Annotated in this window: 54 protein-coding genes and 1 tRNA gene (2 of these 55 only partly in view); 22 read left to right on the plus strand and 33 right to left on the minus strand. The window is 56.1% G+C overall.

From position 1 onward, the window contains the following. Positions 1–418: the 3' portion of an acetyltransferase gene (locus ACP4QI_RS00290; protein ID WP_426495897.1), read on the plus strand. The gene continues 20 nt to the left of window position 1, outside the view; 418 of the gene's 438 nt are visible here — the last part of the coding sequence; the start codon falls outside the window, past its left edge; its stop codon occupies positions 416–418. 56 nt (positions 419–474) lie between these two features. Here ACP4QI_RS00290 and ACP4QI_RS00295 read toward each other — a convergent pair whose 3' ends face one another. From ACP4QI_RS00295 to ACP4QI_RS00310, 4 genes are all read right to left on the minus strand, one after another. Continuing rightward, positions 475–1,062 (minus strand): hypothetical protein, encoded by a 588-nt coding sequence (locus ACP4QI_RS00295; protein ID WP_426495898.1) that lies wholly within the window; start codon positions 1,060–1,062, stop codon positions 475–477. Further along, positions 1,059–1,424 (minus strand): tlde1 domain-containing protein, encoded by a 366-nt coding sequence (locus ACP4QI_RS00300; protein WP_142487709.1) that lies wholly within the window; start codon positions 1,422–1,424, stop codon positions 1,059–1,061. Before ACP4QI_RS00300 ends, ACP4QI_RS00295 begins: the two co-directional genes overlap by 4 nt. 9 nt (positions 1,425–1,433) lie before the next feature. Further along, entirely contained in the window at positions 1,434–1,919 is a 486-nt protein-coding gene (tssD, locus tag ACP4QI_RS00305; protein WP_426495899.1) for a type VI secretion system tube protein TssD, read from the minus strand. Positions 1,920–2,407: 488 nt separating this feature from the next. After that, entirely contained in the window at positions 2,408–2,695 is a 288-nt protein-coding gene (locus ACP4QI_RS00310; RefSeq protein ID WP_426495900.1) for a SymE family type I addiction module toxin, read from the minus strand. A gap of 135 nt (positions 2,696–2,830) precedes the next feature. Here ACP4QI_RS00310 and ACP4QI_RS00315 point away from each other — a divergent pair, with 135 nt between their 5' ends. Together ACP4QI_RS00315 and ACP4QI_RS00320 are read left to right on the plus strand one after the other, a co-directional pair. Beyond that, on the plus strand, positions 2,831–3,022 hold the full coding sequence (locus tag ACP4QI_RS00315) for a toxin-antitoxin system HicB family antitoxin (protein ID WP_327061080.1): 192 nt from the start codon (positions 2,831–2,833) through the stop codon (positions 3,020–3,022). A 10-nt stretch (positions 3,023–3,032) separates the two neighbouring features. Further along, entirely contained in the window at positions 3,033–4,871 is a 1,839-nt protein-coding gene (locus ACP4QI_RS00320) for a P-loop NTPase fold protein (RefSeq protein WP_426495901.1), read from the plus strand. A 3-nt stretch (positions 4,872–4,874) separates the two neighbouring features. Here the strand turns inward: ACP4QI_RS00320 and ACP4QI_RS00325 are convergent. After that, positions 4,875–4,969: transfer RNA gene (locus ACP4QI_RS00325), tRNA-Sec, on the minus strand. A gap of 283 nt (positions 4,970–5,252) precedes the next feature. On the opposite strand from ACP4QI_RS00325, the gene ACP4QI_RS00330 reads away from it, so the two are divergent. Next, complete coding sequence (locus tag ACP4QI_RS00330; protein WP_426495902.1) at positions 5,253–6,647, plus strand: glycoside-pentoside-hexuronide family transporter; 1,395 nt, start codon at positions 5,253–5,255, stop codon at positions 6,645–6,647. Positions 6,648–6,659: 12 nt separating this feature from the next. Continuing rightward, on the plus strand, positions 6,660–8,978 hold the full coding sequence (gene yicI, locus ACP4QI_RS00335; protein ID WP_426495903.1) for an alpha-xylosidase: 2,319 nt from the start codon (positions 6,660–6,662) through the stop codon (positions 8,976–8,978). A 106-nt stretch (positions 8,979–9,084) separates the two neighbouring features. Here the strand turns inward: yicI and ACP4QI_RS00340 are convergent, their stop codons facing one another. Both ACP4QI_RS00340 and ACP4QI_RS00345 read right to left on the minus strand, forming a co-directional pair. Further along, complete coding sequence (locus tag ACP4QI_RS00340) at positions 9,085–10,797, minus strand: AsmA family protein (RefSeq protein WP_426495904.1); 1,713 nt, start codon at positions 10,795–10,797, stop codon at positions 9,085–9,087. A gap of 118 nt (positions 10,798–10,915) precedes the next feature. Continuing rightward, a complete protein-coding gene (locus tag ACP4QI_RS00345; RefSeq protein WP_142487718.1) occupies positions 10,916–12,307 on the minus strand; it encodes a nucleobase:cation symporter-2 family protein in 1,392 nt (463 codons plus the stop codon). A 224-nt stretch (positions 12,308–12,531) separates the two neighbouring features. Between ACP4QI_RS00345 and gltS the strand changes: the two genes are divergently transcribed. Continuing rightward, positions 12,532–13,734 carry a sodium/glutamate symporter gene (gene gltS / locus ACP4QI_RS00350; protein WP_156262626.1) on the plus strand — a complete coding sequence of 401 codons (1,203 nt, stop codon included), beginning with the start codon at positions 12,532–12,534 and terminating at the stop codon, positions 13,732–13,734. Here gltS and recG read toward each other — a convergent pair whose 3' ends face one another. The 5 genes from recG to gmk are packed head-to-tail and all read right to left on the minus strand — an operon-like array spanning position 13,735 to position 19,597. Next, positions 13,735–15,813, minus strand: a complete 2,079-nt coding sequence (recG, locus tag ACP4QI_RS00355; protein ID WP_285129203.1) for an ATP-dependent DNA helicase RecG — start codon at positions 15,811–15,813, stop codon at positions 13,735–13,737. A gap of 2 nt (positions 15,814–15,815) precedes the next feature. Continuing rightward, positions 15,816–16,505 (minus strand): tRNA (guanosine(18)-2'-O)-methyltransferase TrmH, encoded by a 690-nt coding sequence (gene trmH, locus ACP4QI_RS00360; RefSeq protein ID WP_142487721.1) that lies wholly within the window; start codon positions 16,503–16,505, stop codon positions 15,816–15,818. A 4-nt stretch (positions 16,506–16,509) separates the two neighbouring features. Further along, the gene (gene spoT, locus ACP4QI_RS00365; RefSeq protein ID WP_142487722.1) at positions 16,510–18,624 is read right to left on the minus strand and encodes a bifunctional GTP diphosphokinase/guanosine-3',5'-bis pyrophosphate 3'-pyrophosphohydrolase; all 2,115 of its coding nucleotides are present in this window, start codon (positions 18,622–18,624) and stop codon (positions 16,510–16,512) included. 19 nt (positions 18,625–18,643) lie between these two features. Next, complete coding sequence (gene rpoZ / locus ACP4QI_RS00370) at positions 18,644–18,919, minus strand: DNA-directed RNA polymerase subunit omega (protein WP_032615688.1); 276 nt, start codon at positions 18,917–18,919, stop codon at positions 18,644–18,646. A gap of 54 nt (positions 18,920–18,973) precedes the next feature. Further along, positions 18,974–19,597 carry a guanylate kinase gene (gene gmk, locus ACP4QI_RS00375; protein ID WP_142487723.1) on the minus strand — a complete coding sequence of 208 codons (624 nt, stop codon included), beginning with the start codon at positions 19,595–19,597 and terminating at the stop codon, positions 18,974–18,976. 252 nt (positions 19,598–19,849) lie between these two features. Between gmk and ligB the strand changes: the two genes are divergently transcribed. After that, a complete protein-coding gene (gene ligB / locus ACP4QI_RS00380) occupies positions 19,850–21,520 on the plus strand; it encodes an NAD-dependent DNA ligase LigB (protein ID WP_426495905.1) in 1,671 nt (556 codons plus the stop codon). On the opposite strand, the gene ACP4QI_RS00385 is transcribed toward ligB, so the two are convergent. The 3 genes from ACP4QI_RS00385 to ACP4QI_RS00395 all read right to left on the minus strand — a co-directional run bounded on the left by ACP4QI_RS00385 (position 21,517) and on the right by ACP4QI_RS00395 (position 25,274). After that, entirely contained in the window at positions 21,517–22,134 is a 618-nt protein-coding gene (locus ACP4QI_RS00385; protein ID WP_426495906.1) for a trimeric intracellular cation channel family protein, read from the minus strand. The two genes, ligB and ACP4QI_RS00385, sit on opposite strands and share 4 nt — an antisense overlap. Positions 22,135–22,302: 168 nt before the next feature. Then, positions 22,303–24,237 carry an acyltransferase family protein gene (locus ACP4QI_RS00390; protein WP_426495907.1) on the minus strand — a complete coding sequence of 645 codons (1,935 nt, stop codon included), beginning with the start codon at positions 24,235–24,237 and terminating at the stop codon, positions 22,303–22,305. 173 nt (positions 24,238–24,410) lie between these two features. Next, the gene (locus ACP4QI_RS00395; protein ID WP_032615698.1) at positions 24,411–25,274 is read right to left on the minus strand and encodes a YicC/YloC family endoribonuclease; all 864 of its coding nucleotides are present in this window, start codon (positions 25,272–25,274) and stop codon (positions 24,411–24,413) included. 125 nt (positions 25,275–25,399) lie between these two features. On the opposite strand from ACP4QI_RS00395, the gene rph reads away from it, so the two are divergent. Then, the gene (gene rph / locus ACP4QI_RS00400) at positions 25,400–26,116 is read left to right on the plus strand and encodes a ribonuclease PH (RefSeq protein WP_032615700.1); all 717 of its coding nucleotides are present in this window, start codon (positions 25,400–25,402) and stop codon (positions 26,114–26,116) included. Positions 26,117–26,176: 60 nt separating this feature from the next. Then, a complete protein-coding gene (gene pyrE / locus ACP4QI_RS00405) occupies positions 26,177–26,818 on the plus strand; it encodes an orotate phosphoribosyltransferase (RefSeq protein WP_426495908.1) in 642 nt (213 codons plus the stop codon). Positions 26,819–26,858: 40 nt separating this feature from the next. Here pyrE and slmA read toward each other — a convergent pair whose 3' ends face one another. The 3 genes from slmA to coaBC all read right to left on the minus strand — a co-directional run bounded on the left by slmA (position 26,859) and on the right by coaBC (position 29,220). Further along, positions 26,859–27,455 (minus strand): nucleoid occlusion factor SlmA, encoded by a 597-nt coding sequence (slmA, locus tag ACP4QI_RS00410; protein ID WP_032615703.1) that lies wholly within the window; start codon positions 27,453–27,455, stop codon positions 26,859–26,861. 117 nt (positions 27,456–27,572) lie between these two features. Continuing rightward, positions 27,573–28,031 carry a dUTP diphosphatase gene (gene dut / locus ACP4QI_RS00415; RefSeq protein WP_142487727.1) on the minus strand — a complete coding sequence of 153 codons (459 nt, stop codon included), beginning with the start codon at positions 28,029–28,031 and terminating at the stop codon, positions 27,573–27,575. Then, positions 28,009–29,220: a bifunctional phosphopantothenoylcysteine decarboxylase/phosphopantothenate--cysteine ligase CoaBC gene (coaBC, locus tag ACP4QI_RS00420; RefSeq protein WP_426495937.1), complete on the minus strand. Its 1,212-nt coding sequence runs from the start codon at positions 29,218–29,220 to the stop codon at positions 28,009–28,011. The genes dut and coaBC overlap by 23 nt, the downstream gene beginning before the upstream one ends. Before the next feature lie 174 nt (positions 29,221–29,394). Here coaBC and radC point away from each other — a divergent pair, with 174 nt between their 5' ends. From radC to mutM, 4 genes are all read left to right on the plus strand, one after another. Continuing rightward, positions 29,395–30,060: a RadC family protein gene (gene radC / locus ACP4QI_RS00425; RefSeq protein WP_231313341.1), complete on the plus strand. Its 666-nt coding sequence runs from the start codon at positions 29,395–29,397 to the stop codon at positions 30,058–30,060. Between the two features lie 339 nt (positions 30,061–30,399). Further along, a complete protein-coding gene (gene rpmB, locus ACP4QI_RS00430) occupies positions 30,400–30,636 on the plus strand; it encodes a 50S ribosomal protein L28 (RefSeq protein WP_002436699.1) in 237 nt (78 codons plus the stop codon). Positions 30,637–30,658: 22 nt separating this feature from the next. Then, on the plus strand, positions 30,659–30,826 hold the full coding sequence (gene rpmG, locus ACP4QI_RS00435; RefSeq protein WP_003024094.1) for a 50S ribosomal protein L33: 168 nt from the start codon (positions 30,659–30,661) through the stop codon (positions 30,824–30,826). Between the two features lie 72 nt (positions 30,827–30,898). Continuing rightward, complete coding sequence (gene mutM / locus ACP4QI_RS00440; protein WP_142487729.1) at positions 30,899–31,708, plus strand: bifunctional DNA-formamidopyrimidine glycosylase/DNA-(apurinic or apyrimidinic site) lyase; 810 nt, start codon at positions 30,899–30,901, stop codon at positions 31,706–31,708. Between the two features lie 49 nt (positions 31,709–31,757). Here the strand turns inward: mutM and coaD are convergent, their stop codons facing one another. The 7 genes from coaD to ACP4QI_RS00475 form a co-directional block, all read right to left on the minus strand. After that, positions 31,758–32,237: a pantetheine-phosphate adenylyltransferase gene (gene coaD, locus ACP4QI_RS00445; RefSeq protein ID WP_142487730.1), complete on the minus strand. Its 480-nt coding sequence runs from the start codon at positions 32,235–32,237 to the stop codon at positions 31,758–31,760. A gap of 3 nt (positions 32,238–32,240) precedes the next feature. Further along, positions 32,241–33,011, minus strand: a complete 771-nt coding sequence (locus ACP4QI_RS00450) for a glycosyltransferase family 2 protein (RefSeq protein ID WP_426495909.1) — start codon at positions 33,009–33,011, stop codon at positions 32,241–32,243. Further along, positions 33,011–34,285, minus strand: coding sequence for a lipid IV(A) 3-deoxy-D-manno-octulosonic acid transferase (gene waaA / locus ACP4QI_RS00455; protein WP_142487732.1), 1,275 nt, complete (start codon positions 34,283–34,285; stop codon positions 33,011–33,013). The genes ACP4QI_RS00450 and waaA overlap by 1 nt, the downstream gene beginning before the upstream one ends. Before the next feature lie 154 nt (positions 34,286–34,439). Continuing rightward, positions 34,440–36,074 (minus strand): sulfatase-like hydrolase/transferase, encoded by a 1,635-nt coding sequence (locus ACP4QI_RS00460; protein WP_426495910.1) that lies wholly within the window; start codon positions 36,072–36,074, stop codon positions 34,440–34,442. An 18-nt stretch (positions 36,075–36,092) separates the two neighbouring features. Next, positions 36,093–37,064, minus strand: coding sequence for a glycosyltransferase family 1 protein (locus tag ACP4QI_RS00465; RefSeq protein WP_426495911.1), 972 nt, complete (start codon positions 37,062–37,064; stop codon positions 36,093–36,095). 10 nt (positions 37,065–37,074) lie between these two features. Next, complete coding sequence (locus ACP4QI_RS00470; protein WP_426495912.1) at positions 37,075–38,058, minus strand: glycosyltransferase; 984 nt, start codon at positions 38,056–38,058, stop codon at positions 37,075–37,077. A gap of 125 nt (positions 38,059–38,183) precedes the next feature. Then, positions 38,184–39,554: an O-antigen ligase family protein gene (locus ACP4QI_RS00475; RefSeq protein WP_426495913.1), complete on the minus strand. Its 1,371-nt coding sequence runs from the start codon at positions 39,552–39,554 to the stop codon at positions 38,184–38,186. Positions 39,555–39,809: 255 nt separating this feature from the next. Between ACP4QI_RS00475 and ACP4QI_RS00480 the strand changes: the two genes are divergently transcribed. Beyond that, positions 39,810–40,913 (plus strand): glycosyltransferase family 4 protein, encoded by a 1,104-nt coding sequence (locus tag ACP4QI_RS00480; RefSeq protein WP_426495914.1) that lies wholly within the window; start codon positions 39,810–39,812, stop codon positions 40,911–40,913. Here the strand turns inward: ACP4QI_RS00480 and ACP4QI_RS00485 are convergent. From ACP4QI_RS00485 to rfaD, 5 genes are read right to left on the minus strand one after another with little or no spacing between them, the layout of a single operon-like run. Beyond that, entirely contained in the window at positions 40,892–42,001 is a 1,110-nt protein-coding gene (locus ACP4QI_RS00485) for a glycosyltransferase family 4 protein (RefSeq protein WP_426495915.1), read from the minus strand. The two genes, ACP4QI_RS00480 and ACP4QI_RS00485, sit on opposite strands and share 22 nt — an antisense overlap. Then, the gene (rfaQ, locus tag ACP4QI_RS00490) at positions 41,998–43,101 is read right to left on the minus strand and encodes a putative lipopolysaccharide heptosyltransferase III (protein ID WP_285129210.1); all 1,104 of its coding nucleotides are present in this window, start codon (positions 43,099–43,101) and stop codon (positions 41,998–42,000) included. The genes ACP4QI_RS00485 and rfaQ overlap by 4 nt, the downstream gene beginning before the upstream one ends. Next, positions 43,094–44,080, minus strand: coding sequence for a lipopolysaccharide heptosyltransferase RfaC (rfaC, locus tag ACP4QI_RS00495; RefSeq protein WP_285129211.1), 987 nt, complete (start codon positions 44,078–44,080; stop codon positions 43,094–43,096). Before rfaC ends, rfaQ begins: the two co-directional genes overlap by 8 nt. Positions 44,081–44,083: 3 nt before the next feature. Next, complete coding sequence (gene rfaF, locus ACP4QI_RS00500; protein WP_142487741.1) at positions 44,084–45,130, minus strand: ADP-heptose--LPS heptosyltransferase RfaF; 1,047 nt, start codon at positions 45,128–45,130, stop codon at positions 44,084–44,086. Between the two features lie 9 nt (positions 45,131–45,139). Continuing rightward, positions 45,140–46,072 carry an ADP-glyceromanno-heptose 6-epimerase gene (rfaD, locus tag ACP4QI_RS00505; protein WP_142487742.1) on the minus strand — a complete coding sequence of 311 codons (933 nt, stop codon included), beginning with the start codon at positions 46,070–46,072 and terminating at the stop codon, positions 45,140–45,142. Positions 46,073–46,287: 215 nt separating this feature from the next. Between rfaD and kbl the strand changes: the two genes are divergently transcribed. The 3 genes from kbl to ACP4QI_RS00520 all read left to right on the plus strand — a co-directional run bounded on the left by kbl (position 46,288) and on the right by ACP4QI_RS00520 (position 49,458). Continuing rightward, a complete protein-coding gene (gene kbl, locus ACP4QI_RS00510; RefSeq protein ID WP_142487743.1) occupies positions 46,288–47,484 on the plus strand; it encodes a glycine C-acetyltransferase in 1,197 nt (398 codons plus the stop codon). A gap of 9 nt (positions 47,485–47,493) precedes the next feature. Further along, positions 47,494–48,519, plus strand: coding sequence for an L-threonine 3-dehydrogenase (gene tdh, locus ACP4QI_RS00515; RefSeq protein ID WP_142487744.1), 1,026 nt, complete (start codon positions 47,494–47,496; stop codon positions 48,517–48,519). A 138-nt stretch (positions 48,520–48,657) separates the two neighbouring features. After that, positions 48,658–49,458, plus strand: coding sequence for a glycosyltransferase family 2 protein (locus ACP4QI_RS00520; RefSeq protein ID WP_426495916.1), 801 nt, complete (start codon positions 48,658–48,660; stop codon positions 49,456–49,458). Between the two features lie 23 nt (positions 49,459–49,481). On the opposite strand, the gene ACP4QI_RS00525 is transcribed toward ACP4QI_RS00520, so the two are convergent. From ACP4QI_RS00525 to gpmM, 3 genes are read right to left on the minus strand one after another with little or no spacing between them, the layout of a single operon-like run. Next, complete coding sequence (locus ACP4QI_RS00525) at positions 49,482–50,426, minus strand: divergent polysaccharide deacetylase family protein (RefSeq protein WP_426495917.1); 945 nt, start codon at positions 50,424–50,426, stop codon at positions 49,482–49,484. Between the two features lie 3 nt (positions 50,427–50,429). Next, a complete protein-coding gene (gene envC, locus ACP4QI_RS00530) occupies positions 50,430–51,689 on the minus strand; it encodes a murein hydrolase activator EnvC (protein WP_231600469.1) in 1,260 nt (419 codons plus the stop codon). A 33-nt stretch (positions 51,690–51,722) separates the two neighbouring features. After that, positions 51,723–53,270: a 2,3-bisphosphoglycerate-independent phosphoglycerate mutase gene (gpmM, locus tag ACP4QI_RS00535; protein WP_142487748.1), complete on the minus strand. Its 1,548-nt coding sequence runs from the start codon at positions 53,268–53,270 to the stop codon at positions 51,723–51,725. A 248-nt stretch (positions 53,271–53,518) separates the two neighbouring features. Between gpmM and ACP4QI_RS00540 the strand changes: the two genes are divergently transcribed. The 5 genes from ACP4QI_RS00540 to cysE all read left to right on the plus strand — a co-directional run. Next, entirely contained in the window at positions 53,519–53,950 is a 432-nt protein-coding gene (locus tag ACP4QI_RS00540) for a rhodanese-like domain-containing protein (RefSeq protein ID WP_142487749.1), read from the plus strand. A gap of 14 nt (positions 53,951–53,964) precedes the next feature. Continuing rightward, the gene (grxC, locus tag ACP4QI_RS00545; RefSeq protein ID WP_032615744.1) at positions 53,965–54,216 is read left to right on the plus strand and encodes a glutaredoxin 3; all 252 of its coding nucleotides are present in this window, start codon (positions 53,965–53,967) and stop codon (positions 54,214–54,216) included. 32 nt (positions 54,217–54,248) lie between these two features. After that, the gene (gene secB / locus ACP4QI_RS00550) at positions 54,249–54,716 is read left to right on the plus strand and encodes a protein-export chaperone SecB (RefSeq protein WP_106995460.1); all 468 of its coding nucleotides are present in this window, start codon (positions 54,249–54,251) and stop codon (positions 54,714–54,716) included. Further along, positions 54,716–55,735, plus strand: a complete 1,020-nt coding sequence (gene gpsA / locus ACP4QI_RS00555; RefSeq protein WP_142487750.1) for an NAD(P)H-dependent glycerol-3-phosphate dehydrogenase — start codon at positions 54,716–54,718, stop codon at positions 55,733–55,735. The genes secB and gpsA overlap by 1 nt, the downstream gene beginning before the upstream one ends. A 79-nt stretch (positions 55,736–55,814) precedes the next feature. Next, positions 55,815–56,160, plus strand: the start of a protein-coding gene (gene cysE / locus ACP4QI_RS00560; RefSeq protein ID WP_103177740.1) for a serine O-acetyltransferase. Its footprint extends 476 nt past the window's final position; 346 of the gene's 822 nt are visible here — the first part of the coding sequence; its start codon is at positions 55,815–55,817; its stop codon lies beyond the right edge, outside the window.

The raw sequence follows: 56,160 nt of genomic DNA on the forward strand, positions 1-56,160 counted from the left end.
TCCCTCACAATTTGAACGTCTCGTCGCGATCTGGGAGTCCTCCGTTCGCGCCACTCATCACTTTCTGCAGGAGAGCGATATCGCGGCGTTACGCCCGCTATTGCTCAACGCTTATCTGCCAAATTTAAACGTTGTGATTGCCCGGGATGAAACCGGCGCCATTCACGGCTTTTTGGGCGTGGACGAAAACCGCATTGAGATGCTGTTTGTTGACGATGTGAGCCGGGGAAAAGGCGTCGGCTCGCTGTTGCTGAAGTACGCTATTGACCATTTCGGCGCAAACGAGGTGGACGTCAACGAGCAAAACCCGCAGGGCGTGGGTTTTTATCAGCATATGGGATTTGTGCAGACCGGGCGGTCAGAGCTGGACGGGCAGGGCAATCCGTTCCCGTTGCTGCATATGCGGTATGACGGTTAATAGCCGCACATTCTGCCCCCTCTCCTCCTTGGGAGAGAGGGGTTTCCAGAGGTCGATTAGTTACTTGTAATCTGCCCAACGATCACGCCACGCACTTTCTTGCCGTTGAAGTAATAAGAGACGGTATTACTTTGAGTGAATCCGCCCTGAACGGGAGTTTCCTGATAGAAAAGAACAGCCTCCTTTTTTATTTCCTCATTATTACCCAATGACTGAGCGATATCCTGACGGGCGGCATCAAGCAGGGGTGTCTTCCCTATGGAAACGCGAATGGATGCTGGCGATGCTACACACTCTTTATGATTGCCATCTTTAGCCATTGCAATAGCAGTGAGTAATCCTCTCCCCATTTCATTATCGGAAATAAACCAATAATTTATACCGTCTTTTGAATGCAGGCAGAGCCAGCGAGCAGAGCTGTCTATCTGAATGGGTATATCAGCAATATCCGTCAGGGAAGTCGTCTCCATCTGAATGGCTTTGTTGCCGATAGTGACAACAGGAGAAAGCGGAAACGCTGCTGCGATTTCCGGTATAGAGATATCCTCCTGATAATATTGCTTTGCAAAGCCGGTCATTTGCTCTGCGTAAACGTATTGACTGGCCGAAAGCAGCACCAGGAATAAAGTCGATAAGCGTTTCATTTGACTATCAGCTCCGTATCGTCACTTTTCCATATGCTCCTTCTGGCACTTAATGGAGCAATAATACATCCTTCAGATGAGTCTTCCGGATGCTGGCTGCTTTTCCCATGAATTTTGAACGCATCTCTCCCGCACATATCATTTGTCGAATAAGGTGTCAGGCTCAGCGTATATTTTCCTGTATGGGCAGAATTATAGGGAGCACCGATAGTATATTTTCCCCGCGGCAGAGGCCCGCTGTTCTTAACGCACTCATGAGCGGGATCGTTCTTATATCCACTTGCCCCTGCGTAATCAGCATCGAACTGGTAGACTCCATCGAGATAAAATTTGTGCTCTTTTACGTCATATTCCCACGACATATTTCCTCCTTAGTCTCTTTCTTTCCATGTGTCCGAATGGATGATGTTTCCGTCAAGGTAATGCCACGTAATTTTTTCATATGTCAGGTCGATATACTCCTGATGCGTATTGCGTGCATTTTGAGGGTGTTTGATATCAAACATGACGGGCTCGATTTGAACGACCTTCGCGTTCTCTAAGGTTGTTTTGAAGTATGCTTCCTCCAGTCCGTTATAATTTATTCGATAAAATATGAATTCTGCTTTTTTAAACGTTTGGCCCGTGCTGAGAGCCTTATATAACCAAGGGGATGATGAATCAATCTCTTTCATGAATGCGTAAGAACTATATATGCGCTTGGATGTTATTTTTCCGGAAAATTTATCGATTGGTTGCTCCACTGAATGCATTAATTCAATGACTTCAATTGAACCCTCGCGGTTTTTTATGTCAACTGAGCCTTTAATCGAACGACCAGAATCATCTTCAAGCCACAAATAAACGGGTATGGCCATTTTCACCTCCTTATGTAGATTCAAATAAAATACATCCAGTTAAAGGATTAGAATGTGATATGTACCTGAAAAGAGCAGTTTAAATATTTTAATTTATAGGGGTGATAAAGAAATTTTATTATTTATATTTATGGGGATTATCTTTCGGATGTCAGGCAGTATTGTTCAATAACGCCGGGTGGCGGCTTCGCCTTACCCGGCCTACAAAACCAAAACGGTAGGCCCGCTAAGCGTAGCGCCACCGGGCATCAGGCCGATCCGCGTATTCATTCTGATTTGTGTCGTCCTGAGTATACCGGGGCGCTAAAGGGCGGCTTGCCAGCCTCTGTTTATAGAGTTCCCATTTTTTGCTCGGGATGAAGTTTAGGGTGGCGTTGTGAGGGAGATACAGGAGTGGGCAGTTGTTCGGTTTTACCGAACAACTGAATATCTGCCGAACCTGTAAGTCATGCTTACAGGTTGCGGAATGACTATTTGAAACTAACTGCTTAGGATACAGCCAGCGCCCCTTCAATGCCTTTCAGCTTTTGCTGCGCCTGTTTTAATTCGGCGAGCAGCGCCTTTTCATGCGGGTTGTGCGCCATCACCACGATGCAGCCATCCATGACTTTTACCGTGACTTTATCCCCGGTATCAAACCCCGCCGCACGCAGCCATTTGCCGGAAAGAATCAGGTTTGGCGTACTGCGGTCGAGACCTTGCGGGCGATATCCCACAATTAATGTACGCTCAGTTCCGGTTGCGGTGGTGTCTGGGGTAGAATGCGAATCAGCCATAATCAACTCCTTGATAGTTGGTGAGGTTAGCTCTCGTCGGGTATTGCGAGTACCGGGCGAGGGCGTTTCGACTCAGGTTATCCTGTGATAAGGTACGTACCTGAATGATTAGATATTGCTCTCACAGGTACGTACATGTCAACAGCTAAACGCGATCCAAATCAGTCAAAATCCGGTAAAGCACCGACTTTTCAGATTCGAATTACGCCGGAGTTGAAGGCGCAGTTTGAAGCGGCGGCTAAGGCGGAGGGGATGAGTTTGGGGAATTGGTTGAAAACATTAGCTAGAAATGAAATTAAACGTTTAGGGATAGAACCTCATAACTGAGAGGGCATTCATGAATAATTTTAAAGATACTGGAACATCAAATAATAGCGTCATAAATTATCTTAATTATTATTTCTTTGGTGATAGCATAACTGATTATGCAGTATTGATTACCGGTTCGTGGGGAAGTGGAAAAACTTATTTTATTAAAAACAAAATATTCATTGATGATAAAGAAAGAGTTAAACCACTTTATGTAACATTAAACGGTGTAACATCAATTACAGAAATAACCGATCAATTTTTTTCTCAATTACATCCACGGTTATCGTCAAAGTCAGTGAGAATGCTGGGTATTTTTGCGTCTAGGATCCTTAACGGATATGCAGGTACAGATGTATCTAAAGATGTAGATGATAAATCAATAGTAAAAGATGTTTTTCTAAATATTAATAATAGGATAATAATATTTGATGATCTTGAGAGGTGCTTAATCCCCATTCAAAGTATACTTGGTTATATAAATTCCTTTGTAGAGCATGATGGATGTAAAGTTTTAATTGTTGCAAGTGAAGATGACATACCAGAAGAACAGAAAAGAACTTACTATTTAAAAAAAGAAAAGGTGATAGGTAAAACAATAAGTTTAATACCAGCCATAGACGAGGTAATCGATTATTTTTGCGATACCTTAAAAAGCCAAGTTGCAAAAAAAGCTATTGCAAAAAACAAGAATACTATTATAAGTATAATTTATAATTCTGGTAGCGTTAATTTTAGAAGCATTCGAGCAATATTTGATGATTTTGATAGAACGATTCTTACTTTTGATAAATACTTTAAATCATCCTCGCGAGCCGTTATTAAATTACTAACCTCAATGCTGGCATTAGGGATTGAATATAGAGCAGGTAATATTTCTACAGATGATGTAGGAAATATCCCGACAAACTCTCTTCTTTATGGTCTTTCTTACTCTATAGATCATAATTCTCTGAATATTATTGAGAAATACTCTTCAATAGAATGGTTTGATCCTGTAATTCCTTATGTTTCGCTTGCAAAAATTTTTTCAACAGGAACATTTAATACAAATGATATAGAAGTACATTTATCACAACATCCTTTACTCAGTAGTAAAAAGCATAATCAATTTTGGAGAGAATTGTGGAGTTGGACTGATCTAACAAGAACTAAATATATAATTGCTCTAAATGGGTTGAAAGATCAACTTGAAAGGTTTGAGATTGTTGAACCTGAAATAATAATGCATGTCGTCGGCATTTTGTTAAGTTTAGAAATCGAAAATGATAAGTATGCAACATCAGAGGTTGATGTTGTTGATTATTGTAAAAAGTACATCGACGAAATTAAATTAAGAAATATTTTATTGCCGAATATTTCTTTTTTTAGTGACAATTACTCTTCAAAATATGAGTTAGGGTTCATAAGTAGTGATAATGTAAAATTTACAGAGGTTAAAAATTATTTAAAGGTTGCTGTAAATTATCGCTTTTTGTATTCAATCAAAAAAATATATCCGGATCTATTATTCTCGATGTCAAAAAAACCTGAGGAATACTTACGTCTCTATGAATATGGTATTAATGAAGGTAATTATGGAGGGGTTGCTTTCTTGCATCTAATCCCACCCGGATATTTTGCAAATATGATTATTAATGATTGGGTTTGTAATGGGAGATTGCTATCATCTTTAAACGAGAGATATTCGAGAGACAAACATAGCAAAAATTTAGATATCGAATATTTATGGCTGAAGAGGCTTATGAAAATAACTTACAACATTGCTAATAATGCAAAGGAACCACAAAAGGCACAATTGATAAAGAAATTAAGATATTATTTCAGCTTGATAGAAAAAAACATCTCATTCTCAAAAAGCGTTTGATTTTGGCGGAAGATCACAGGAGTCGAACCTGCCCAGGACCGCTGGCGGCCCCAACTGGATTTGAAGTCCAGCCACCTCACCGGAGATGACGATCTTCCGCGCCTCGATTGCTACATGGAGGCGGGGCGCATTATAGCTACTTTCAATCATTTACCCCATCTTTTCCCTCACTTATTTCACCCCTTTTTTGACCTGCGCTAACCCTCCAGCGTAAACCATAAGAAAATCCTCAGGTTACATTTTCCGCCTCCGCACTTTTAACGCGATCACAAAAAACAAGAAACGTAAAAACGTAACCAGAAAACGCAATACCTGCCTGGAAGGGGATGGTTTACAAGAAATGTAACCGGTCTCAGCGCCCCTACGCGTGAAGGAAAAACAATGAAAAGCGAAGTCTTATCCGTCAAAGAGAAAATTGGTTACGGCATGGGTGACGCCGCAAGTCACATCATCTTCGACAACGTCATGCTCTACATGATGTTCTTCTACACCGATATCTTCGGTATCCCCGCCGGGTTCGTCGGCACCATGTTCCTGCTGGCGCGCGCGCTGGATGCCATCTCCGACCCCTGCATGGGGCTGCTGGCCGACCGCACCCGCAGCCGCTGGGGTAAGTTCCGCCCGTGGATCCTGTTCGGTGCCATCCCCTTTGGCCTGGTCTGCGTGCTGGCCTACACCACGCCGGACCTCAGCCTGAACGGCAAAATGATCTACGCCGCCGTCACCTATACGCTACTAACCCTGCTCTATACCGTGGTCAACATCCCTTACTGCGCGCTGGGCGGGGTGATCACCAACGACCCAACGCAGCGTATCTCCCTCCAGTCCTGGCGCTTTGTGCTGGCGACGGCGGGCGGCATGCTCTCTACGGTGCTGATGATGCCGCTGGTGAATATGATTGGCGGCGAGGATAAAGCGTTCGGCTTCCAGGGCGGCATCGCGGTGCTGTCGGTGGTGGCCTTCCTGATGCTGGCGTTCTGCTTCTTCACCACCAAAGAGCGTATCCAGGTGCCGCCGAGCACCACCTCCATGCGCGAAGATCTGCGCGATATCTGGCAGAACGACCAGTGGCGCATCGTCGGGCTGCTCACCATCCTCAATATTCTGGCGGTCTGCGTGCGCGGCGGGGCGATGATGTATTACGTCACCTGGATCATGGGCTCGCCGGAGCTGTTCGTCGCCTTCCTCACCACCTACTGCGTCGGCAACCTGATTGGCTCCGCGCTGGCGAAACCGCTCACCGACTGGAAATGCAAAGTCAGCGTCTTCTGGTGGACCAACGCCCTGCTGGCGGTAGCCAGCGTGGCGATGTTCTTCGTGCCGATGCAGGCCAGCATCACCATGTTCGGCTTTATCTTCGTCATCGGCGTCCTGCACCAGCTGGTAACGCCGATCCAGTGGGTGATGATGTCCGATACCGTCGATTACGGCGAGTGGACCAACGGTAAGCGCCTGACCGGCATCAGCTTTGCGGGCACGCTGTTCGTGCTCAAGCTTGGCCTGGCGCTGGGCGGAGCATTAATCGGCTGGATGCTGGCAGGCGGCGGCTATGATGCCGCAGCCAAAAGCCAGAACAGCGCCACCATCAGCATCATCATTGCCCTGTTTACCCTTGTCCCGGCGGCGTGCTACCTGCTGAGCGCGGTGATTGCCAAACGCTACTACAGCCTGAAAACGCCATTCCTGATGAAAATCATGAACGACCTGGCGCAGGGCGCGCGTCGTAATCAGCAGGAATTCAACACTCTGCCGGTCAGCAAAGAATTGCAGAACTAAGAGGACGAAAGCATGAAAATCAGTGACGGAAACTGGCTAATTCAACCGGGCCTGAACGTGACGTATCCGGTTCAGGTATTCGATGTGGAGAAGCAGGGCAACGACCTGGTGGTCTATGTCGCCCCGCGCGACGTGCGCGAGCGCACATGGCAGCTCGACACCCTGATGTTCACCGTGCGCCTGTTTGCGCCGCAGGAGGGGATTGTCGGGGTGCGCATAGAGCACTTCCAGGGGGCGCTGGATAACGGCCCGCACTATCCGCTCCACGTCCTGAAAGACGTCAGCGTCCAGATTGAAAACAACGCGGAATTTGCTGAGCTGAAAAGCGGCAACGTCAGCGTCCGCGTCACCAAAGGCGAGTTCTGGGCGCTCGATTTCCTCAGAAACGGCCAGCGCATCACCGGTAGCCAGCTGAAAAACAACGGCTACGTGCAGGACGGCAACAGCGATCGCAACTACATGTTCGAGCGTCTGGATCTGGGGGTGGGCGAAACCGTCTACGGCCTCGGCGAGCGCTTCACCGCCCTGGTACGCAACGGCCAGACGGTCGAAACCTGGAACCGCGACGGCGGCACCAGCACCGAACAGTCATACAAAAATATCCCGTTCTACCTCACCAACCGCGGCTACGGCGTGCTGGTGAATCACCCGGAAAACGTCTCCTTTGAAATCGGCTCCGAGAAGGTGTCGAAGGTTCAGTTCAGCGTCGAGGGCGAGTACCTGGAGTATTTCGTTATCGACGGCCCGACGCCGAAAGAGGTGCTCAACCGTTACACGCAGTTCACCGGGCGTCCGGCGCTGCCGCCGGCCTGGTCGTTTGGCCTGTGGCTCACCACCTCGTTTACCACCAACTACGACGAAGCGACGGTGAACAGCTTTATCGACGGCATGGCGGAGCGCGACCTGCCCCTGCACGTCTTCCACTTCGACTGCTTCTGGATGAAGGCCTTCCAGTGGTGTGATTTCGAGTGGGACCCGGCGACCTTCCCGGATCCGGAGGGGATGATCCGCCGCCTGAAGGAGAAAGGGCTGAAGGTCTGCGTGTGGATCAACCCGTACATCGGGCAGAAATCACCGATCTTTAAGGAGCTGAAAGAGAAGGGCTATCTGCTGAAACGCCCGGACGGCTCCCTGTGGCAGTGGGATAAGTGGCAGCCGGGGCTGGCGATCTACGATTTTACTAATCCGGAAGCCTGCACATGGTATGCCGACAAGCTGAAAGGCCTGGTGGATATCGGCGTCGACTGCTTCAAAACCGACTTCGGCGAGCGCATCCCGACCGACGTGCAGTGGTTCGACGGCTCCGATCCGCAGAAGATGCACAACCACTACGCCTACATCTACAACGAGCTGGTGTGGAACGTGCTGAAAGAGACGGTAGGCGAAGAGGAGGCGGTGCTGTTTGCCCGTTCGGCCTCGGTGGGGGCGCAACAGTTCCCGGTTCACTGGGGCGGGGACTGCTACGCCAACTACGAGTCGATGGCCGAAAGCCTGCGCGGTGGGCTGTCGATCGGGCTCTCCGGGTTCGGGTTCTGGAGCCACGATATCGGCGGGTTCGAAAACACCGCTCCGGAGCATGTCTATAAACGCTGGTGCGCGTTCGGACTGCTCTCCAGCCACAGCCGCCTGCATGGCAGTAAATCCTACCGGGTGCCGTGGGCATACGATGATGAGTCCTGCGACGTGGTGCGCCACTTCACGCAGCTTAAATGCCGGATGATGCCGTACCTCTATCGCCAGGCAGCCCTGGCCCGTGAGTTTGGTACCCCGATGCTGCGGGCGATGATGCTCGAGTTCCCGGACGATCCGGCCTGCGACTATCTTGACCGCCAGTACATGCTGGGGGATTCGGTGATGGTGGCCCCGGTGTTCAGCGAGGCGGGCGACGTGCAGTTCTACCTGCCGGAAGGGCGCTGGACGCACCTGTGGCGCAACGACGAGGTGCAGGGCAGCCGCTGGCATAAACAGCAGCACGACTTCCGCAGCCTGCCGGTCTACGTGCGTGACAACACCCTGCTGGCGCTGGGCAATAACGACCAGAAGCCGGACTATGCGTGGAATCAAGGCACCACTTTCCAGCTGTTTAACCTGGACGATGGTGCCACGGCGGTAAGCGAGGTGCCGGCGGCCAACGGTGCCGTGGCCTTTACCCTGACCGCGACGCGCAACGGGGATACCCTGACGTTAAAAGGGCGCGGCGAAGCGCGGAACTGGTCGGTCTGTTTGCGCAATGTGCATCAGATTAGCGGCGTGAAAGGCGCGTCACATGCGGGGAGCGAGTGGGGCGTGGTGGTTAAAACGGAGGGGGAGGAGGTCGTGATCCACCTCTGAGCCGTCTGTAAAACGCCCGGCGGCGCTGCGCTTACCGGGCCTACGGTTTTGATGTTGTAGGCCGGGTAAGGCGAAGCCGCCACCCGGCTGGTTTGCTCCCTCTCCCTCAGGGAGAGGGCTGGGGTGAGGGTTGTTGCTCAACCGTACTCACCGCCCCACCCGTCATCGTCTGCGTGACCTGCTGTTTATCCATATTTACCGCATTCAGCCTGCCGTTGACCGTCGGCTTCAACGGCGAATCTTTCTGCACATTGCCGCTGGCGTTGAGCTGGATATTGCCGTCGCCCGTCACCGGCAATGCCGGCCAGCCCCACTGCTGGATCACGTTCAACGGCACGCCGCGCCCGGTCAGGTTGATGGTGGTCTGCCGCACCGGCGTCTGCGAAACGCTGGCCTTCGCCTCCAGAATCCCTTTTTCGGTAAAGGCGCTCAGCTCATTGATGGCAATGGTCGAGGCGTTAGCCGTAAGCGACAGCGACGGACGACGCACGTCCACGCGGTTAAAGGTGGCGGCCGCGCCGTTCAGGGTGGCGGTGCCCGCCCATACGCCCCACTGGCGATCTTTCGCCAGCTGCAGGTTGGTGCCATAGCCGTCGAGGGCGGTGATCTGCCAGGGGAAGGCGGTGTCCACGTCGATCACCAGGTTACGGCTCAGGCCGAATTTACGCAGCGTGACGCTGTGCAGCCATTCCGGCAGGGTCTCCATCCACTGCGTTTTCCAGTTCTCCGGCAGGGTGTATTCCAGCCCAGCGACGGCGACATCATCCAGTACCAGCGCTTTCCCGCTGCGCAACCAGTTGCCGGAGGTGCGCACCATCCCGCCTTCCCAGCGCGAGGTGAACTGGCGCAGGGCGATCCCTTGTGGAGAGAATTCCGCATTGAGGATCGGGTCGAACAGATGCACCGAGCCGTAGATATATTCGCTGGCGTTCATCGACAGGCGGCCATCCTCGCTCTGCCAGTCGCCCTGGCTCAGGGTCAGGTTGCGCAAGCTTAAGTCGAGATCGGTAACCGCCCAGTCCGGCCCCTGAAGGCGGGCGTCGGTTACGTCCAGGCGGCCAATATGCAACGACGGCAGGGTGGTGATGGGGGCAAAGAAGTCAGACAGCGATTTATCGCTCTGCAGGCGGATGTCGTTCAGGCGCATGTTGTCCACCTTCCAGCCGCCGTTGGCGTCGCGACGCGCGGTACCGGTGAGCGAGCCCCGCGCCATGTCGGCACCGATGGTGGTCAGGATCACCTCTTTGTCGGTCAGCTCGCCCTCGATCAGCACGTTGCTGGCCGGGACGCCGTTCAGCGTCAGCGACCCGGCGCTAATCTGGATGTTGGCTTTTTTACCCAGCACGTTGCCTGCTTCAGGATCCCAGGGGCGCACGCCGCCGGTGACCTTCTGCGCGCTCAGATCCCACGCGGTATTGGGGCTGTTAAACGCCATGTTGTTCAGCAGCAGGCGATCGGCCTGGAAGGGAAGAGGTGCCGTCTGCGGGGAGAGGTTCAGCGTGCCGTCAAACAGGGTGATGGTATCCATGTGCAGCGGATCGGTGAGCTGTCGGCTGCTCACGCCGATATCCACCATCTTCGCGACCAGAGTCGCGGGTTGACCGTCGCGCCCGAAGGTGACGTTTTTCAGCACCAGGTGCGTGGGCGAAGAGAAACGATGATCCATCAGGTCAAAATTGAGTTCGTAGTCAGTGTTTACCGTGATCCAGCTGCTGACCTGCGCCGCTCCCCAGCGGGTCTGAACAAGGATATAGAGCGCGAGGATCGCAATAAGCACAACGGCCAGAATACCGACGAGAAGCTTTCCAATAAATTTCATGGTCTTCCATCACGTAAAACGTACATAAAGGAGTTATGCACGATTTATGCGCAATGCTCAAGGCGGGAAGGGCGGAATTCTGGGTTACGGCAGCAGTTGCCTGCTGCCGTGAAAGGGATCAGTTCTTTTCTGGCGGGAAAATCAGGTTCAGAACGATAGCGGTGATCCCGCCGGCAGCGATGCCGGAGGAGAGCAGGTTTTTCACCCAGTCCGGGGCAAACTGCAGGATCAGCGGCTGCTGAGACACGCCCAGACCGACCGCCAGCGACAGGGCGATGATCATGATGGCGCGGCGGTTCAGCGGCTCGCGGGAGACGATACGCACGCCCGATGCCGCGATAGTACCGAACATCACCAGCGTTGCGCCGCCGAGTACCGGCTCAGGAATATGCTGCACAAAGCCACTTACCGCCGGGAACAGGCCGAGCACGATCAGCATCAGCGCCACGACAAAGCCCACGTAGCGGCTGGCCACGCCGGTCAACTGGATCACGCCGTTGTTCTGACCGAAGCAGGAGTTCGGGAAGGTGTTGAACACGCCGGAGACAAAGGAGTTCAGACCGTTAGCCAGCACACCACCCTTGAGGCGCTTCATGTACAGCGGGCCAGAGACCGGCTGCTCAGAGACGTCGGAGGTGGCGGTGATATCCCCGATGGTTTCCAGAGAGGTGATCATAAACACCAGCATCAGCGGCAGAAGCAGGTTCCAGTCGATACCCAGGCCGTAGTAGAGCGGAGTCGGGACCACGATCAGCGGGCTGTCGGTCGCGGCGCTGGACTGCGGCAGCATACCCATCGCCCAGGCGGCCAGGTAGCCTGCCGCCATGGCGATCACCAGCGAGGCGACGCGCAGGTACGGGTTACGCTGACGGTTGAGCAGAATAATGATTGCCAGCACCACGCCCGCCAGCAGCAGGTTTTTCGGGGCGCCGAAGGTGTGGTCGGCCATTGCGGCGTAGCCGCCGCCGATAGAGGTCAGGCCCACCTGAATCAGCGACAGGCCGATAATCATCACCACCACGCCGGAGACCAGCGGGGTAATAATGCGGCGCGCCAGGTGCAGCACGCGGGAGATGACCATCTCGGTGCAGCTTGCCAGCATCAGGGTGCCGAACAGCGCCGCCATCATCGTCGGCACATCCGCGCCGCCGGTTTTCAGCGCCGTACCGCCCATGATCAGCGGAGCCACAAAGTTAAAGCTGGTGCCCTGAATCGACAGCAGGCCGGATCCCACTGGACCCCAGGCTTTAATCTGAATGATGGAGGCTACGCCTGAAGCAAACAGCGACATGCTGATGATGTGCTGGGTGTCCTGCGCCGGTAAGCCGAGCGCCTGGCAGATCAGCAGGGCAGGGGTGATGACGGCCACAAACATCGCCAGCAGATGCTGACAGGCGGCGAACAAGGTCTGCGCCAGCGGTGGACGGTCTTCAAGACGGTAAATCAGTTCACTGTTATGCGGCTGCGCAATCGGTTGCGCATCTTGCTGTTCAACGGCGTTAACGGACATCTGCTGCGATCCCCAGGAAGAAAAGCGGGCATTTTAGCCGAGTGGATGAAAAAAGCAAACGATTGCTCGCAAAAATCACAGAGAAATCCCGCCGCTTATTACGGCTTTTCTGTCACGCCAGGGCAAAGTTCATTACACTCCTGCTCCCGATTGCGCTTAAGTCGCGCAATCGGTTCAGGAAAACGCGCATGTTGATGGAGCATGTGCCATATAAGGAGCCCACTATGATTCATCTCGATACGTTGTCGACCCTCGTTGCGGCAACGCTGGTTTTACTGCTTGGCCGTAAACTGGTTCACAGTGTCCCCCTTTTCAGAAAATACACCATCCCGGAGCCCGTCGCGGGCGGACTGCTGGCTGCCGTTGCGCTGCTGGTGCTGAAAAAAAGCATGGGCTGGGAAATCAACTTTGATATGTCGCTAAAGGACCCGCTGATGCTGGCCTTTTTCGCCACCATCGGCCTGAACGCTAACCTCGCCAGCCTGCGGGCAGGCGGCAAAGTGCTGGGCGTGTTCTTAATTGTGGTGGTCGGGCTGCTGGTGATGCAGAACGCCATCGGTATCGGTATGGCTTCCCTGCTGGGGCTGGATCCGCTGATGGGTCTGCTGGCCGGCTCGATTACCCTTTCCGGTGGGCACGGCACCGGTGCGGCCTGGAGTAAGCTGTTTGTTGAGCGCTATGGCTTCCAGAATGCCACCGAAGTGGCGATGGCCTGCGCCACCTTTGGCCTGGTGCTGGGCGGCCTGATTGGCGGGCCGGTGGCGCGCTATCTTGTAAAACACTCCGCCACCCCGAACGGCTGCCCGGAAGATGAAGCGGTGCCGTCGGCGTTCGAAAAGCCGGACGTCGGACGCATGATCACTTCCCTGGTGCTGATCGAAACCATTGCGCTTATCGCCATCTGTCTGACGGCGGGCAAGGTGATTGCGCAACTGCTGGCGGGGTCAGCGCTGGAGCTGCCAACCTTTGTCTGCGTGCTGTTTGTGGGGGTGCTCCTCAGCAATGGCCTCGCCCTGATAGGTTTTTATCGCGTCTTTGAACGTGCGGTATCGGTGCTGGGCAACGTCTGCCTGTCGCTGTTCCTGGCGATGGCGCTGATGAGCCTTAAGCTGTGGGAACTGGCCTCGCTGGCGCTGCCGATGCTGGCTATTCTGGTCGTGCAGGCTCTGTTTATGGCGCTGTATGCGATGTTCGTCACCTGGCGGTTGATGGGCAAAAACTACGACGCGGCGGTGCTTGCAGCCGGACATTGCGGCTTTGGTCTGGGGGCAACGCCGACGGCCATCGCCAACATGCAGGCCATCACCGAGCGTTTCGGTCCGTCACATATGGCGTTTCTGGTGGTGCCGATGGTGGGGGCGTTCTTTATTGATATCGTCAATGCGCTGGTGATCAAACTCTATCTGATGCTGCCGATGTTTGGCTGATCAGGCGTTCGAGTATCGTTCGGTCTCGGGCATCCAGCGCTCGATTAACGCTGCCGCCTGGTCGGGGTAGCGGTCATGGATATGGCGTGCCAGACGCTGTACTTCAGGGATCATACCCTGATCGCGCAGCAAATCGGCCACTTTAAACTCGGCGTTACCGGTCTGGCGGGTGCCGAGCAGCTCTCCCGGGCCACGGATCTCCAGATCCTGTTGCGCAATCACAAAGCCGTCGTTGCTGTCGCGTAAAACCTGTAAACGCTTCTGGGCGGTCTTGGACAGCGGAGCTTTATAGAGCAGCACGCAGTGCGAGGCCACCGCGCCACGTCCTACGCGGCCGCGCAGCTGGTGGAGCTGCGCCAGACCCAGACGTTCCGGGTTTTCGATGATCATCAGGCTGGCGTTAGGCACATCCACCCCCACCTCAATCACCGTGGTGGCGATCAGCAGATGCAGATCGCCCTGCTTGAAGGATTGCATCACCGCCTGCTTCTCGGCAGGCTTCATGCGGCCATGCACCAGCCCGACGTTCAGCTCCGGCAGGGCCAGCTTTAGCTCTTCCCAGGTGGCTTCCGCCGCCTGGGCTTCCAGCAGATCCGACTCCTCAATCAGGGTACAGACCCAGTAGGCCTGGCGGCCTTCCTGACAGGCGTTGCGCACCCGATCGATGATGTCGCTGCGGCGCGTGTCCGGGATGGCGACGGTGGTCACCGGCGTACGGCCCGGGGGCAGCTCGTCGATGGTGGAGGTATCGAGATCGGCATAGGCGGTCATCGCCAGGGTACGCGGGATCGGCGTTGCGGTCATGATCAGCTGGTGCGGATGGTACCCCTGCTGGAGCCCTTTCTCCCACAGCGCCAGCCGCTGATGTACGCCGAAACGGTGCTGTTCATCAATAATCACCAGCGCCAGGCCGTGGAACTGCACCTGCTCCTGGAAGATGGCGTGGGTGCCGACAATCATCTGCACCTGGCCGCTGGCAATGGCCTCCTGCTGCGCCTGTCGCGCCTTGCCTTTTTGTTTTCCGGCCAGCCAGCCCACTTCAACCCCCAGCGGGGCAAACCAGCTGCGGAAGTTATTCGCGTGCTGCTCGGCCAGCAGTTCGGTCGGCGCCATCAGGGCGACCTGTCTGCCGTGCGCAATGGCGCGCAGTGCGGCCAGCGCGGCCACCAGCGTTTTACCGGAGCCAACATCGCCCTGCACCAGGCGCATCATCGGCACGTCCAGCGCCAGGTCGCGCTCGATCTCGGCGGTGACGCGGGCCTGCGCCCCGGTGGGTTTAAACGGCAGCGAGGCCAGCAGTTTATCTTTTAATTCGTTTCGGGCCGGGAGCGGCAGGGCGTGAAAACGCTGCGCCCCAGCGCGTAACGCCAGCATGCTCAGGTTATGCGCCAGCAGCTCTTCCAGAATCAGGCGTCGCTGGGCCGGATGCTGGCCGCTCTCCAGATCGCTGAGTTGCAGCGTCGGCGGCGGGCGGTGCAGGGTGCGCAACGCCTCCGGCAGGCTCATCATCCCCTGCGCCAGCTCGGGCGGCAGCAGTTCGGCAATGGCGCAGGTGTCGAGCAGCTCCAGCGCCTGATCGGTCAGCTTGCGCAGCGTCGCCTGCTTGATGCCTTCGGTGGTCGGATAGACTGGCGTCAGCGTCTCCTGCATCTCCGGGGTGCTGAGATCGCCCTGTACGCGGTATTCGGGATGGATCATCTCCGCGCCGTATTTCCCGCGTTTGGCTTCGCCGTAGGCCAGCACCCGTCGCCCGGCGGCGAGGCTGTTTTTCATCGCCGCGCTGAAGTTGAAGAAGCGCATGGTCAGGATGCCGGAGCCGTCGCTGATCTGGCAGGTCATCATCCGGCGACCGCCGAAGGTGATATTGCTGTTCAGCACTTCGCCTTCAACCGTGGCGTAAATCCCGGGCAGCAGATCGCCAATCTGATAGAGCTGGGTGCGGTCTTCATAACGCAGGGGGAGGTGCAGGAGGAGATCCTGCACGGTATACAGGCCAATTTTTGCCAGTTTGCTGCTCTGGGCCGCGCCAACGCCCGTCAGGGAATTGAGCGGCACAGCATCCAGCAGGCGGCCTTGCATGATTATTTCGCCGCTTGCATGGTGGCCCACCACGTTGCATCGGCTTCGATTTCGCCCTGCATATTCACGTGGGGGTAGGGTAATTTTTTCTGCTTCGCCACGTTGGCCAGCACCGGATAGCCGCCTTCAAACAGCAGGCGCTGCTGCTCGTCTTCCGGCAACATGCTGTTCTCACGTTTGTACATCCCGGCATTCTGTCGCTGGCGCTGGGCTTCATACAGAATGAGCGCGGACGCTACGGAGACGTTCAGGGACTGCACCATGCCGATCATCGGAATGATAATGTCCCGATCCGCCAGATCTAACGCTTCCTGGGTGATCCCCGTCTTCTCCTGACCCATCAGAATGCAGGTCGGACGGGTATAATCAATCTCACGGAAATCGACGGCTTTGTCGGAAAGGTGGGTTGCCAGAATCTGCATGCCGCGTCCCTTCAGATGCGAAATGGCGTCGGCAATATTGTCGTGGGCTTTGACCTGTACCCAGCTGTTGCTGCCTGCGGCAGCCGAGGCCATGGGACGCATCCGTGTACCCTTCCAGACGGCGTGCACTTCATGCACACCGACGGCGTCTGCGGTACGGACGATAGCAGCCACGTTATGAGGTTTATGGACCTGCTCCATGCAGACCGTCAGATCGGGCTGACGCCTGGCGAGCATTTCGCAAATCCGGGCATAACGCGTTGAATTCATAAAGCTAGTTTCGGTTACGGGTGACTTTAATCACGTCGGCCATCACGCGGATTTTGCGCATGATGTTCGCCAGATGCACACGGTCCCGCGCGGTCAGACGAATAAAGGCGCTGTAAACGCGGCCATCTTTCTCTTCCGTATTCAGGCTATGAATGTTGGAAGAGGCAGTGTTGATTGCCGCCGTCAGGTTCGCCAGCGCACCCTGGTGGTTGAACATATCCACCTTAATTTCGGTGATAAATTCCTGCTCGGTCTCTTTATCCCACTCTACCGCCATAAACTTCTCAGGCTCTTTCTGATAGCCGCGGATGTTACGACAGGATTCGTGATGGATAACCAGGCCTTTACCAGGGCTGACGTGGGCAATAATCGGGTCGCCCGGGATCGGTCGGCAGCACTTGGCAAAAGTAATCAATACGCCGTCGGCGCCTTTGATCGGCAGATGGCCGTGGCTGGTTGATGACGGCTGCGGCACAGAGGTTTCGCCCTGCTGCAGGTTCTTCGCCACCACCACGCTCATCGCGTTACCCAGACCGATCTCTGCCAGCAGGTCATCAAGCGAGGCGAGCTTCATACGCTCCAGCTCGTGCTGAATGCTCTCTTTCGGGATCTCGGCCAGCTTACGGCTGCCGCCCAACGCATGGTTGAGCAGACGACGGCCCAGGCTGACGGAGTCGTCGCGTTTGAGGTTCTTCAGTAGCTGGCGGATCTTGGCGCGGGCTTTCGAGCTCACCACAAAGTTGAGCCACGCCGCGTTCGGACGCGCGCCCGGTGCGGTAATGATTTCCACCGTCTGGCCGCTGGTCAACGGCTGTGACAGCGGATACGGCTGGCGGTCGACGCGCGCGCCCACGCAGGCATGACCGATATCGGTATGCACGGCGTAAGCGAAGTCGACCGGGGTTGCGCCAGCAGGCAGCTCGACAATGCGCCCCTCTGGCGTGAAAACGTAAATCTCATCCGGGAAGAGATCGGATTTAACGCTCTCGATAAATTCAAACGAGCTACCGGCGCTCTGCTGTAGCTCCAGCAGGCTCTGCATCCAGCGCTGGGCGCGGATCTGCGCGGTAGTGCTGCTTTCGCCGCCACGCTCTTTGTAGGCCCAGTGCGCGGCAACACCCATCTCCGCCATCTGATCCATGTCTTCGGTACGGATCTGCACCTCAACCGGCACGCCGTGCGGGCCAATCATCGAGGTGTGCAGAGACTGATATCCGTTCGCCTTTGGAATGGCGATATAGTCCTTCATTCGACCCGGACGCGGCTTGTAAAGGCTGTGCATCTGACCCAGCACGCGATAGCAGGTATCAGAGTCCTGGACGATCACGCGGAACGCGTAGATATCCATGATCGAGTGAAAACGCTGCTCTTTGAGCACCATTTTGCAGTAGATGGAGTACAAATGCTTTTCGCGACCGCTGACGCGGCAGGGAATACCGGCTTCCTGCAAACGCCCTTCGATTTCAGAGAGGATCTTCTGAATCATCTCCTTACGGTTACCACGTGCGGCTTTCACCACCTCTTTGATCACCCGGAAGCGGTTCGGGTACAAGGCTTCAAAACCCAGCTCTTCCAGCTCGGTTTTAATGTGATGAATACCTAAACGGTGCGCCAGCGGGCTGTAGATTTCGAGGGTTTCACGGGCAATGCGACGACGTTTATCCGGGCGTAGGGAGCCCAGGGTGCGCATATTGTGGGTACGGTCAGCGAGTTTGATCAGAATGACGCGGATATCCTGCACCATCGCCATGATCATTTTGCGGAAGTTTTCGGCCTGCGCCTCTTTCTTGTCGCGGAAATTCAGCTTATCAAGCTTAGAGACCCCTTCCACCAGCTCGGCAACGCTTTTGCCAAACAGCTGTTCCATGTCCTGGTAGGTGGCGGGGGTATCTTCGATCACGTCATGCAGCAGGGCGGCCATCAGCGTTTCGTAGTCGAGTTTCATCTCGGCCAGAATACAGGCCACCGCTACCGGGTGCGTGATATAGGGTTCACCGCTTGAACGTGTCTGGCCCTCGTGAGCGTCACGTGCAACGAGATACGCCTGCTGGAGACGTTTAATCTGGTCTACCGGCAGGTAGGTTTGAATCAGTTGATTCAGGCTTTCAAACAGATACAAGGGCGACCCGCAGGTTTAATTAACGACGACCTTCAGCAATGGCGGTAACGGCCTGCAGTTCTGCGGCTTCCTGCTCTTGCTGCTCCTGGCGCTCACGTACGTCGAGGATCTGGTTGTTGATCAGACCTTCTTCGATTTCGCGCAATGCGATAACGGTGGTTTTATCGTTTTCTTCCGGTACCAGCGGATCTTTACCGCCTGACTGCATCTGACGAGCGCGACGCGCGGCGACCAGCACCAGGTCAAAACGGTTACCAATTTTCTCTACAGCGTCCTGAACAGTTACGCGTGCCATACTTAAAATGCTCCACAGATGAAGAAATGACTGGGCATGATACTGAATGTGGGTTCAGTCTGCCAACAGTTTGGTGATTAATGCGTCATGTCGCTGCTTCTGGCGGCTCATGCGCAGACGTTCGGCGCGAAGGATAGTTTTGAGATCGCTCAGGGCGGCGTCAAAATCATCATTCACAATCAGGTAATCATATTCGGCGTAATGGCTCATTTCCGCAACTGCCTGGGCCATACGTTTTGCAATAACCTCTTCGCTATCCTGGCCACGGCCACGAAGACGGCGATCCAGCTCGTCTTTCGACGGCGGTAAAATAAAGATACTGCGCGAATCAGGCATTTTCTTGCGAATCTGCTGCGCGCCCTGCCAGTCGATATCAAGGAACACGTTCACGCCGGTCGACAGCACCTGCTCAATGGTTTCACGCGAGGTGCCGTAGTAGTTACCGAAAACTTCCGCGTGTTCAAGAAACGCATCTCTGCCAATCATCGTTCTGAATTCATCGTGATCGACAAAGAAATAGTGTTCACCGTGCACTTCACCCGGACGCGGCGCGCGCGTGGTGTGAGAAACCGATACCTGGGTATCGTACAGCGGTTGGGTTTTTAACAGTGCCTGAATCAGGCTGGATTTACCCGCGCCACTAGGGGCAGAAACAATATAAAGCGTGCCTTGAGCCATGAGAGTCTTTTGTATGTGTTAGCGAAGAAAGTCCTACATACGGGCTTATTATACACGTCGCCGCTTCGTGACGTAGCCTTTGTCACACTTTTTCCGTTTCTTAGTTGATTTTTGCTCGCCCTTTTCCGCTTTTCTCCGCCGTTTGCTGCAACAGAAACAAAGTCCTGATGCTGGCTCGTAAAGTCTGTTTTTGCCTGTCGCCTGCGTTTTCGTACCGCGTTATACCCCCGTATAAAACAGGGAGGAACGACGATGTGGCGATGTTTTGGTGTACTTATGCTGCTCTGGAGCAGCAGCGGGATGGCGGTTTGCCCGGTCTGGTCACCCGCGCAGGCAGCGCAGGAGATCGCCCGACTCAGTGCGCAAATGGCCCGCTGGGATAAGGCTTACTGGCAGCAGGGCGTCAGCGACGTGAACGACGAGGTATATGACCAGCTGGCCGCGCGGCTGAGACAGTGGCGGCACTGCTTTGGTGATGAACAGGTGACAGACGCGCCGTTGCCTGCGGGCGGTTCGGTCAGGCATCCGGTCAGCCATACCGGGGTGATGAAGGTGGCCGATAAAGCGGAGCTGCGGCAGTGGATGCATTCGCATCGCGATCTGTGGATCCAGCCCAAGGTGGATGGCGTGGCGGTGACGCTGGTCTACCGTCAGGGGCAGCTGGTGCAGGCCACCAGCCGGGGCGATGGGCTGAAAGGCGAAGACTGGACGGCGAAAGTGAAGCGCATCGCCACGGTGCCCGCCCGGGTGACGGGCCCGCTCGCCAACAGCGTGTTGCAGGGGGAGCTCTTCTTACAGCGCGAAAATCATGTCCAGCGCCAGATGGGCGGTATGAATGCGCGGGCAAAAGTCGCCGGGGCGATGATGCGGCAGGATGACAGCGCCGTCCTGGATCAGATCGGCATCTTCATCTGGGCCTGGCCGGATGGCCCCGCCCCGATGGGCGAGCGTCTGCGGGCGTTAGCCCGGGCGGGCTTCACCCTGACCGAATCCTGGACGCAGAAAATCAGTTCAGTGGAGGAGGCTGAAAAAATGCGCGACCGCTGGCTGAAGTCGCCGTTGCCCTTTGTTACCGATGGTATTGTGATCCGCTCGGCACAGGAGCCCGCAGGCAACCGCTGGCTGCCCGGAGACGGCAGTTGGGTGGTGGCATGGAAATATGCTCAGGCCACACGGGTCGCAGAGGTCAGGGCTATTAACTTTGCCGTGGGACGTACCGGCAGGATCGCGGTGGTCGCGACACTTGAGCCGGTACAGCTTGATGATAAACGGGTGCAGCGCGTCAATCTGGGGTCGGTGGGCCGCTGGCAGGCACTGGATATTGCGCCGGGCGATCAGGTTCAGGTTAGCCTGGCCGGGCAGGGGATCCCGCGGGTGGATAAGGTTGTCTGGCGAGGGACCGACCGACAAAAACCGGTGCCACCAGAGTCGCGCTTTACGCCGCTCACCTGTTTTTATGCCTCACCGGAATGCCACGAACAGTTTATGGCCCGGCTGGCCTGGCTGAGTTCATCGTCGGTATTAAACATCGAAGGGCTGGGCGACGCAGGCTGGCAGGTGCTTCATCAGGCACATCATTTTGAGCACCTGTTTTCGTGGCTGACGCTCACCCAGGAGCAGCTCCAGCATACGCCCGGTCTTTCGGCGCAGCGCGGCCTGCGGCTCTGGCATCAGTTCAACCTGGCGCGCCGTCAGCCCTTTACCCGCTGGCTGGATGCGCTTGGCGTACCTCTTCCCCGGGTGGCCATGCGTGCGCTGGGCGACCAGCACTGGCAGCAGTTACAGAACAGGGATCCGCTGGGCTGGCAGCAGGTTCCGGGCATTGGTGTGGGAAGAGCGCGCAGGCTGGTTGACTTTATCCGTCACCCTAACGTTAACATCCTGACGTCCTGGCTTAATGAGCAGGGCGTGCAGGGATTTTAGTGGCTGTCGTGGCGGTAATAAAAGACCGGTAAGCCCAGCTTTAAACGCAGCGCCAGCATGCGGGCGGTAAAGCCAAAGAGCAGCGTGGAGATAATTACCACATCCTGATTGCTGATGTAGTGCTGCAGAGCGACGTACAGCACCGCTGCCGCGAAGGAGACCCCGGCATAGAGCTCTTTCTGAAAGACCAGTGGAATGCGTTTGCAGAACATATCGCGCAGTACCCCGCCAAACACGCCGGTGATCACCGCCGCGATAGTGGCGATAACCGGACCTTCGCCCATATCCAGCGCGACCTGGGCCCCGATAATGGAGAAGACGATCAGGCCGAGCGCATCCAGCACCAGAAACAGACGTCGCAGATGGGGCATCACCGGGGCGAGGATAGTGGTCAGCACTGCGGCGACGGCGACAATAATCACATATTCAGGATGCTGCACCCAGCCGAGCGGGTAGTGGCCCAACAGGATATCCCGAACGGAACCCCCACCCAGCGCCGTTGCGGTGGCAATAATAATAACGCCGAAGGTGTCCATACGACGACGTCCGGCGGCCAGGGCACCGGTCATGGCCTCAGCGGTAATACCGATCAAATACAGGATGTGCAGCAGCATGTTACCCCCAACTTTAATGCCGTCAGGGTAACTTTTTGTGGGCTGGCTCACGATTTAGATTTTTTTGTGCGAGCGGGTATGCCTTAGATTAGCTAATGCTTGAATAGCTCAATGAGTGCGATATCGCTTTTTTTACTCATATATCGCATTAGATTTATTTGGTCTTAACTACCGCGGGCGACTAAAAACCTGGCGGAACATCGGTACCAGCACTTTATTACCGGTTTCGCTGAGGTGATTATCGTCGAAGTACCAGGGTTGTAGATTTTTACTGCCCATGCAGCGACCCGCGGTGCAGAGCCAGGCGGTGGGATCCAGAACCTGAACGCCGCACTGTTTTGCCGCCCGCGCCTGGGCCTGTAAAATAGCCGCGTTCTTTTTCTCGTAGTTCGCCAGTGGGACTGATAAATCGCGGGTGGCTCTGCCGGTCATCAGACGATGGGATAACGTGCGGGGAATGTTATGCGCCATCTCGGGGATCGGGTTCACCAGGTAAACAGGATGCTCGCGATTCAGGGTGCACGCCATTCCGACCACCGCATCGGCATACTGTTGCAGGTACGCCTCCTTGTTTTGCGGCCTGGCGTCGAAGGTCACCAGCTGCTGTTCCGCATAATGCGTCAGGCGGTTCACAATCACCACCGGCACATCTGACGGGTAATGCTGTAGCCGTGAAGGAAGGGAGCGATTAAATGCTCCGCACCGTTTGTTCTCGTCAACTTCACCCGTCGCCAGCGTCGGGCAGCCAGAATAAGTGATACCGATAACCGAGCCTTTACCCTGTGCAGCTTCTGCCAGTGCGGTCGCGGTGGCTTCTGCATGACTGTCGCCAATAATGATGGCGGCAGGCTTGCCCGTACCGTAAAGGCTTAAGTGCGTTTTCGGGTTGGCAGCATAGTTTTTATTGGTGGCTTCCAGCGCGATTTTGTTTACCAGAGGATCGGGCTGGCTGACAACGATACTGTTTTTCACCAGATAGCTAAACAGCCAGGCAACGCCCACGCAGGCAAACAGGATTAACCAGAATGTGCGGGTCGTACGCTGGCTCAGGTAGTTTTTTCCGGGCTGTTCAATCAAAACCCAGGAGAGCCATCCGGCGGCAAAGGAGAGCGCAATCGCGCTCATTACCCACGGCCCGTTATGCTGTCGCCCTGAATAGATCAGAAACACCACAATGGGCCAGTGCCATAAATAGACGGAATACGAGCTCAGTCCTGCCCAACGAAAATTCCGATCAAACAGGCTCACCAGCGGTTGGTAGTCGCTGTAAATCACCAGCATCGCGCCCACGACGGGCAGTAAAGTCAGTGGCCCGGGCCAGGCTTGCTCTGCGGTGATAGAAAAGAGGGAGATAAGTATCAGGGCGTAACCTGCGATCGCCGCAACCGGACGAAGCCTTAATGGCAGAACAAAACGCTGCGCGGCATACCACACCAGCCCGCCGCACAGCATTTCCCAGGCGCGATACGGCATCAGATAGAAGCTGGTGGACGCGTTGCCAGAGGTGTGCGTAATGCTCACCATAAACGACGCGACGGTGAGGACCAGCAGGCAGAGCCCGGTGTTCAGCTTTTTTCTGAGGGGGTAAAGACCCATCATAATAAAAGGTAAAACCAGGTAGAATTGCCATTCAACGGACAATGACCAGGTATGTAAAAACCAGTTTTCATGCGAGTCGAGGGCAAAATAGTCCCCGGACTCTTTGTTGAGTTTCAGGTTCGAAATAAATAGGGCGGCATAGCCAATATAGTTTCCGAGCTTTTTATACTCATTTGTCGGTAGCCAGAAAAAGGTCGCCACGGCGATGACCAGACACATCGCCAGTAGGGCAGGAATTATTCTCTTGCAGCGCGCGGCATAAAACTGAATAAGATTAAAGCTGTTCCTTTCCAGGCCGGTGGCGATGATTTTGGTCATCAGGAAGCCGGAGATAACAAAAAATACATCCACGCCCGCAAAACCGCCGGGCAACAGGGTGGCGGTAAAGTGATAAAAAACGACAGAAAGAATGGCTATTCCGCGCAGCAGGTTAATGTCTTGCCTGAAATCGCGGTCAACTGAGAGGCTGGATACGTCCTCTAGAGATAAGTTGATGTTTGCCATTAGGTTTCCTGAAAGGACGCTCAAAATAAGAAATGCGGCCTGCATTCTATCAAAATCGCTAAAAGACTGCTTATGTTCTGATGCGCCGAAAGCAGACAGTAAATTCTTATGGCTATTAAATGAAAATGGTCCCGTTAAGGGACCATTAATAACAAATCGACGCCTGTTACGGCTTATTCGATGTTCTGAATCTGCTCGCGCATCTGTTCAATCAGTACCTTCAGCTCAATCGCAGAATTGGTGACTTCTGCGTTGATCGATTTCGACGCCAGGGTGTTCGATTCGCGGTTGAACTCCTGCATCATAAAGTCGAGACGGCGGCCCACGGCCTCTTTCTTCTTCAGAATGTTGTAGGTCTCTTTGACGTGCGCTTCCAGACGGTCCAGCTCTTCAGAAACGTCGATACGCTGGGCCATCAGCACCAGCTCCTGCTCGAGACGGTTATTCTCCAGCTGAACTTCGGCGTCTTCCAGTTTGGCGACCAGACGCTCACGCTGCCACTGCAGGATTTCTGGCATATGGGAGCGGACTTTCACTACTTCGCCGCTCACGCCTTCCAGACGCTGCTCGATCAGTGCCTTCAGCGCCTGGCCTTCGGTTTCACGGGCTACGATGAAGTCATCCAGGGTACCGTCCAGCGCAGCCAGAATTTCAGCGGTAATCGCGTCCAGATCCTGTTCGCCAGCCGCCATCACCCCAGGCCAGCGCAGAATATCAACCGGGTTGATTTCGCCTTCGTCGCTCTGCATTTTGACCCAGTTAGCGGCGTTCACCAGCTGTTTAGCCAGTTTCTCGTTGAGGATCAGCTCCCCTTGCGCACTCGCATCGGGCTCAAAACGCAGGTTGCATTCAATCTTTCCGCGCGTCAGGCGAGCACGGATACGCTCACGAACCACGGGCTCAAGACTGCGGAACTGCTCCGGCATACGGAAATAGGTTTCAAGATAGCGTTGGTTTACCGAGCGCATTTCCCAGGTAGCGCTGCCCCAGCTACCCTTGATTTCACGGCGGGCGTAGGCGGTCATACTGCGGATCATAGACATTTCCGTTTTTGAAGGAGAGATGGGGGGATTATAGCTTTCGGGGCTTTCTCAGGATAGGAATAAGCGCGTTTAATCCGTATAATGCGCAGCCACATTCGTTTCAAGCCGGAGATATCATCATGCGTCCATCAGGTCGTAGCGCCAACCAGGTGCGCCCCGTCACCCTGACCCGTAACTATACAAAACACGCTGAAGGCTCTGTGCTTGTTGAATTTGGTGACACCAAAGTGCTGTGCACCGCCTCCATTGAAGAGGGCGTGCCGCGCTTCCTGAAAGGCCAGGGGCAGGGCTGGATCACTGCCGAATACGGCATGCTGCCACGTTCCACCCATACCCGTAACGCCCGCGAAGCGGCGAAGGGTAAGCAGGGCGGCCGCACCATGGAGATCCAGCGTCTGATCGCCCGTGCGCTACGCGCGGCTGTCGATCTGAAAACGCTGGGTGAATTCACCATCACCCTGGACTGCGACGTGATCCAGGCTGACGGCGGCACCCGTACGGCCTCCATTACCGGTGCCTGCGTGGCGCTGGCCGATGCCCTGAACAAACTGGTCGCGGCCGGTAAGCTGAAAGCTAACCCGCTGAAAGGCATGGTTGCGGCAGTGTCTGTAGGGATCGTCAATGGCGAAGCGCTGTGCGATCTGGAGTACGTTGAAGACTCCGCGGCAGAGACCGACATGAACGTGGTGATGACCGAAGACGGTCGTATCATCGAGGTGCAGGGCACCGCTGAAGGTGAGCCATTTACCCACGAAGAACTTCTGGCGCTGTTGGCGTTAGCCCGAGAGGGAATCGAATCTATCGTAACGACGCAGAAGGCGGCGTTAGAAAATTGATTTTAAAGGCGACTGATGAGTCGCCTTTTTTTTGTCCGTAGAAAAGTAAGGAGCGAATCCATGAAACCTTATCAGCGCCAGTTTATTGAATTTGCGCTTAGCAAGCAGGTACTTAAGTTTGGCGAGTTCACGCTGAAATCCGGGCGCAAGAGCCCCTATTTCTTTAACGCCGGGCTGTTTAATACCGGGCGCGATCTGGCACTTTTAGGCCGCTTCTATGCCGAAGCGCTGGTGGATTCCGGGATTGAATTCGAACTGCTGTTCGGCCCGGCATACAAAGGCATCCCGATTGCCACCACCACCGCCGTGGCGCTGGCGGAGCATCACGATCGCGACGTGCCGTACTGCTTTAACCGTAAAGAGGCCAAAACCCACGGCGAAGGCGGTAATCTGGTCGGCAGCGCGCTGCAGGGCCGCGTCATGCTGGTGGACGATGTGATCACCGCAGGCACCGCCATTCGTGAATCGATGGAGATTATCCAGGCGAACAACGCTACGCTTGCTGGCGTGCTGATCTCGCTGGACCGCCAGGAGCGCGGCCGTGGCGAAATCTCCGCTATCCAGGAAGTGGAGCGCGATTACAGCTGCAAAGTGACCTCAATCATCACTCTGAAAGACCTGATTGCCTATCTGGAAGAGAAGCCGGAGATGGCAGAGAGCCTGGCGGCGGTGCGTGCGTATCGCGAAGAGTTCGGCGTCTGAGTTAATTGCCCGGTGGCGCTGCGCTTACCGGGCCTACCCGTTACTGCAACTGCGCGGCGACTAACGGCCAGCGGGCGTCAAAATCGTCCGTTGGGCGATATTTGAATTCACTGCGCACAAAGCGTGAGAGCATCCCTTCACAGAAGGCCAGTACCTGCCCGGCTAGCAGCGATTCATCCATGCTGTAACCCTCGCCTTCACGCATCTTCTTTTCGCGCAATACCTGGCGCAGCTGCGCCTCAATACGCTCGAAAAGCTGGTTAATGCGCCCCTGCAGCCTGTCCTGTTCAAACATCAGCGCGTGGCCGGTCAGGATACGGGTTAAACCCGGATTGCGCTCGCCGAACCCAAGGATCAGCTGAACAATCAGACGCAGCCGTGCGGTGGTGTCTTTTTCATCCTTCAGAATCAGGTTGATACGCGTGATCAGGCTGTCTTCGATAAACTCGATCAGGCTGTCGAACATCCGCGTTTTGCTGGGGAAATGACGGTACAGCGCCGCTTCCGACACGCCCACAGAGGCGGCCAGTTTTGCGGTGGTAATGCGTTGACTGCCATCGCTGGATTCAAGCATCAGAGCCAGAGATTGAAGTATTTCTTCGCGACGATTCCTTTTCGCTGTTTGTTTTTCTGCCATGTTGCAAAATACCCCTGAAAATAAGCACTTGTCAGGCTGACATCCACACAACGACCGCAAACGTCCGTTTGCGGTTTGTTAATACGTTATTAGATTGTGAGATGCGTTTAGCCGGGTTTATTTACGCCCGGAATGGCCGAAGCCGCCTTCGCCGCGATCGGTCGCGTCGAAGTCTTCTACCAGATTAAATTCAGCCTGTACCACCGGGACGAATACCATCTGGGCGACACGCTCGCCGGGTTGAATGGTGAAGCTGTCCTGGCCACGGTTCCAGACGGAGACCATCAGCTGACCCTGATAGTCCGAATCGATAAGCCCCACCAGGTTGCCCAGCACGATACCATGCTTATGGCCAAGGCCAGAACGTGGCAGGATCACCGCCGCCAGAGAGGGATCGGCAATGTGGATTGCAAGACCGGTCGGCAACAGCGTGGTGGCGCCCGGTGCCAGCTCTACGGCGTCGTCGAGGCAGGCGCGCAGATCAAGACCGGCAGAGCCGGAAGTGGCATAGGTCGGCAGCGGAAATTGCTGACCAACACGCGGGTCCAGAATCTTAACGTCGATTTTTTTCATCATAACGGGTAACGATCTCGTCCAGTAATAGTTGGCCCAGGAGTTCCTTGCGCTCAAGCGGTAAGACTTTATCTCCATCCTGCCAGAATAGGTGCAGTGCGTTGCTGTCGCTGTTAAATCCTTGAGTGGCCAGCGATACGTCGTTCGCGCAAATTAAATCGAGGTTTTTGCGGGTACGTTTTTGCCGGGCATATTCTTCCACATTATTCGTTTCAGCGGCAAACCCAACAACGTAAGGCCGTCGATTTTTTAGCGCGGCGACACCGGCAACGATATCCGGGTTTTTCACCATTTTTATCGTGATTTCATCGCCTTGCTTTTTAATTTTTTCATCCGCCACGGCGGCTGCGCGGTAGTCCGCTACGGCGGCACAACCAATAAAAATCTGCTGCTGTTGCGCCTGCGCCTGGACGGCTGCTTCCATCTCCAGCGCGGTCGTTACGTCGATGCGCTGCACCTGCGCCGGCGTTGGCAGCGACACCGGGCCGCTGACCAGCGTGACTTTGGCTCCGCGCTGCGCGGCGGCGGCGGCAATCGCAAAGCCCATCTTGCCGGAGCTTTGGTTAGTGATATAGCGCACCGGATCCAACGGCTCACGCGTCGGACCCGCGGTAATCATGATGTTCAGATGTTGCAGATCGTTGACAGGTGAAAAATGGCCGGCGGCCAGATCCACAATCGCCAGCGGATCCAGCATGCGGCCCGGGCCGATGTCGCCACAGGCCTGGCTGCCGCTGTCCGGCCCCCAAATCAGCAGCCCGCGCGAGGCGAGCGTTGCCAGGTTATGCTGCGTTGCCGCGTTGCGGTACATCTGCTGGTTCATCGCAGGCACCACGGCGACCGGCGCCGGGGTGGCCAGGCAGATGGTGGATACCAGGTCGTTGGCCATGCCGGCGGCTACGCGGGCGATAAGATCGGCGGTGGCCGGGGCGAGGATGACTAAATCCGCCCATTTGCCCAGCTCAATATGGCCCATTGCGGCTTCTGCCGCCGGATCGAGCAGGCTGTCCGATACCGGGTAGCCTGAAACCGCCTGCAGGCTCAACGGCGTAATGAACGCTTTGCCCCCTTCGGTTATTGCCACCCGCACGTCCGCGCCGCGCTCGCGCAAACGGCGCACCAGTTCCGGCGCTTTATAGGCTGCAATGCCGCCGCTGACGCCGAGAACGATTTTTTTACCGGCCAGGCTCATCATGATTCTTTCCTGTTGGGTTCACCTGAGAGACGGCCATTTTATCACAATCCGAAAAGCATCGTGATGTTGTCCATCCGCCACTTTGCGAGGCGTTACGCAAGACGGGCAATACGCCGTCGTGAGGAGCCGGGGTCTGTGGCAGCATGGTGTGGTCAGGGAGAAGGAGAGAATATGGAGACATCAACCCCGCTGCTACCGCGGGAAAAAATGCTACGCGATGGCGCGACCTTGCTTACGGACGAAGAGCTGCTGGCGCTGTTCCTGCGTACCGGGACGCGGAGTAAAAATGTGTTCGCGCTTGCCAGAGATTTGTTGCACCATTTTGGCTCGCTGCATGGTTTGCTGTCCGCAGAGATGAAGGATTTCAGGCAGGTCGAAGGTATTGGTTTAGCGACGTTTGCCCAGTTGAAGGGGATAGCGGAGCTTGCCCGCCGCTACTACTGTTCGGGGATACGGGGAATAAACCCACTGCAGGATCCGGAGATGACCCGGGAGTTTGTGCGCAGCCAGCTGGCGGAGGACGAGCGCGAGATCTTTATGGTTATCTTCCTTGATAACCAGAACCGGGTCCTGAACCATTCCCGGTTATTTTCGGGGACGCTGAGCCATGTAGAGGTTCACCCGCGTGAAATTGTGCGCGAAGCGATAAAAGTGAATGCCGCTGGCGTGATCCTCGCGCATAATCACCCCTCAGGACGCGCCGAACCGAGCAAAGCCGACAGAGACGTGACCGCACGGATCATGAAATGCTGTCAATTCATGGACATTCGTGTGCTTGACCATCTGGTGATAGGTCGGGGAGAATACGTTTCGTTTGCTGAACGTGGGTGGATTTAAGCCATTTCTCGCGATCCATCGGGATCTTTGTCTGTTCGGGACTTGAGCACATCCTCGAGTCAGCGTATACTACGCCACCTTTGAGAATCTCGGGTTTGGCATTTGGGCCTGGCAATCGATGGTTCACTAAGACACTAAATTATTCAGGCTGCATCAAGGCGGCAAGAGAGTGAATCCCTGGGAGCATACTTAAGTATGTGACCTGGGTGAGCGAGCGCAGCCAACGCAGACGCAGCTTGAAGAATGACGTGTAGAATCGCGATGACTGGGCTGTAAAGCCTGACGAGGCGCCGATACCCCATACGAAGCTCGAGCTAATTTGATTTTTGGAGAATAGACATGTCCCGAGTCTGCCAAGTTACTGGCAAGCGTCCGGTGACCGGTAACAACCGTTCCCACGCACTGAACGCGACTAAACGCCGTTTCCTGCCGAACCTGCACTCTCACCGTTTCTGGGTTGAGAGCGAGAAGCGTTTTGTCACCCTGCGTGTATCTGCTAAAGGTATGCGTGTTATTGATAAGAAAGGCATCGATACAGTTCTGTCCGAACTGCGTGCCCGTGGCGAAAAGTACTAAGTACTTAAAGAGGAAATAAATCATGGCTAAAGGTATTCGTGAGAAAATCAAGCTGGTTTCTTCTGCTGGTACAGGTCACTTCTACACCACCACGAAGAACAAACGTACTAAGCCGGAAAAACTGGAACTGAAAAAGTTCGATCCAGTTGTACGCCAGCACGTACTGTACAAAGAAGCTAAAATTAAATAATTTTAGACTCCTCGTACTGAAAAACCCCGCAACTGCGGGGTTTTTTGCATTCTGAATCTCAACGGAGGAACCATGCCTGAATTACCTGAGGTAGAGACCAGCCGTCGTGGCATTGAGCCCCACCTGGTCGGTGCGACCATTCTTCACGCTGTTGTCCGCAACGGACGTCTCCGCTGGCCGGTTTCTGATGAGATCCACGCCCTGAGCGATAAACCGGTTCTCAGCGTACAGCGCCGCGCGAAGTACCTGCTGCTGGAGCTGCCGGATGGCTGGATCATCATCCATCTGGGAATGTCCGGGAGCTTACGCATCCTCAGCGAAGAGCTGCCTGCTGAAAAGCACGACCACGTTGACCTGGTGATGAGTAACGGTAAAGTGCTGCGCTATACCGATCCGCGCCGCTTTGGTGCCTGGCTGTGGACCAAAGAGCTGGAAGGGCACAACGTGCTGGCGCATCTGGGGCCGGAGCCGCTCTCGGATGAGTTTGACGCGGAGTACCTGAAAGCGAAGTGCGCGAAGAAGAAAACCCCGATTAAACCCTGGCTGATGGATAACAAGCTGGTGGTCGGCGTCGGTAACATCTACGCCAGCGAATCGCTCTTTGCCGCCGGGATCCATCCCGATCGCCTGGCCTCCTCGCTCTCCGCGCAAGAGTGCGAGCTGCTGGTCAGGGTAATTAAAGCAGTACTGCTGCGTTCGATTGAGCAGGGCGGAACCACCCTGAAGGATTTCCTGCAGAGCGACGGTAAGCCGGGCTACTTTGCCCAGGAATTGCAGGTCTACGGTCGTAAGGATGAGCCATGCCGGGTCTGCGGCGCGCCTGTTGTGGCGACGAAGCACGCTCAGCGCGCCACCTTCTACTGCCGTCAGTGCCAGAAGTGATATATAGGCCGGGCACGCGCAGCGCCGCCCGGCAAGAAAAAGGCAGGAACTACTTCAGCTTGTCCATCAATGCCTGATGAACGGCGGGAGGCAGGAAATGGGTGACATCCCCCGCGTGGCGCGCGACCTCTTTCACCAGCGAGGAGGAGATAAACGACCACTCTTTGGATGGCATCAGGAAGACGCTCTCCAGCTCGGGCATCAGATGGCGGTTCATATGCGCCAGCTGCATCTCATATTCAAAATCGGCCACCGCACGCAGGCCGCGAATCAGGATATTGGCCTGCTGAGCGCGGGCAAAGTTCGCCATCAGGTCGCTAAAGCCTACGACGTCCACATTCGGCAGGTGCGCGGTAGCGGCTTTCGCCAGGGCAACCCGCTCCTCCAGGTCGAACAGCGGCTTTTTGCTGGGGCTGGCGGCAATCGCCAGGATCACCGTATCAAACATGCTTGCGGCACGCGTGACGATGTCAATGTGACCGTTGGTGATGGGATCGAAGGTACCCGGATAGATCGCTTTTGTGCTCATGGCTCACGCTTTCTCTGAGTAGCCGCGGTTCAGCGCCCACAGCTCGGTGTATTTATTAAAAGTATACTGAGCGTTAACCACCGCCAGTAACCAGCCCTGTTTACCGTCCAGCACGCCACCACGCAGCACCAGCGTCTTCAGGAACGCCCCGGCGGTATGGCTGAAGATACCCGCCAGCGAGGTTGTCTTACCGCGCTGATGACGCTCCTGGGCCCATGCCGTGGCGTAGTTAAGCTGCTTGCGCTGGAAGCTGGCGAAATCACGGCAGGTGAGGTGCAGCAGATCGCCGTCGAGGGCAATCACGTGCGCGCCGTCGCAGTCCAGCGATTCATGCACCAGGTTATCGTTGTACTGATAGCGCGTGCGTGCGTACAGGCGCATCACGCGATCGGGATACCAGCCGCTGTGACGCATAAAGCGGCCCAGGAAGTAGTTACGCCGGGCGATGCTGTAGACGGCGTCGGGCTGAGGTGCAACCAGCACGCGCTGGATGGCCTGTTGCAGCGCCGGCGTGACGCGCTCGTCGGTATCGATCATTAAGACATACTCGCCGGTGGCGAGCTGTTGCGCACGCTGGCGCTGAATGCCGTAGCCCTGCCAGTCGGTATTGATATAGACCTGCACACCGGCCGCGCGCGCGACTTCCACCGTGGCGTCGGTACTGCCGGAATCGAGCAGGACGATCTCATCGGCCCAGGTTACGGAGGCGAGGCAATCCGGCAGCAGGTCTGCGGCGTTTTTGGCGATCATCACGACCGACAGACGCGCAGGCATTAATGGCTCCGCACGGGCAGGTAAGGTTGCAGAAGTTGCAGCAGGCGGGTCAATGCTCCCTGATTCTGATGCAGCACTTCGACGGCATGGCGGCCATACCACAGACGATAATCTTCGTCGGTCAGCAGGGTCGAAACTTCCTTCACGATCGAGCCCGCATCGGTGACCGTAATCAGCCCGTCAGCCTGCTGCAGTTTGGCGCAGATATCTTTGAAGTTGAAAGTATGCGGCCCCATTAGCACAGGAATGGCGTGCGCCGCCGGCTCCAGCGGGTTATGCCCACCGCGCTCCACGAGGCTACCGCCGACAAAAGCCAGGTCAGCAATGCCGTACAGCAACATCAGCTCGCCCATGGAATCGCCAATCACCACCTGAGTACTGGAGGAGGGGATTTCACCGCTGCTGCGCATAGTGAAGCTGAACCCGCCTTTTTGCACCATGTCCCGGGCGTCTTTAAAACGCTCAGGGTGGCGCGGCACCAGGATTAACAGCAGGTCCGGGAAGTTTTCCAGAAGCTGGCGATGCGCCTGGAGGATAATCTCTTCTTCGCCGTCGTGGGTGCTGGTGGCGATCCACACTTTGCGGCGCGGTGCCCACTGCCGACGCAGGGTGACAGCCCGGGCAGCCAGCTCCGGCGTGACAGAAATATCAAACTTCAGGCTACCGGTAACTGCCAGCTGATTGCGCTTCAGGCCCAGCGACAGGAAGCGCGCGCCGTCTTCTTCATTCTGGGCTGCGATCAGCGTGATTTTGCTCAGCAGGCGGCGCATAAATTTGCCCAGCTTGCCATACCCCTTCGCAGAGCGCTCCGACAGGCGGGCGTTTGCCACCACCAGTGGAATTTTACGGCTGTGCAGGGCGGAAATCATATTTGGCCACAGTTCGGTTTCCATCACGATCACCAGCTTAGGACGCACGGTATTGAGGAAACGGTTCATGGCGCAGGGTAAATCGTAAGGCAGATAAACGTGATGCACGTCTTTGCCAAAGGCCGACATGGCACGTTCGGAACCGGTTGGCGTCATGGTGGTGACGGTGATCGGCAGTGACGGATAACGGTGGCGCAGGGCACGGACCAGCGGAATGGCCGCCAGCGTTTCGCCCACGGACACGGAGTGGAGCAGAATACCGTCCGGCGCAACTTTGTTGCGGCAGTAACCATAGCGTTCAGCCCAGCGTTTACGGTAGGCAGGCGCTTTACGGCTACGTAGCAGCAGTCGTAGCCACACCAGTGGCTGAATAATATAGAGCAGAGCGGTATACAACAATTCCAAGCGATTATCCGTTTTTTCAGTTTCGGCGGGCAAATTCTAAGCATTTAGACCGTTTAAAGCTATCCCTTTGGCGCTTTTGCTCAGCCATTTGCCTGCGTTACGTGCGTTCGCAGATAAAAAAACGGGCATTGCATGCCCGTTTAATGATTTCTGCTTAACGTTCCGCTTCCGGCAGTTCGTTCAGGTGGTAGGTGACGCGCTCCGACAGGCCGCGAATATCCCCCCCGGTAATATAGTAACTGTCGTCCTTCTGATTCGGATTACTGACCGCGTACCCCAGCATCCTGTTGATCAGCGTCGCCATCTGGTAATGGTTGAGAGGAACCTGTGGGCTGATGGCGCTCATCGTATACGCCGGATCGTTGCTGAAGTAGAGGAACGGCACCTGGGCAATCGGCATCTCGACAATCGAGTGGCCGAACAGCCCGCCATCACCGACGCGTTCGCCGTGATCCGAAGTAATAAACACCAGCACCGGCAGTTTAGATTTCGCCATTGCGGTACGGATCGCCGAGGCCAGCTCTTTGTCGTACAGACGCACGGCATCATCGTACTCATTTTTCTTCTGCGCCACGTCGTCACTCAGGCGTGGGGTAGAGAATTTCGCGAAGCCCTGCGGGATGTTGCGCTCATAAGGAATATGCGGCGCGCGGCTGTTCAGCACCATCAGGAAAGGTTTATTCCAGTCCAGCTTCGCCTGCTCAACGGACGGGGTCAGCACCACGTCGGCACCCACGTCCGGCGCCGGGCGGATCTGCGTATCTTCCCACAGGTCGATATCGTGGATGCCAATCCAGTTGCTCAGCCCTTCCAGGCCCTGGGCGGAGATAAACGCCGTCTGGTAGCCCTGCTTTTTGGCATTGGTGAAAATGTTAGTCGACTTCGACTTGTAGGCGGCGTAGTTGTCCGGCTCGCGCAGGTTGTTGACCAGCATCGGGATTGCCACCCGGGTTGAAACCGCGTTCGAGACGATCAGGCGGCCCGTGCCCTGATACTGCTGCAGCAGCGCCTTCAGTTCAGGCGTAGTGTCGCGTTCGTAGCCCAGGGCGCTGACATGATGCGGGTTGAGGCTTTCACCAATCGCCAGGATGATGGAGTATTTCCCGGCGTGGCTGCCTTGCACTGGCTCGACCTTATAGGGCTCATAGTGCGTCACGCTCTGGTTTTCGCCGGAAAGGGCTTCCGGGATCAGGCGAATGGCGCTGTAACTCATGGCCGACAGACCGTTGCGCAGTAAAGAGTGGCGCAGATCCGGGTTGAATTTATACATCTGCCCGTCGATAGCTTTATAGAACTGACCCGCAAACATTACCACGATAGCCAGCAGGCACGGCATCGCCACCCACTTATGCCACTGCGGCGCCAGACGACGGGTAAAGACCAGCGCAAAGATCACCGCGACGGCCATGATAGCAAAGTAGATCCCAAGCGATCCCAGACTGTCCGTAATGCCGCTGGCGATATCTTTGGTTTCGACAAAGGCCAGCCACACTTCACTCGGGCCGTAAAACTGGCCGTAGAACTGGTAATAAACCGCTTCCGATATCTGCACGATAAAGGTGACCGCCAGCAGCAGACGAGTCAGGAAATAGCGGGCGCTAGCGGCCGCCAGCACGGAAATGATCAAATACAGCGACATGTCGCTGGATTTCGGCTGATAAACATGGTCTTTCAGCAGGATGATAATTTCACAGAGTGAAAACAGCACCAGGAAAACCAGCGTGAGTATCACGGTACGCAGAATGTTACGGCGCGGCGTGAGTGACGAACGTAAGGATGTTTTAAACATGAACGGACTCAAGGTTACTCAAAACTTTTTCGTTAGCGGGCGAATGGCTTTACCGAAACCAAAGCGCAGTGCACGAACCAGGGTAGGGCGTTTATGCAGTCCTTTACGCCAGATATCCTCAAACAGGCTGAACCAGCGTGCGGCGACCGCTTCACGGGAGTAAACCTGCAAACGTTTGTCACCCTGCTCGCGCATCTGACGATACAGGTCAGGGGAGTTTTTCAGACGCATGATAGCATCGAAGGCCTCGTCCGGCGTTTTGGCGATCAGGTAGTCGAGCTCGCTTTCGCGGATCGCGCGGAAGGACGGCTCGTCATCACACACCATAACGGTACGTCCCAGCCAGTTGTTGATCAATTTACTGGCGGGTTTGCGTGCCAGCTTATGATCGTGCGATTTGCGGAAACTAATGCAAATATCCACGTCCTGGTAGTCGGTCCAGTTATCGAAGGAGATGCGGAGACTGATACCTTGGTCGGCCAGACGCTGTTTAAAAGCTTCTGTTTGGTATTCTTCCGGAAAGCTATTGGCGCTACCAAAATAGGCGACGTGTTTAACGTCGCTATCCTCACTCTCGCGAGGCTTAATCCCTGGTTGCGGCCAATGAGGAATATAAATACGTTCTGGATCTGATGCGACGGCAGAGTTCTGCTCGACGACATAATCAGCACCATGGACGGGAGGGCGATCGGCACGGGCGACAACTGTGACGCCTATCCAGGGTTTAACACGTGAGCCAAAGTGATCGTTATGCATCAAATTAATGGCATCAGAACGGCACTCCGTCCCCCAGGAACATTCGATCTGACCGCTAAAATAGTAGTTGAGGCTAAGCAGTGTCTGGAATGTCCAGACCCCACGGCCACCACAGTAAAAGCGATGCGGAATATCATCAGGATGAATCTTCTGGTCAACTAACAACTGGAAGTCAGCAAAATTCGTCGCGATGTAATCCTGCCTTGAGACAACATGCAGTTTTAGCTTGTTCATAATTACACTTTCATTTGACGAGTTTTTTAAGACGGAGGTAACGACGTCCCAGACGCCAGCGCTGCCGCAAACCCCGCGCGTTTTGCCAGATCATCGACCAGATGCCGCGATCGAACAGTTCCTGGGTGATTTCGCGTTTTTTCGCGCTGTCTTCAATGTTATTAATGCTGTGCAGAATACCCAGCCCTTCTTTGGCTATTTGCCACTGGCAGGCCGGGGCGCGCTTCACCTGTTCCGGATAGCGTTTATTGATGGCATCCAGCATTTCGAGGATTTTCATATAGTGGCGTGAAGAGCGCATCCGCGTATCGTCAGTGCCTGGCGTGTGCGATACCGAAGCCGAGTGGATCAGATAGTCGTAATAAACTTCATCCACGTACTGCACGCGTTTGGCCGTCAGCAGCACTTCCGTGGTCCAGGGAATATCCTGATGACGCAGGCCATGTTCGAAGGTAAAACCCTGCGCTTTGATAAAGGCGTGGCGATAGATATTCAGCCAGGTGACGTGCAGGAATTTGCGCGAGGCCAGCGCCATCTGCAGCCATTCCGGGCCGTCCAGCACCTCTGTTGAAGCCAGCTTGTCGGACGGAAAAATCTTTTTCGACGGGCGACCGTCGTCATAAATATAGGTGCCGTTACAGGTCGCCACATCCAGCTGGCCCGCAAAGGCAATATCCAGCAGGCGCGGGTACATGCCCGGATAAATAACGTCATCTATATCGGGGAAGGCAACGTATTCGCCTGTCGCCTGGGCAAGACCGGTATTGCGCGCGGCCGATACGCCGCCATTAGGCTGATCGATTATCTTGAAATGGCTAAATTCACTGGCATAGCGAGCAATAATTTCATCTGAACGATCCGTTGAGCCATCATTAACAATAATGAGTTCCAGACTCGATAAATTCTGCTGTTTAATGCTGTCAAAAAAAGCGCTCAGGAATTTTTCGCCATTAAAAACGGCAACGATGAGGCTTAATTGAGGCGTTTCAGACATGCTTTCTCCGTAAAAATACGCAGCAATAAAAAGGATATAACGAGACCATTTGCTGGCAGTTTGACAGCCGACAGGCTAAAGCGTTCCGCGCCAGTGTGATTATCCTCACTGGCGCGTCAGATTGATCAGGATATTGGCTTCTCGCTCTGGGCAGGACGCAGGGCGCACATACTAACCAGCAAGCCGGTCAGAAACATATACTGCTCCAGGTAGTGATCGACGAGATTGTGATCGACCATGGTTCTGGAGAAGAAACCGATGGTAAAGAGCAGCAGGAACATTCCCACCATGATGTTGCCGCGACGGAATTCCCGCCAGCCGATATACCAACAGCCTACCAGCAAGATCAGCCAGCCCGCGATACCCATAACACCGTTCTGAATACCAAATTCAATCAGGCCGTAGTGGCTATGGGGGATGTTAATACGGTTATCCTGGGTATCCCGACGCAGCACATAGCGGAACGCCTCTTTTTTGGCCCCTACGCCCGCCGGGTGTTCAGCAACCAGTTTCCAGCCCTGATGGAAGAAGCTGGCCCGACAGCCGTTAGAGTGATCCATCGGCTGCCCTAACCCATTTAGAGGTATCGTACCGTCCGTTTTGTTGTAGCAATAGCTGGTAAACGGAGCATTCCAGCCTGCGATGGCATCACTTTCCAGGTTTTGCCAGCGTGGGTCGGTTTTCCATGAGGCGTAACCAAGTAGCGCAGAAACAATAATAAGACCAACCAGAATGCCACCGGTGACGATGACCCTGCTGCGACGCATACTGTGCAGGCTCAACAGGATAAAGGTTGAGAACAGGCTGCCGACCAGACCGATAGTGCCCCAGCGGGTATCAACCAGCGCGGTACACAGCAGGTTGCTTAAAAGCATCAACCCCAGCACGGGGGTGTTCAGGCGCAGGAAACGTTGATGTAACAGACCGCGCGCCAGCAACTCGGCCAGGATAAAGCCGGTGATCATATTGACCTGGAAGCTCATGCGGGTGCGGTTAAAGACGATCCGCGTTTCGCCCCAGTGAATATAACCGTCGCGCCAGTAAAGCCAGAGGGAATCCAGTAAATGTACGCAGACCACGCCCCAGAAGAAGAGGAGCACCAGCGTAAAGAAGCGGGCGGCGGTCATGGCGGGGAATGTCCGCTGGATCGCCGGTAATAATACCAGACCAGCGCAGAACAGTAATACCGGGCGTAACCACTGGCCACTCCAGGCAGAAACCATTTCTTTTATGTCCGGGGCGACAAAAAAACCATTAATCAGAATAAAGAAAGTTAACGCCCATATCACAATAAGAACGAACTTAATTTTGCTTAAATCCAGCCGTTGTCTGGTTTTTATCCCATTAAAAAACAGGCCAAGTGCCACGGCGACAATGGGATAAATCAATCCATTGCGGTGAAACGGCAGCTGATCGTTGGGAATCGGCCAGACAAAACATAAAGCCAGTACAGCAAGGACTAACAGACCTGTCAGAATGTTACGAGTATTTGTCATATATTTTGGGCTGGTTAAGGATTTTCGGTTCTTGACCGGCTGGTTAACAAAGCTGTGAGCGATCTCCACGGTTTTTCCGTGGGAAATAAAAAGCCAAAGAAAACTATCACAAATACCTGGCCTACAGAAGGACAATGTTTGTAAGCAAGAATAATCCGTTAGGCGCTTTCCGGCACCAGGCTTTATGTATTACCGCAGCCGTAACGGTTATAATTTGCCGTTACGGCAAGTCATTGCACAATAAACAGGAAAAGTATGCATATTGTTCACACTGAAGCAGACGGCGGTAAAGGCGGTCAGCCATTACGCATCATCAATGAGTCCTTAGGGATGATTCAGCGCGGCCATCAGGTGACCATACTTTGCCCGGACAGTGCACCCCTACACGGCCTGGCGCGCGATGCCGGGTTAACGGTGGTGACTATGCCGCTTCGGCGTAAAAACCTGCACAACCTGCAGCAGCTGCGCCGCTGGCTGAAAGAGAATCGCCAGTCCGTTGATGTCATCAACAGCCACAATTCTGCCGATACCTGGCTGGTGGCGCTGGCCAATCTTACCCTTTCGAGCCCAATTCCGCTGGTGCGTACCCGTCACGCCTCCGGCGTACCACGCAATAACTGGACTACCCGCTGGCTGTTTCGTAAAGCCTGCGCCCATATTGTGACCACCGGAGAGGCGCTGCGCCAGCAGATGGCGGATATCGGGGTGCCGATGGCTCAGAGCACCTCTGTGCCGAGCGGCGTGGATACCCGGCGTTTTCACCCGGGGGATAAACAGACCGCACGTGAAGATTGCGGCCTGTCGCAGGCGGATTTCTGGCTGGGCGTGGTATCGCACCTGCGGCCTAACAAAGGCCATAGCGTGTTGCTGCGTGCCCTGGCCGCCATTGATAATCCGCACATCAAATTGGCGATTGTCGGTGAAGGGCCACATAAAGCGACGCTGGAGCAGGAGATTGTCGACCTGGGATTACATCAGCGGGTGGTGATGGCGGGGCATCGCAGCGATCCTGAACGCTGGTTCCCGGCCTTTGATGTCGCGCTCAGCCCGTCGCACGATATGGAAGGCCTCCCGCAGGGGGTGCTGCAGTCGCTGGCCTCGCGCATCGCTACTATCGCCACCGACGCGGGTGGCACGGCTGATGCGGTGATTAACGGCCAGACCGGGATCCTGATTGCGCAGCGCGACGAAACGGCGTTGCGCGAGGCGATTGTCAAACTGCATGACGATGCCGCGCTGCGCGAAAAGCTGGCGCAGCAGGGGTACGATTACCTGTGCAGCCATTTCACCCGCGAGTGCATGCTGGAGGCGATGGAAAAGGTCTTTTCCACCGCGGCTCAGCGCAGCAGGTCGCGATAGAGCGCCTGCAACTCTTTCGCCATCCGTTCCAGGGTATAAGGCTCAGCCGTGGCGCGTGCCGCCGCTGAGTAATCCACGCCCTGTTCACGGCCCTGAAGCCAGAGGCTTATCGCCTGTTGATACCCGTCGCGGTCGAGCGCGTCGCGCACCCAGCCGTTAACGCCCTCTTCAATCCACTCAGCCGCGCCGCAGCCATGGCTGGTGAGCAGCGGCAGGCCGCAGGCCAGGGCTTCGACGCAGACATTCGGAAAGGGATCGTAAAGGGTCGGCAGGAACAGCGCATCGGCGGAGCCATACACCTGACGGACATCGGCAACCGGTCCCAGAAAACGCACCCGGGACGCGATGCCGAGGGACTGCGCCAGCTTTTCGAATTTGCGCGCGTGTTTATCGCGCCCGGCGACCAGCAGCCAGACATCCGGATGAGGAACTATAGCGCGCAGTGCCGTCGCCACCCCTTTACGGCTGAACCCGGAACCGACATAGGCCAACACCGGTGCTGCCTGTGGGATCCCCAGCGCATCACGTTGGGAAAGCGCACGAGCTTGCGGGCTAAAGTGGGCAGTATCCACACCGTTGTAGATCACCGTCAGCTTGTCATCCGGCAGGCCAAAACGGCGGGCGATATCGTCCCGCACCATCTTCGAGTTGCAGATCACTTTGCGCAGCGCAGGATGGGTGAACATCTCCGTTTCCGCCTGCAAAATATAGCGATGATAGCGGCTCAGGGACTGCGCCCAGCGCGCCAGCGGTGACTGGATGCGGTTGTACTGCTCAAGCCAGGTGGCGTGCACGCCGTCCCCGGCACGGAAGATGGTTGCCCCCGGAATGCGCTCGTGGCTCTGCACGATATCGAACTGCGCAAACTTCGCCGCCGCGGCGGCGGCAAAACCCGATTCGCGATCGAGGCGGTTGCGGAATGCGGGATTGACCGTCAGCGTTTGCCAGCCGGCGGCGTCTTCCCACTGACGGGCGATCAGGGTCACGTCCAGAGCGGTATCCTGCGCCAGCGTATTCAGGGCGCGGGAGACAAAGCGCTCGGCACCGCCGTTGGGATTATAGGTCTGTCGAACGATAGCCAGCTTCATGTCGGGTTTTCCAGCAGCAGGGTATCGATGGCGCTCAGCACCATTTGCGGGGTGATCGCCGTAATGCAGTCGGAGACACCGCTGTCGCCGCAGCCCGCTTTACCGCAGGGCTGACAGGTAAAGCCGGCAACGATCACCCGGTAGTTCACGCCCCACGGCGCCCACTTAATTGCCCCGGTTGGGCCGAAGATGGCGACGGTTGGCGTTCCCACCGCGCTGGCGAGGTGCATCGGCATCGAGTCCACACCGAAGTAGACCCGCGCGTGCTTCATCAGCGCGCCCAGCTCTTTCAGGTTAAGCTGGCCGCTTAAATCAAACACCGGCTGGGTGAGTGCGGCACGCAGCTCATCCATATAGGCGGTCTCTTCTTTTGACGGCGCCGCTGAGAGGATAATCGGCAGGCCGCGGGCCGCCAGGTTATCAATGGTGACTGCCAGCTTGTTAATATCCCAGGCCTTAAACATCCAGCGCGACGTCGGGTGCACCAGAATGTAGGACTGACTTGCCAGCCCGAACCCGGCCAGTTTCTCTGCAATCGACGCTTCCGCCGCATCGCCCGGCACAAACAGGGTGTGTTTATCGGCATCGGTCTGCGGATGAATGCCGATCCGCCGCAGCGCATCCAGATTCACCTCCACCATATGGCGGCTGTTATCCTGGATCGCCGGATAGAGGGTGGTGAAAGATTTCACCCACCGGCGACGCGCCAGCCCGCCGCGTTTATCGGGCTTAAAGCCGACGGACACGCGCGGTTTCAGACGACGCGCCAGCCGCGCGCCGTGCCAGTGTTCGGTGAGATTGATCAGCACGTCATACTGACGCGCCTTCAGGGTGTTCAGCAGGGCTCGGTACAGGCGGAACTGCGCGAACCAGCCTTTTTTACGCCAGTTGCGGCCAATGGTATGCACCTGGTCGATACAGGGGTGGCTGGTGAGCATCGCCTGGGTGTCGTCATACACCAGGGCATCCACTTCGACATCGGGGTAGTTCTTTTTCAGCACCGTGAAGACCGGCGAGGTCAGCAGGACGTCACCGTGGTGACGCAGCTTAACGATCAGCACGCGCTTCGGTGGGCGCTCCGCTGAGAAAAAATCAGACATAGGCTCTCTCTGCTGCCAGCAACGGCTCTAATTGCGCAAATACCGCAGCGGCGGAAAGGTCGCTCAGCTGCGATGAATGTTCCGGGCGGCAGATATATTGATTTTTTCCGTAGCCGCCAATCAGACCCGGATCCGTCGGGCCGTAAAGCGTAATATTAGGACGATCCAGCGCCGCCGTCAGGTGGCTGAGGCCGGTATCCACTGACACGACCGCCGTGGCGCCTGCCAGCTGCTGCGCCACGCCGTCCAGCTTCATACGGGGCAGCACGTCCACGTAGTCAAAACCTTCTGCCAGCCGCTTCGCCCGCGCCTCTTCGTGCGGGGCTCCCCACGGGAGCCTGATGCGCAGGCCTGTACCGCTCAGCAGGCCGATAAGATCGCGCCAGTGGGCTTCCGGCCAGTGTTTATCATCCCGGGTGGTGGCGTGCAGGAAGATGAGATAAGGCGTACTTGCGTGCTCTGCGTCGTGCAGGAAATGCCGGGAAATGGCGTAATCGCCCTGCATTTGCGGTTTCGCGTAGCCCAGGCTTTTGGCGAACAGCTCGCGCGTGCGTTCGACAGCGTGCTGCTGCTTCGCGATCGCGTGGCGGCGGGTATAGAACAGGCTCGCCAGCGGTTCGCGCGCGCTATTCCAGTCCATCCCGTGCTTAACGCCGTGCGCCAGTCGGGTGACCAGCGCCGCGCTTTTGACCAGCCCCTGGGCGTCAATGATGGCATCATAATGCTGGGCCTGAACCGCGTTGCGAAAGGCCTGACGCTCGGCTTTAATCGGCGCGGAGAACCAGGCTTTGCGCCAGCGACGGATCGCCACCGGGATCACCCGGTCGACGGCTTCATGCCAGCCAGGGATCTGCGCGAAGCCTTCTTCCACTACCCAGTCAAAACGAATGCCCGGGATAGCCTTCATGGCGTCAGTGAGCGAGGGCAACGTATGCAGCACGTCGCCCATCGAGGAGGTTTTAACGATCAATACCCGCATCCGTTATCCTTCTTCACTCAACAGCAGTTCGTTAAGCTCATCGAGGACACGCTGCGGGGTAATGTCGATCAGGCTCTGGTGATAGCCTTCGGCGGCGTCACCCTTACGTACTTTGTGGTAGCCGGTGATCAGGCGGATCACGCGGGCTTTATGCGACAGCGGCGGGGTAAAGTCCGGGCTGCTTGGGCCGTACAGCGCCACCAGCGGGCGGTTCAGCGCCGCGGCAACGTGCATCAGGCCAGAGTCGTTAGTCACTACGGCCTTACAGGCGGCCAGCAGAATGACGGCCTGCTCCAGCTGGGTTTCCCCGGCCAGATTACGGCACCAGGCCTGCTGCTCGACGTTCAGCGTGGCGAGAATTTCATTGCCCGCCTCATGATCTTTCGCCGAGCCGAACAGCACAATCTGATAGCCTTCGTCGATCAGCTGCTTCGCCAGCTCGGCATAGTGATAGTGCGGCCAGCGCTTCGCCGGGCCAAATTCCGCGCCCGGGCAGAAGCCAATCAGCGGACGATCGGGCAACAGGCCAAAGGCGTTGCAGGTCTGGGATTTCTCACCCTCGTGGACCTGGAGCTGCGGCCACAGCAGCGGCTGCGGCAGATCTTTCGCGCTGCGCATCACGCCTTTGTCGTAGGCCAGCGCCACGTAGCGCTCCACCATCAGCGGCCAGGCCTCTTTATCCAGTATCCGGGCGTCGTTCAGCAGGCCGTAGCGCATCTCGCCACGCCAGCCGGTGCGGTGCGGCACGCTGGCAAAGAAAGGCACCAGCGCGGACTTGAAGGAGTTAGGCAGCACGTAGGCGCGATCGTAGCGCTTGTCGCGCAGGTTATGACCGAGCTTGCGGCGCTCGGCGAGTTCCAGCGCCCCGTGGCCAAGCGGCATCGGGATCGCCTCGTTCACTTCCGGCATTCGCGATAACAGCGGACGGCACCATGCGGGTGCCATCACGTCGATTATCGCCTGGGGATAGCGCGCCTTGAGCGTGCGATAGAGACTTTGCGACATCATCATGTCGCCCACCCATGACGGGCCAATCACCAGTATTCTCATAGGGATGTCTTATGCGCCTCGGTTCAGCCAGGCCATATATTCCGTTACGCCTTCGGCAACGGTCTTAAACGGCTTGTCGTAGCCTGCGGCACGCAGGTTGGTCAGATCCGCCTGGGTGAATGCCTGGTAGCGGCCTTTCAGCTTATCCGGGAACGGGATGTACTCAAGGCTGCCTTTCTGATGATACGCCAGCGCAGCATCGGCTACCGCCTGGAAGGATTCCGCGCGGCCGGTACCCAGGTTGAAAATGCCGGAGACGCCGTTTTCCCAGAACCACAGGTTAACTGCCGCTACGTCGCCCACGTAAACGAAGTCACGCTTAAAGCCGTCGCTACCTTCGAACAGTTTCGGACTTTCGCCATTATTCAACTGGGTGTTCAGGTGGAAGGCCACGCTTGCCATGCTGCCTTTGTGACCTTCGCGTGGTCCGTAGACGTTGAAGTAGCGGAAGCCGACGATCTGCGAGTTCGCTTCTGGCAGCACCTGGCGGACGTATTCGTCGAACAGGAACTTGGAGTAACCGTAGACGTTCAGCGGCTGCTCGTATTCACGGGATTCAATAAAGTCAGAGGTGCGGCCGCCGTAGGTCGCCGCGGAAGAGGCGTACAGGAACGGAATTTCACGTTCCAGGCAGTAGTGCAGGATCTCTTTGGAGTACTGATAGTTGTTATCCATCATGTACTTGCCGTCCCACTCGGTGGTAGAGGAGCACGCACCTTCATGGAAGATAGCCTCGATCTCACCGAACTCTTCACCCGCCATAATCTGGATCAGGAAATCTTCTTTATCCATGTAGTCGGCAATGTTCAGATCCACCAGGTTAACAAACTTGGTGCCGTCTTTCAGGTTGTCCACCACCAGAATGTCGGTGATGCCTTTGTCATTGAGGGCCTTAATAATATTGCTGCCGATAAAGCCCGCGCCGCCGGTAACGATGATCATAGCTGTAACCTTTGAAGTGTGGAGCCCGGGGACAATCCCGGACGCGAATGTTTCTATCATATCATTAGTATGGCTGCCCTTCAGCCATTCACCTTCACAGCGCAGGGGTACACGTGATTTATGCTGCAAAAACGAGAACTGTTAATGCGTCATCTCGTATCGGCGTATAGCTTTGGGTAATATGTGCCGAAATTTGCCGAGTCTGGAGAATTGCAATGCGTGGTGATTTTTACAAACAGTTAAACAGTGACCTGGAAACCGCGCGAGCGGAAGGGTTGTTCAAAGAAGAGCGAATCATTACCTCCGCTCAACAGGCGGATATCACCGTTGCCGACGGCAGCCACGTGATCAACTTCTGCGCCAACAACTATTTAGGTCTTGCGAATCACCCTGAGCTGATCGCTGCTGCTAAAGCGGGCATGGACACCCACGGTTTTGGCATGGCCTCCGTGCGTTTCATCTGCGGCACCCAGGACAGCCACAAGGCGCTGGAAAGCAAGCTGGCCGCCTTCCTCGGTATGGAAGATGCGATTCTGTACTCCTCCTGCTTCGACGCCAACGGCGGTCTGTTTGAGACCCTGCTCGGCGCGGAAGATGCCATTATCTCCGATGCCCTGAACCACGCGTCGATCATTGACGGCGTGCGTCTGTGTAAAGCGAAGCGTTTCCGCTACGCCAACAACGACATGGTTGAGCTGGAAGCCCGCCTGAAAGAGGCCCGAGAGGCCGGTGCGCGCCACGTGCTGATCGCCACCGACGGCGTGTTCTCCATGGACGGCGTGATCGCCAACCTGAAAGGCGTCTGCGACCTGGCAGACAAATACGATGCGCTGGTGATGGTCGATGACTCGCACGCGGTTGGTTTTGTCGGCGAGAACGGTCGAGGCTCCCACGAATACTGTGAGGTGATGGGCCGGGTAGACATCATCACCGGCACCCTGGGCAAAGCGCTCGGCGGCGCGTCCGGCGGCTATACCGCCGCCCGCAAAGAGGTGGTGGAGTGGCTGCGCCAGCGCTCCCGCCCGTACCTGTTCTCCAACTCCCTGGCCCCGGCCATTGTTTCCGCCTCCATCAAGGTGCTGGAGATGGTGGAGTCCGGCGCCGAACTGCGCGACCGTCTGTGGGCTAACGCCCGACTGTTCCGCGAAAAAATGACCGCTGCGGGCTTTACCCTGGCCGGTGCCGATCACGCCATTATCCCGGTGATGCTGGGCGATGCCGTGGTGGCGCAGAACTTCGCGCGTGAACTGCAGAAAGAGGGCATTTACGTCACCGGTTTCTTCTTCCCGGTGGTGCCAAAAGGCCAGGCGCGTATTCGCACCCAGATGTCGGCGGCGCATTCCCCTGAACAAATTGAGCGTGCGGTGGAAGCCTTTACCCGCATCGGCAAACAACTGGGCGTGATTGCCTGAGGACGCGTAATGAAAGCATTATCCAAACTGAAAGCGGAAGAAGGCATCTGGATGACCGACGTTCCGGAGCCGGAAGTGGGTCACAACGATCTGCTGATCAAGATCCGTAAAACCGCCATCTGCGGTACTGACGTGCATATCTACAACTGGGATCAGTGGTCACAGAAGACCATTCCGGTGCCGATGGTGGTGGGTCACGAATATGTCGGCGAAGTGGTTGGCATTGGTCAGGAAGTAAAAGGCTTTAAAATTGGCGATCGCGTCTCCGGCGAAGGCCATATCACCTGCGGCCACTGCCGTAACTGCCGCGGCGGACGCACGCATCTGTGCCGTAACACCGTCGGTGTGGGCGTCAACCGCCCGGGCTGCTTCGCAGAATACCTGGTGATCCCGGCGTTCAACGCTTTCAAAATCCCGGACAATATCTCTGACGATCTGGCCTCTATCTTTGACCCGTTCGGCAACGCGGTGCACACGGCGCTGTCATTCGACCTGGTAGGCGAAGACGTGCTGGTCTCCGGTGCAGGCCCGATCGGCATCATGGCGGCGGCCGTGGCGAAGCATGTGGGTGCGCGCAACGTGGTGATCACCGACGTGAACGAATACCGCCTGTCGCTGGCGCGCAAGATGGGCGTCACCCGCGCGGTGGACGTCTCTAAAGAGAACCTGAACGACGTGATGGAAGAGCTGGGGATGACCGAAGGCTTTGACGTCGGCCTGGAGATGTCCGGCGCGCCACCGGCGTTCCGCACCATGCTCGACACCATGAACCACGGTGGTCGTATCGCGATGCTGGGTATTCCACCGTCAGATATGTCCATCGACTGGAACAAGGTGATTTTCAAGGGGCTGTTCATCAAAGGCATTTATGGTCGCGAGATGTTCGAAACCTGGTACAAGATGGCGGCGCTGATCCAGTCGGGTCTGGATCTGTCGCCAATCATTACTCATCGCTTCTCCATCGATGAGTTCCAGCAGGGCTTTGACGCGATGCGTTCCGGCCAGTCCGGAAAAGTGATCCTGAGCTGGGATTAAACGAAAAGCGCCTGCGGGCGCTTTTTTTCGTCGGCCTCACGTTTTTCAGTCCATAACCGGATATTTGCCAGCTTTTCTTCGCTTTTTACCGCCTTCGCTTATAGAGTTTGGGGAAGTTTACTCAACTTTACAGCGCCTATGTTCAAGCTCACCGTTTGTTTATTGACCTGTAACTCAGCACGACTGCTGCGTGAAGTCCTGCCTCCGTTGATCGTTGTTGCCGATGAGCTCATCGTCCTCGACTCGGGCAGTCACGACGCCACCTTAGCGATTTGCCAGGAATACGGCATCACCCCCCATCATCAGCCCTATACCATGCATGGCGTGCAGATGAACCACGCTATCGATCTGGCGAGCAGTGACTGGGTGCTGTGCATGGACAGCGATGAAATTCTGGATACTGAAACCGTCGATTTTATCCTGCGCCTCAAGGCCGGTGATGAACCTCATCCTCAGCAGGCATGGCGGATCGCCCGCTACTGGCATGTCTTAGGGGAAGAGGTGCGGACGATTTATCCCGTCTCCTCGCCCGATTTCCCGGTACGGCTCTTTAACCGCACCCAGGCGCGGTTTAATCAGCGTCCGGTGGATGACAAAGTGGAAGGGGCGATCCAGTCCGTTAAAATTCCTGGCCGTGTGCGCCATGACACCTTCTATTCGCTGCATGAGGTCTTCAACAAGCTGAACAGCTACACCAGCCGTCTGGTGAAGTACCAGACCGTACGCCCTTCTATTGCACGCGGCGTCATTAGCGCCATCGGCGCGTTCTTCAAGTGGTATCTGTTCAGCGGCGCGTGGCGACAGGGGAGAGTGGGGGTGGTGACCGGTCTCTATGCCACCTCTTACAGCTTCCTGAAATATTTCAAAGCCTGGTATCAACATCAGGAACAAAAAGCGTCTGCGGCCAAAAAGCACGCAGACTCTCACGTCGTCGAGTAAAGGATCCCGCCTCACGGCGGGGATCAGCTTTTCTTACCCCAACCCTGCCACTGCAGCTGAACGTATTTCACCAGCGAACTCTGGCTGATGCTCTCCCCAATCACCGAGAAGTAGCGGGTCACATAGACCGGCTCCGGCGGCTGCTTCGGCGCACAAAGCGTTACGCCGCGGAACGGGTTACGCGGTTTGGCGCCAGGCGCGGTGCCAGCGGGTGGCGGGCTAACCGGCCGGGAGGTATCTACCTGCGGCTCATTGAGCAGGCTGCTTGCCGGCACCAGGGTAATATCCGCAGGCAGGTTGGGCAGCATCTGCTGTAACACGCGGACGGTGGACGGGTGAGGGTGACCGATGGCGATCGCCGAGCCTGAGCGGCGGGCCACCTGCACGGCGCGGTTAAACTGGACGCGGATATCGGCCTCGTTTTGCGTGTCATCGAGGAACACTTTGCGCTTGATCACCTTCACGCCGGTGCCCTGTGCGGCGCGCATCGCCTGGCTGTTGCCGATGGTCATGCTGTCGAGGAAGTAAAGGTTGTAGCGCTCAAGCGACTGCATCACCTTCTGCATGCCAAACAGGCTGGAGGTCATGGCGCTGCCCATGTGATTATTCAACCCCACGGCGTAAGGCACTTTGCCATACGCCTCGCGGATGATGCGCTCGATCTCATCGCTGCTCATCTCCGGACGGAGGGTGTCTTTTTCCAGCGGCTGTTTGCTGAGCGGGGCCATCGGCAGATGGATCAATACTTCATGCCCGCTGTTATGGGCTTTGGTGGCCATCTCATGGGCGTGAGGCGCGTTCGGCAGCACGGCGACGGAGATGGCGGATGGCATCGCCAGCACCTGATTTTCTGTGTGTGGACGATAACCGAAGTCATCGATGACGATAGCGAGTTTACCTGCGTAAACCGGCATCGCCAGCGCCAGTGCGCTGACGAAGGGGAGAACCATACGACGAAATTGAAGCAAAACTTATCTTCCCAACCACGGCTGTGGATTGACCGCCTGACCCTGGCGACGAATTTCGAAATAGAGTGACGGGCGGCCCTGACCGCCACTGCTGCCCACAAGGGCGATAGCCTGACCGGCGCGAACCTGGGTGCCGACGCTGACCAGGGCGCTCTGGTTATAGCCGTAAAGACTCATGTCGCCTTTCCCGTGCTCAACCACCACCACCAGGCCGTAACCCTGCAGCCAGTCAGCGAGGATCACCCGGCCATCGGCGATAGCTTTGACTTCGCTACCTTCCGATGCACCGATAACAATCCCCTTCCAACGTAGCTCACCCTGCAGCTGTTCGCCATAACGATGCAGAATTGAGCCCCGTACCGGCCAGTAGGCCTGACCGCGCGGAGAGCCCAGACCGCCGGTGCGCGACATCAGCGAGCGTTCGTTTTCAGTTGGTTTGTAGGTGGTGCCTTTGCGGGAGGCTTCCTGCTGCTTGTTGCGAACGGCCTGCGCTTCACGCGCCTCTTTCTCGGCGCGCGCTTTGGCGGCCGCTTCCGCACGGGCGATGCTGTTACGCAGTTTTGATTCGTTGGCGCGCATCTCCCCCAGCTGCGCCTGGCTCTCCTGAATGGAGGACTCCAGCCCGGCGAGGGTTTTCTTACGCTCGTTGCGCGCCTGTTCCAGTTTGGCCTGTTGCGCCTGCTGATCGTAAAGCAGGGTCTGCTGCTGGCTCTGCTTCTCTTCCAGCTCCGCTTTTTGCGTGGTGACCTCTTCCCGCGTCTGCTTCAGCTGGGCGATAGTCTCCTGGCGGGCCTGGTTGAGATAACCGAAATAGGCCTGCAGGCGTTGGCCGCGCTGGCTCTCTTCGCCGCTGAGGATCAGCTGGACGCCGGTGTGTTCACCCTGGCGGAAGGCCGCATCTAACTGCGCGGCAAGATTGCGCTCCTGAGCCGCACGCTGAAGCTCAAGTTTGGCGATAGACGCATTCATCTCGTCTATTTGTTTATTCAATACGCTGAGGGTGTTCTGGGTTTCACGCAGCTGGCGTGCCGCCGCGGAGATCGCCTCTTCCTGCTTTTTGAGTTGCGCCAGCAGGGAAGAACGCTGCTGCTGCTGCTGGCGTACCGCCCGCTCTTTGGCCGCGATATCGGCCTGAATGGTTTTGAGCTGATCGCGCTCGTCCGCCTGGGCGGATGCCGCGCACAACAATACGCCAGCGCTGAGCACGCTGGCGTAAAGTAAAGGCCTGACTGATAACCGTAACGGCTTCACGACCCATGTGATTGAAACAATCGCCTTTCCCCTCATGGGGAAGGATTATTCCACGATGAACAGCGGCTTGCCAGTCATCTCTTGCGGGATTTCCATGCCCATCAGGGCCAGCATGGTCGGGGCAACGTCTGAAAGCTTACCGCCATCCACTGCTTTAACTGATTTATCACCGACATAAATCATCGGCACCGGCAGGTTGGTATGCGCGGTGTGCGCCTGGCCGGTGGCCGGATCGCGCATCTGCTCGGCGTTGCCGTGGTCTGCGGTGATCAGCATCTGGCCGCCCGCGGCCACGACGGCTTTGGTGACCTGGTCGATGCACTCGTCCAGCGCTTCAATGGCTTTGATCGCTGCTTCCATCACCCCGGTATGGCCAACCATGTCGCCGTTCGGGTAGTTACAGATGATGGTGTCGTATTTGCCGCTTTCGATGGCTGCAATCAGCTTCTCAGTCAGCTCGGCAGAGCTCATCTCCGGCTGCAGATCGTAGGTCGCTACTTTCGGGGAGTTGATCAGAATGCGGTCTTCGCCTTTGAACGACTCTTCCACGCCGCCGTTAAAGAAGAAGGTGACGTGTGCGTATTTCTCGGTTTCAGAGATGCGCAGCTGGGTCTTGTCGTGCTTCGCCATCCACTCGCCGAAGGTATTCGCCAGCGATGACGGCGGATAGGCGCATGGGGCTTTGATGTCGGCGGCATATTCGGTCAGCATCACGAAATCGCCCAGCTTGACCTCTTTTTTACGGGCGAAGCCGTCGAAGTCAGCGTTGACGAAGGCGCGGGTGATTTCGCGGGCGCGGTCAGCACGGAAGTTCATGAAGATCAGCGCGTCGCCATCTTCCATCGCGGCATCGGCCTGGCCTTCGGCGCGGATCACGGTCGCTTTTACGAATTCATCGTTTTCATCGCGGGCGTAAGCGGCTTCCAGCGCGGCAACGGCAGTGTTTGCCTGGAACTCGCCTTTGGCTTCAACCAGCAGATTGTAGGCCTGCTCTACGCGATCCCAACGGTTGTCGCGGTCCATGGCGTAGTAGCGGCCAATGATGGATGCCACGCGGCCTTTGCCGAGGGCGGCAAACTTGTCTTCGAAGGCTTTCAGGGAAGATTCAGCGCTGCGCGGCGGGGTGTCGCGGCCATCAAGGAATGCATGCAGATAGATTTTTTCTGCCCCTTTTTCCGCGGCCAGTTCTACCATCGCCATAATGTGGTCTTCGTGGCTGTGGACACCACCTGCGGAGAGCAGACCCATAATGTGCACCGCTTTGCCTGCGGCGGCGGCTTTCTCAACCGCGCCGGTCAGCACCGGGTTCGCAAAGAAGGTGCGTTCTTTAATTTCAACATCCAGACGGGTCAGATCCTGATAAACAATGCGTCCCGCACCCAGGTTGACGTGTCCAACTTCGGAGTTACCCATCTGGCGATCGGGCAGACCCACTTCCAGGCCGGACGCATCAATCAGCGTATGAGGACGTTGGGCCCACAGTGCATCCATGACCGGGGTTTTAGCGTTGAAAATGGCGTTATCCTGGTGATCTTCGCGATAGCCATAGCCATCCAGAATCATCAGTACCATAGGTTTTTTAGAAACCGACATTGCGACAACCTCTTTGCTCAAAAGACAAAAAATTTGCGTAATTTTACTACAGCTGAATCGATCAAATAGCCGCAGAAGATCAAAGAAAACGCCAGCCCAGGGGTAAGGGGAGGGGAATTTTGGTCTTTTTTTTCGTGGCAGCACGCAGAAAATGGATTAGCTTATTGTCGCTGGCTGTATTTGCCACAACGCACAGGTATACTCCTGTCCTGGTTTTTTATTCACTCAGTCGGGAGTCGTTACCCCCCATGCAAGAAATTATGCAATTTGTCAGCCGCCACCCCATACTTTGTATCGCGTGGATTGGTCTACTGGCAGCCGTACTTTTCACCACGTTCAAAGGCCTCACCTCTAAAGTGAAGGTGATCACCCGCGGCGAAGCCACGCGTCTTATCAATAAAGAAGATGCAGTGGTTGTCGATCTGCGTCAGCGTGACGATTTCCGCAAAGGCCATATTGCAGGCGCGATTAACCTGCTGCCAGCTGAAATCAAAGCCAATAACCTTGGCGAACTGGAAAAGCATAAAGACAAACCCATTATTGTCGTTGACGGCACCGGGATGCAGGCTCAGGAGCCCGCAAATACCCTCGTCAAAGCAGGCTTTGCAAACGTCACTGTCCTGAAAGACGGCATCTCAGGCTGGAGCGGTGAGAATCTGCCTCTGGTTCGCGGTAAGTAAACAGGAGTCTGAACATGGCCAATATCGAGATCTATACCAAAGCGACCTGCCCGTTCTGCCACCGTGCGAAAGCGCTACTGGACAGCAAAGGCGTAGCCTTCCAGGAACTGCCTATTGATGGCGACGCTGCGAAGCGCGAAGAGATGATTAAACGTAGTGGCCGTACGACGGTTCCGCAGATTTTTATCGATGCGCAGCACATTGGCGGCTGTGATGACTTGTATGCGCTTGACGCGCGTGGTGGACTTGATCCCCTGCTGCGCTAAGGCGTTTTAGGACAATTAAAAAGGGTTTTTCCATGTCAGAACAAAACAACACCGAAATGACTTTCCAGATCCAGCGCATTTATACCAAAGATGTCTCCTACGAAGCACCTAATGCGCCGCATGTTTTCCAGAAAGACTGGCAGCCAGAGGTTAAACTTGATCTGGATACCGCATCCACCCAGCTGGCGGATGATGTGTATGAAGTCGTACTGCGTGTTACCGTAACCGCCTCTCTGGGCGAAGAGACTGCATTCCTGTGCGAAGTACAGCAGGGCGGCATCTTCTCCATCGGCGGCATCGAAGGTAATCAGATGGCGCATTGCCTGGGCGCATACTGCCCGAACATCCTGTTCCCGTATGCCCGTGAATGCATCACCAGCCTGGTTTCCCGTGGTACGTTCCCGCAACTGAACCTTGCGCCGGTGAACTTCGATGCGCTGTTCATGAACTATCTGCAGCAGCAAGCTGGCGAAGGTACTGAACAACATCAGGATGCCTGATGAGTACTGTCAATGCGTCAATGACTGTGATCGGTGCCGGTTCTTACGGCACCGCTCTTGCTATCACTCTGGCAAGAAATGGTCACGAAGTGGTTCTCTGGGGCCACGATCCAAAACATATCGCTACGCTGCAAGCGGATCGCTGCAACGTTGCGTTCCTCCCCGATGTGCCTTTCCCTGACTCACTGCATCTTGAAAGCGACCTGGCGACTGCGCTTGCCGCAAGCCGCAATATTCTGATCGTTGTGCCGAGCCACGTGTTTGGCCAGGTGCTGCGACAGATTAAACCGCTGATGCGTGATGATGCGCGCGTGGTCTGGGCGACCAAAGGGCTGGAAGCCGAGACCGGCCGCCTGCTGCAGGATGTCGCCCGCGAAGCGCTGGGTGATGCCATTCCGCTGGCGGTGATCTCCGGTCCGACCTTTGCGAAAGAGCTGGCGGCAGGGCTGCCGACGGCCATCTCGCTGGCCTCGACCGATGAGACCTTCGCTGACGATCTGCAACAGCTTCTGCACTGCGGTAAAAGCTTCCGCGTCTACAGTAACCCCGATTTTATCGGCGTCCAGCTGGGCGGCGCGGTGAAGAACGTTATCGCGATCGGCGCGGGCATGTCTGACGGTATCGGCTTTGGCGCGAACGCGCGTACGGCGCTGATCACCCGTGGGCTGACTGAAATGTCCCGTCTGGGCGCGGCGCTCGGTGCCGATCCGGCCACCTTTATGGGGATGGCAGGGTTAGGCGATCTGGTGCTGACCTGTACCGACAACCAGTCGCGCAACCGTCGTTTTGGCATGATGCTCGGCCAGGGCATGGATGTAATCGGCGCGCAGGAGAAGATTGGTCAGGTGGTAGAAGGCTACCGCAATACCAAAGAAGTCCGGGAGCTGGCACACCGCTTTGGTGTCGAAATGCCAATAACCGAGGAAATTTATCAGGTATTGTATTGCGGAAAAAATGCGCGCGAGGCAGCATTGACCTTATTAGGTCGCGCACGCAAGGACGAGCGTAGCAGCAGTTAACTGCAGGAAAGCGTTATCACCTGAATGACCCGGCTGGCAAAGAACCGGCCGGTCATTATCATTACGTCTGGAGTAAGCAATGCCGTGTGAAGAACTGGATATCGTCTGGAACAATATTAAAGCCGAAGCCCGGGCTCTGGCCGACTGTGAGCCAATGCTCGCCAGTTTCTACCACGCGACGCTACTCAAGCACGAAAACCTCGGCAGTGCCCTGAGCTATATGCTCGCCAACAAGCTGGCTTCCCCGATCATGCCAGCCATCGCCATTCGCGAAGTGGTGGAAGAGGCCTATGCGGCCGACCCGGAGATGATCGCCTCCGCCGCGTGTGATATTCAGGCGGTACGCAATCGCGACCCGGCGGTGGATAAATACTCCACGCCGTTGCTCTATCTGAAAGGTTTCCACGCCCTGCAGTCCTACCGTA

It is taken from the genome of Leclercia sp. TB492, from assembly GCF_049974505.2.
Lineage (GTDB): Bacteria > Pseudomonadota > Gammaproteobacteria > Enterobacterales > Enterobacteriaceae > Enterobacter > Enterobacter adecarboxylatus_C.

What these genes read in the sequence shown, in the direction of transcription:
- ACP4QI_RS00295 (WP_426495898.1), bottom strand. Translation starts at nt 1,062, where the DNA reads ATGAAACGCTTATCGACTTTATTCCTGGTGCTGCTTTCGGCCAGTCAA.
- ACP4QI_RS00300 (WP_142487709.1), bottom strand. Translation starts at nt 1,424, where the DNA reads ATGTCGTGGGAATATGACGTAAAAGAGCACAAATTTTATCTCGATGGA.
- tssD (WP_426495899.1), bottom strand. Translation starts at nt 1,919, where the DNA reads ATGGCCATACCCGTTTATTTGTGGCTTGAAGATGATTCTGGTCGTTCG.
- ACP4QI_RS00310 (WP_426495900.1), bottom strand. Translation starts at nt 2,695, where the DNA reads ATGGCTGATTCGCATTCTACCCCAGACACCACCGCAACCGGAACTGAG.
- ACP4QI_RS00315 (WP_327061080.1), top strand. Translation starts at nt 2,831, where the DNA reads ATGTCAACAGCTAAACGCGATCCAAATCAGTCAAAATCCGGTAAAGCA.
- ACP4QI_RS00320 (WP_426495901.1), top strand. Translation starts at nt 3,033, where the DNA reads ATGAATAATTTTAAAGATACTGGAACATCAAATAATAGCGTCATAAAT.
- ACP4QI_RS00330 (WP_426495902.1), top strand. Translation starts at nt 5,253, where the DNA reads ATGAAAAGCGAAGTCTTATCCGTCAAAGAGAAAATTGGTTACGGCATG.
- yicI (WP_426495903.1), top strand. Translation starts at nt 6,660, where the DNA reads ATGAAAATCAGTGACGGAAACTGGCTAATTCAACCGGGCCTGAACGTG.
- ACP4QI_RS00340 (WP_426495904.1), bottom strand. Translation starts at nt 10,797, where the DNA reads ATGAAATTTATTGGAAAGCTTCTCGTCGGTATTCTGGCCGTTGTGCTT.
- ACP4QI_RS00345 (WP_142487718.1), bottom strand. Translation starts at nt 12,307, where the DNA reads ATGTCCGTTAACGCCGTTGAACAGCAAGATGCGCAACCGATTGCGCAG.
- gltS (WP_156262626.1), top strand. Translation starts at nt 12,532, where the DNA reads ATGATTCATCTCGATACGTTGTCGACCCTCGTTGCGGCAACGCTGGTT.
- recG (WP_285129203.1), bottom strand. Translation starts at nt 15,813, where the DNA reads ATGCAAGGCCGCCTGCTGGATGCTGTGCCGCTCAATTCCCTGACGGGC.
- trmH (WP_142487721.1), bottom strand. Translation starts at nt 16,505, where the DNA reads ATGAATTCAACGCGTTATGCCCGGATTTGCGAAATGCTCGCCAGGCGT.
- rpoZ (WP_032615688.1), bottom strand. Translation starts at nt 18,919, where the DNA reads ATGGCACGCGTAACTGTTCAGGACGCTGTAGAGAAAATTGGTAACCGT.
- gmk (WP_142487723.1), bottom strand. Translation starts at nt 19,597, where the DNA reads ATGGCTCAAGGCACGCTTTATATTGTTTCTGCCCCTAGTGGCGCGGGT.
- ligB (WP_426495905.1), top strand. Translation starts at nt 19,850, where the DNA reads ATGTGGCGATGTTTTGGTGTACTTATGCTGCTCTGGAGCAGCAGCGGG.
- ACP4QI_RS00385 (WP_426495906.1), bottom strand. Translation starts at nt 22,134, where the DNA reads ATGCTGCTGCACATCCTGTATTTGATCGGTATTACCGCTGAGGCCATG.
- ACP4QI_RS00390 (WP_426495907.1), bottom strand. Translation starts at nt 24,237, where the DNA reads ATGGCAAACATCAACTTATCTCTAGAGGACGTATCCAGCCTCTCAGTT.
- ACP4QI_RS00395 (WP_032615698.1), bottom strand. Translation starts at nt 25,274, where the DNA reads ATGATCCGCAGTATGACCGCCTACGCCCGCCGTGAAATCAAGGGTAGC.
- rph (WP_032615700.1), top strand. Translation starts at nt 25,400, where the DNA reads ATGCGTCCATCAGGTCGTAGCGCCAACCAGGTGCGCCCCGTCACCCTG.
- pyrE (WP_426495908.1), top strand. Translation starts at nt 26,177, where the DNA reads ATGAAACCTTATCAGCGCCAGTTTATTGAATTTGCGCTTAGCAAGCAG.
- slmA (WP_032615703.1), bottom strand. Translation starts at nt 27,455, where the DNA reads ATGGCAGAAAAACAAACAGCGAAAAGGAATCGTCGCGAAGAAATACTT.
- dut (WP_142487727.1), bottom strand. Translation starts at nt 28,031, where the DNA reads ATGATGAAAAAAATCGACGTTAAGATTCTGGACCCGCGTGTTGGTCAG.
- coaBC (WP_426495937.1), bottom strand. Translation starts at nt 29,220, where the DNA reads ATGAGCCTGGCCGGTAAAAAAATCGTTCTCGGCGTCAGCGGCGGCATT.
- radC (WP_231313341.1), top strand. Translation starts at nt 29,395, where the DNA reads ATGGAGACATCAACCCCGCTGCTACCGCGGGAAAAAATGCTACGCGAT.
- rpmB (WP_002436699.1), top strand. Translation starts at nt 30,400, where the DNA reads ATGTCCCGAGTCTGCCAAGTTACTGGCAAGCGTCCGGTGACCGGTAAC.
- rpmG (WP_003024094.1), top strand. Translation starts at nt 30,659, where the DNA reads ATGGCTAAAGGTATTCGTGAGAAAATCAAGCTGGTTTCTTCTGCTGGT.
- mutM (WP_142487729.1), top strand. Translation starts at nt 30,899, where the DNA reads ATGCCTGAATTACCTGAGGTAGAGACCAGCCGTCGTGGCATTGAGCCC.
- coaD (WP_142487730.1), bottom strand. Translation starts at nt 32,237, where the DNA reads ATGAGCACAAAAGCGATCTATCCGGGTACCTTCGATCCCATCACCAAC.
- ACP4QI_RS00450 (WP_426495909.1), bottom strand. Translation starts at nt 33,011, where the DNA reads ATGCCTGCGCGTCTGTCGGTCGTGATGATCGCCAAAAACGCCGCAGAC.
- ACP4QI_RS00460 (WP_426495910.1), bottom strand. Translation starts at nt 36,074, where the DNA reads ATGTTTAAAACATCCTTACGTTCGTCACTCACGCCGCGCCGTAACATT.
- ACP4QI_RS00465 (WP_426495911.1), bottom strand. Translation starts at nt 37,064, where the DNA reads ATGAACAAGCTAAAACTGCATGTTGTCTCAAGGCAGGATTACATCGCG.
- ACP4QI_RS00470 (WP_426495912.1), bottom strand. Translation starts at nt 38,058, where the DNA reads ATGTCTGAAACGCCTCAATTAAGCCTCATCGTTGCCGTTTTTAATGGC.
- ACP4QI_RS00475 (WP_426495913.1), bottom strand. Translation starts at nt 39,554, where the DNA reads ATGACAAATACTCGTAACATTCTGACAGGTCTGTTAGTCCTTGCTGTA.
- ACP4QI_RS00480 (WP_426495914.1), top strand. Translation starts at nt 39,810, where the DNA reads ATGCATATTGTTCACACTGAAGCAGACGGCGGTAAAGGCGGTCAGCCA.
- ACP4QI_RS00485 (WP_426495915.1), bottom strand. Translation starts at nt 42,001, where the DNA reads ATGAAGCTGGCTATCGTTCGACAGACCTATAATCCCAACGGCGGTGCC.
- rfaQ (WP_285129210.1), bottom strand. Translation starts at nt 43,101, where the DNA reads ATGTCTGATTTTTTCTCAGCGGAGCGCCCACCGAAGCGCGTGCTGATC.
- rfaC (WP_285129211.1), bottom strand. Translation starts at nt 44,080, where the DNA reads ATGCGGGTATTGATCGTTAAAACCTCCTCGATGGGCGACGTGCTGCAT.
- rfaF (WP_142487741.1), bottom strand. Translation starts at nt 45,130, where the DNA reads ATGAGAATACTGGTGATTGGCCCGTCATGGGTGGGCGACATGATGATG.
- rfaD (WP_142487742.1), bottom strand. Translation starts at nt 46,072, where the DNA reads ATGATCATCGTTACCGGCGGCGCGGGCTTTATCGGCAGCAATATTATT.
- kbl (WP_142487743.1), top strand. Translation starts at nt 46,288, where the DNA reads ATGCGTGGTGATTTTTACAAACAGTTAAACAGTGACCTGGAAACCGCG.
- tdh (WP_142487744.1), top strand. Translation starts at nt 47,494, where the DNA reads ATGAAAGCATTATCCAAACTGAAAGCGGAAGAAGGCATCTGGATGACC.
- ACP4QI_RS00520 (WP_426495916.1), top strand. Translation starts at nt 48,658, where the DNA reads ATGTTCAAGCTCACCGTTTGTTTATTGACCTGTAACTCAGCACGACTG.
- gpmM (WP_142487748.1), bottom strand. Translation starts at nt 53,270, where the DNA reads ATGTCGGTTTCTAAAAAACCTATGGTACTGATGATTCTGGATGGCTAT.
- ACP4QI_RS00540 (WP_142487749.1), top strand. Translation starts at nt 53,519, where the DNA reads ATGCAAGAAATTATGCAATTTGTCAGCCGCCACCCCATACTTTGTATC.
- grxC (WP_032615744.1), top strand. Translation starts at nt 53,965, where the DNA reads ATGGCCAATATCGAGATCTATACCAAAGCGACCTGCCCGTTCTGCCAC.
- secB (WP_106995460.1), top strand. Translation starts at nt 54,249, where the DNA reads ATGTCAGAACAAAACAACACCGAAATGACTTTCCAGATCCAGCGCATT.
- gpsA (WP_142487750.1), top strand. Translation starts at nt 54,716, where the DNA reads ATGAGTACTGTCAATGCGTCAATGACTGTGATCGGTGCCGGTTCTTAC.